Source organism: Bacillus sp. PK3_68 (genome assembly GCF_003600835.1).
Taxonomy (GTDB): domain Bacteria; phylum Bacillota; class Bacilli; order Bacillales; family Domibacillaceae; genus Pseudobacillus.
This window is the reverse complement of record NZ_NQYC01000001.1, coordinates 1,034,106-1,089,923: the sequence shown is the minus strand read 5'-3', so window position 1 is coordinate 1,089,923 and position 55,818 is coordinate 1,034,106. Positions and strand designations below refer to the sequence as shown.

Below are 55,818 nucleotides of genomic sequence, written 5' to 3'. Positions count from 1 at the left end.
AATCAATCACCTCTCTTTGAAAGGAGTAATCAAAATGGAGATCCATATCACAGAACAGGCAGCTGGAAAGCTTTCAGACAAACTGGGAGGCGGTAAGTATTTAAAGCTTTACTATGACACGGAAGGATGCGGCTGCGGAGTGAACGGTATTCCGACATTGTGGATTACAACTGAGGTGTCGGCGGGCGATGTGGAAATACAGACAAACGCGATGTCAGTATATGTGGAAAAGTCTCAAATGTTATTTTATGCAGATCGGTTAACGATCGGTTTGTCCGGTGCTAATCATTATCGGCTCAGCAGCCCGGGAGAAATTTTAAATGGACGGATGAATATAGTAAATCATTCATAAAAACAAATCATTCCCGCTATCTGCAGCGGGAACGACGGTCTATTTCTTTTGGTAATACATATTTAAAAAGCGGTCGATTGCTTTTGCGTAAGCCTCGGGGTTCTCATTATAGGATTGGGCATGAGCGCCTTTGGGAGCGAGATAAATGTCCTTCGGGGCCCTCTTTTGCTCATACAGCTCTTTCGTCATATCCGGGAGAATGTAAGTATCCTCTTCACTATGAATAAAGAGAACAGGCTTTCTAATATTCTTCACTGCGTTAAGTGGAGAAATATCCGACAGACGAAAGCGGCCACGCATTAAAACAGCCCAATTGGTGAGATGGACGAGTAGATGCGGTGCTGCTTTGATCTCGCGTTTCATTTGATGAGCGATCTGGGCTTGGAAATCAGAAAAAGGGCAGTCTGCGATATAAAAATCTGCACGGTCTTCAACGAGGCCAGCATACAAAAGCAAGGTGGCTGCTCCCATCGATTCGCCATGAATGCCAAAGGACACGTTGTTGCCCTCTCGCCGAATAAGCTCATTAACCACTGCCTGCAAATCTTCTTTTTCATAATAACCGTAGCTGGTTGTGCGGCCGCCTGATTCTCCATGGCGACGGTGATCATAAATAATGCCGTTAAAGCCCCGCTCCAGAAATAAATTCATATATTTAATAGAATTTGTTTTTGTTTCAGTGACACCGTGGCAGAAAATCATGTATGGGCCGCCTGGATGAGGAGTGACAAACACAGCGCGCAGCTGGTAGCCAAAAGGAGAATCAATCCATACCGCTTCCTTTGGCAGTTGCTCGTATTGTTTACTATCCAGCCGTTTGGCCTCCACCTCGCGTTGGTAGATGAAGTCTTCGTTTTTCTTTCTCATGTGCAAAATGCGGCTCGATAAATAAAAGCCGGCTGCAACAGTCAGCGCTGCACTGGAGCCAAGCGCTGTTATCCATTTCTTCATTTATGGTCACCTCGGAAATTTAATATTTTCAGTGTACCATTTCTAAAAAGAAAGATCATTTGAACTCGTTGCCTTGTCCTGTGTAAAATAAAAATAATAAGATGGGGAGGAAGAGCAGGAACAATGAAAAAGAGAAATCAAACCAAGAAAAATGACAAAAAAGAGGAACAGCTAACATTGAAAGACACGTTGAATGCGGGCATTCTTGAGCAGTTGAAGGAAAAACAAAAGAAATTAAAAGTGGAAGAAGAAGAAAAAAAAGCCGCTGCCGAACAGCAAAAAAAGAAGAGCGGCGCCGGCGCGAGAAGAATAAGAGCTTTGTGGAATTATTAAATGAAAGCCCCATGGATTGGAAAAAGTTTAAATAAAATTATTTTTTATAGTCCGGAGCGGCCCATCAGTGGCCGCTCCGTTTGTTTATCGGTGTTGTACGTATTGATTCGCTTTTGTCAGCTGCTGGATAAGCTGGAGTTCTTCTTCTGAAAGAGGAGCTTCTTTCACCGCACGGACATTTTCTTTCAGTTGACTGACAGAGCTGGCTCCTGCAACAACAGCAGCAACACCTTCATGTTGTAATAGATAACGCAGAGAAAGTGCGTTTAACGTACGTGCATCTGAAAGTTTATGCTCAAGTTCATTCAACAGATCAGTAAGTTCTGCTGAAGAATAATCAAGAAAGCCCCTTTCCTGAAACTTGCCTATTTTCTCTCTCCAGCTTGTGCTTAGCAAGCCTTTAGCAAGCGGTCCGCGGGCAACAATGCTAATATTATGCTCTTGAAGGAGCGGCAATACTTGTTCTTCAGGACGGCGGTCCAGCGGGCTGTATTGCATCATTACGCTATCGATAGAAGAACGGGTAGCAAATTCACGAATAACATTTGGACGAATGGAAGAGATACCGTATGCACGGACTAGCCCCTCTTTTTTTAGATCTTCAAACGCTTCAATTATTTCCTCTATTGGATCGTCCATTGTTCCTCCATGCAGCTGGTAAAGGTCAATATAATCCGTTTGAAGGCGAGTAAGGCTATGTTTCACGGCTTCTTTTATGTATGTCTTTGATGGGTTCCATGACCAGCCTTCTTTGCCTTCTTCCCATCGGTTTCCCACCTTTGTCGCAATGATCACTCGCTCTCGTACCGGCTTGAGCGCAGCACCAACAATTGTTTCATTTAGCCCAAAATCGTATAAGTCCGCTGTGTCAAAATAGTTGATGCCTTCTTCCAGAGCCGTTTCGATAATAGTTTGAGCTGCCTGTTTATCTTTTCCAAGTGACATGCAACCCAGAGCGAGTTCGCTCACAAGCAAATCAGACTTGCCGAGCAGGTTTTTTTTCATTTCATTCAGCTCCTTTCTTCTGTTATCATAGCGAAACGAGAAGCGTTCGCCAAATGATCTGTCCAGTTCATTTTAGCTTATTGAGTATGATAAACTGAATAGGAAATAAAAGGAGTGATGAAGGTGAAGAAATTTGAAGAAAAGACCATTGACACAGAAATAATATTTGAAGGAAAAGTTATTCAGCTGCAGGTGGATAATATTCAACTGCCGGATGGCAAGCAGGCAAAAAGAGAGATTGTGAAGCATCCCGGGGCTGTGGCTATACTCGCATTAACGAATGAGGGGAAAATTGTTCTTGTGGAACAATACAGGAAAGCACTGGAGCGTTCTATCGTAGAAATTCCGGCTGGGAAGCTAGAAAAAGGTGAAGGGCCTGAAGCGACTGCCCGCCGTGAATTAGAAGAAGAAACGGGCTACGTTTGTCAAAGTCTGAAACTTCTGCAGTCTTTCTATACATCGCCAGGATTCGCGGATGAGATTGTTTATTTATATTTAGCAGAAGGATTGACTCAGAAAGAAGAACGGCTGCAGCCGGATGAAGATGAATTTGTTGAATTAATGGAAGTCACGCTGGGGAAGCAGAGCAACTGATGGAAGAGCAGCGGATTTGGGATGCGAAAACAGCTTATGCTATTCAATATTTACAGTTGCAAAAGGCATTGACAGAGTAAGAGCAGCGTAAGGCAGTCTGCAAAAATCATTCAAACGATTCATGTCATCTAAGCATATCCCCCCTTTTTTGCACATAAATTGAACTAATGGCAAAAGGGGGAGCTTATATGCAGAAAAAGTTATCGTCGATTATGGTTGGCCGCCATATTCAGGCCCATGCTTCTATTTATTTATTCGTCAGCGTACTGTTTTTTATGGGAGTGGTATTTGGAGCAATTGTGGTAAATAGTTTATCGCTCGCTCAAAAAGAAGATTTAGCTTATTATCTGCAACAATTTTTTGGACAAGTATCTACCGGACAAATGGCTGATTCCGAGGATTTGTTCCAACAGAGCCTCATGCATAACTTGAAATACTTAGGCTGCATGTGGCTATTCGGTGTTTCTATTATCGGTTTGCCGCTAATTTTTATCTTCCTGTTTATGAAAGGGATTGTCATCGGCTTTTCAGTCGGGTTCCTCGTCCAGCAAATGGACTGGCAAGGCTTTTTTTAGCTGTGGCAACCATTCTTCCACAAAATTTGATTATTATCCCGGCGTTTATTTTTATTGCTGCTATATCAGTCGCTTTTTCCTTACAATTGATAAAGAAAATTTTTATGAGACAGGCTGGGCAATTCTATATTACTACCCTTTTCTCAAGGTACCTCCTCTTCTTTCTGCTGGCAGCTGGGATGGCTGCTTTAGCGGCAGGAATTGAGGCATACATTTCTCCTGCTTTAATGAAAATCGTGATAAAATAATGATTTCTATATGATAATCATTATTAAAAAATATATTGTAATGATTTTATTTTGCAACTTCCTGCCAGTTTGATATAATAAAAATACATCGGCGAGGGAGGGGCTAAATAATGGAAAGCCGGATCGAACGTATTAAAAAACAATTACATTCTGCGAGTTATAAATTGACACCCCAGCGAGAAGCCACTGTCCGGGTGCTGCTTGAACATGAAGAAGATCATCTGAGCGCAGAAGATGTCTACCTCCTCGTTAAAGAAAAGGCGCCTGAAATAGGGCTGGCAACTGTTTATCGAACGCTGGAATTGCTGAATGAACTGAAAGTTGTTGATAAAATAAATTTTGGAGACGGCGTGTCCCGCTATGATTTACGTCAAGAAGGGGCGGCTCATTTCCATCATCACCTTGTCTGTATCGAATGCGGAGCTGTAGATGAAATTCAGGAAGATCTGCTTGAAGATGTAGAGAAGGTTGTAGAACGTGATTGGAAATTTCAGGTAAAAGATCACCGATTAACTTTTCATGGCATTTGCTGGCGTTGTCAGGAAAAAAGCGAAACAGAAGAAACGAACAAAGAATCACTCGAAACACAGCATGCTGAATAAAAAGCCTTTCGCCTGCCGGAAGGCTTTTTGTTTTAAATGAAAGTCTGATGTTCTAATCTTCGCCCGCCTGCATAAGCTTGTGTATAAAAAGCAAGTAAGCGGGGGGCGCGCATGTGAAACGGGATTTAGCAAAAGCGATATGGCGGACAGGAAAAGTATTTATTTTCTTTACGGGCTGTACATTATTATTCTACAGTGCGATTGTTTGGGTCCAACATGAATATGAAGAAAAGCACCGATATAAAGAGCCGGAAGGAGAAGCGATGAAAGTAGGTCTTCGATTGGATGAAAGTGCTGATCAATGGCTCGAGCGGCTGCTGCTTTTTTATCTTGATGGGGAGTAGTGACAATGAAAGATCATTTACAAGATTTTATTCATTATATGATTGTTGAAAAGGGGCTGGCAAAAAATACGGTTGCCGCCTATGAACGTGATTTAAAACATTATCTATTATTTTTGGACAAGGTAGAGCAGCTCACTTCTTTAAACGAGGTGACGCGAGGTCACATCGTTCAATTTCTCGGCCACTTAAAATCAGAAGGGAAATCAGTGAAAACAATAGCCCGCCATGTTGCCTCTGTCCGCTCTTTTCATCAATTTCTTTTGCGTGATAAAGCTGTGGAGAATGATCCTTCCGTCCATATAGAACCGCCGAAAATGGAAAAGACGCTGCCGAAAGTGCTTAATTTAACCGAAGTTGAAGCGCTTCTTGAAGCTCCTGATCCTTCCACTCCTTTTGGAAAGCGCGACCAGGCCATGCTTGAGCTGTTGTATGCTACTGGTATGCGGGTTAGTGAATTAACTTCTTTGAATTTGGATGATGTCCATATTACTATGGGGTTTGTCCGCTGTACCGGTAAAGGGAACAAAGAACGGATTATCCCGGTTGGAAAAACAGCTATACATGTTCTGGAAGCCTATTTACAAACAGGACGGCCAGCACTGAAGTCAAAAAAATATACAGAGGAAGCACTGTTTTTAAATCACCATGGCAAACGTTTGTCAAGACAAGGCTTCTGGAAGATTTTAAAGGCGCTTGCCAAGAAGGCAAATATTGAGAAAGAGCTGACGCCTCATACGCTTAGACATTCCTTTGCGACCCATTTACTTGAAAATGGAGCGGATTTGCGGGCTGTGCAAGAAATGCTTGGACATGCCGACATCTCCACTACGCAAATTTATACGCATGTCAGCAAAACAAGAATGAAAGATGTGTATTCCCAGTTCCATCCAAGGGCGTGATGATTCATCAGCAAAATAGCTGCTCTACAAGTGGACGATATTCCTTCCGAATCCCATGGGATTCGGAAGGAATATCGTCTGCGGTAGAGCAGTTTCTTTTTGCTTGTAAAAGCACCCATGATTTCATAAACTTAAATAAGTGGATAGTCGTCAGACATCTGACAGATAAACGATGGATTATTCAAATGCGAATAGGGTATCATGGCAGTAAGAAAACTTAATAAGGGAGGAATTGAAGTGACAGCATCTACATACAAACGCATCCATTTGATTGTGATGGACTCGGTGGGAATTGGCGAAGCTCCTGACGCCGAAAAGTTTAATGATTTGGGAGCGGATACAATCGGTCATATTGCGGAAAGAATGAACGGATTAAATTTGCCTCATATGGAAAAGTTAGGGCTTGCTAATATCCGAGAGATTCAGGGGTTAAAAAGATGGAGCAGCCGCTTGCTTGCTATACAAAAATGCAAGAAGCTTCAAATGGAAAAGATACGATGACGGGGCACTGGGAAATGATGGGGCTGCATATCGAAACGCCATTTCAAGTATTCCCGGACGGGTTTCCGAAAGAATTAATTGACGAACTGGAAGCAAAAACAGGAAGAAAGGTTATTGGCAATAAGCCGGCAAGCGGAACCGCTATTTTAGATGAGCTAGGCCCTGAGCATATGGAAACAGGAGCAATCATTGTATATACTTCGGCTGATTCGGTTTTACAAATAGCAGCACACGAAGAAATTGTACCATTGGATGAACTTTACCGGATTTGCGAAATTGCTAGGGAATTAACTTTGGATGAGAAATACATGGTGGGTCGTATTATTGCCCGGCCATTTGTCGGCCAGCCTGGTGCATTTGTCCGGACATCCAACCGCCACGATTATGCTCTTAAACCTTTCGGACGCACAGTAATGAATGAACTGAAGGATGCTAACTACGATGTCATTGCCATCGGGAAAATTTCCGACATTTTCGACGGCGAGGGTGTGACAGAATCGATCCGCACTAAATCCAACATGGATGGCATGGATCAATTTATTCGTGTATTTGACAAGGACTTTACTGGTCTTAGCTTCGTTAACCTCGTTGATTTTGATGCGCTGTTTGGCCATCGTCGTGATCCCGAAGGTTACGGCCGTGCACTCGAGGAATTCGATGCGCGTCTTCCGGAAGTATTTGCCCAAATGAAAGAAGATGACTTGCTCATTATTACAGCTGACCATGGCAATGATCCAGTTCATCATGGAACGGATCATACAAGAGAATATGTGCCCCTGTTAGTGTATTCCAAGCGGATGAACGAAGGAAAAGAACTGTCAACCAGAAAAACCTTTGCAGATGTTGGCGCAACGATTGCCGAGAACTTTCAGGTAAATAAGCCGAGTCACGGGAAAAGCTTCTTGCAAGATTTGTCATAAGGAGAGAGATGGATGTTTAAAGAAAAAATAGAACAGGCTGCTGCGTTTTTAAAAAAAGAAAGCAACAAAAATCCCAAGATTGGCTTGATTTTGGGTTCCGGCCTTGGTGTGCTTGCTGATGAAATTGAAAGGCCAGTGAAGATTGATTATAGCCAAATTCCTAATTTTCCACTGTCAACAGTAGAAGGCCATGCTGGGCGGCTTGTATTCGGCACACTTTCCGGGAAGGAAGTAATCGCCATGCAGGGACGCTTCCATTATTATGAAGGATATTCTTTTGAACAGGTTACTTTCCCTGTGCGTGTCATGAAAGCGCTCGGTGTGGAAACCATCATTGTTACAAATGCAGCAGGCGGCATCAATGAATCATTTCAGCCAGGGGACTTAATGATTATTACTGACCATATTAACAATATGGGGGGGAATCCGCTGATTGGACCAAATGATAGTAGCCTTGGTGTCCGTTTCCCTGACATGTCAGAAGCCTACAGTAAAGAGCTGCAACAGCTTGCGAAAGAGACAGCGGAAAAAATTAACTTATCTGTACAAGAAGGCGTGTATGTAGGGAACACTGGCCCTGTGTATGAAACACCGGCGGAAGTCCGAATGGCGCGGATACTGGGCGGTGATGCTGTCGGAATGTCCACTGTACCAGAAGTGATTGTTGCCCGCCATAGCAGTATGCAAGTGCTCGGTATTTCCTGTATTTCTAATATGGCGGCAGGCATCCTTGATCAACCGCTTACACATGATGAAGTAATAGAGACGACAGAGAGAGTCCGAGCTGATTTTCTCCGTTATATTAAAGAAATTGTAGGATCAATGTGAGGAGTGATTCCATGAGAATAGTCGACCTTATTCAAAAAAAGCGCGATGGGGAGCAATTGACGACTGAAGAAATTAACTTTATTGTTGAAGGCTATACGAACGGGACAATCCCTGACTATCAAATAAGCGCATGGTTAATGGCCGTTTATTTTCAGAACATGACTGAAAAGGAACGGGCAGATTTAACAATGGCAATGGTAGCATCAGGAGATCAGATCAACCTTAAAGCTATTGAAGGAGTGAAAGTGGATAAGCATTCTACAGGCGGTGTCGGCGACACGACCACACTCATTCTCGGCCCGCTCGTAGCGGCGGCAGGTGTACCGGTTGCAAAAATGAGCGGCCGGGGGCTCGGCCATACGGGAGGAACGATTGATAAGCTTGAAGCGATTGATGGGTTTCATGTAGAGATTACGAATGAGCAGTTTATTGAGCTTGTGAATAAAAACAAAATAGCGATCATTGGACAGAGCGGCAATTTGACACCAGCTGATAAGAAGCTTTATGCCTTGCGCGATGTGACAGCTACTGTTAACAGCATTCCGCTCATTGCCAGCTCCATTATGAGCAAAAAAATTGCTGCTGGGGCCGATGCCATCGTGCTTGATGTAAAAACTGGAGCAGGAGCTTTCATGAAAACTTTGGAAGACTCCCGCGAACTGGCAAAGGCCATGGTGAATATTGGCAATAATGTCGGGCGAAAAACAATGGCGGTTATTTCTGATATGAGCCAGCCGTTAGGATATGCCATCGGCAATGCGCTGGAGGTAAAAGAAGCGATAGATACGCTAAAAGGTGAAGGACCGGAAGATTTGACAGAGCTTTGTCTAGTCCTTGGCAGCCATATGGTCTATGCTGCTGGAAAAGCTGATTCATTGGAGGATGCTCGACAAACACTGATCAAGCTAATCAACAATGGAGAGGCGCTGGATAAGTTTAAGCTCTTCATTAAAGCGCAAGGAGGCGACAGTTCAGTAGCTGATCATCCTGAGCGGTTGCCGCAGGCAAAATACAAAATTGAATTGCCTGCAAAAGAGGACGGATGGGTAGCTGAAATCATCGCCGATCACGTAGGAACAGCTGCTATGTGGCTCGGAGCAGGGCGAGCCACGAAAGATTCGGACATTGATCTTGCTGTAGGAATTATGTTAAATAAGAAGATTGGCGCCAGTGTAAAAGCAGGAGAATCACTTGCTACCATTTACAGCAACAATGAAGACGTTGAGCAGGTAAAAGAAGAGCTGTATAAAAGTATTCTTCTTTCTAAAGAAAAAGTAGCACCGCCTATCTTGATCCATGAAGAGATAACAGGCTGACAGGATTTTTTGTAGGCATGTACCTGTTAGTGCAGGCAAAATTTCATATGCTAGCTGAAAAGAAGCATCTTTTAAAGAGATGCTTCTTTTTTTTGTATAAAAATAAAGAATATGGAAAAAATGGGTGTATATCAAATGGGAATTTTACCACTACACTGGAGGTTATTACATGATGAAGCGAATATTTCTATCAATTGTCGCTATTTTATTTATTTCTTCTGCTGTTTTGCCGTCCTTCGTGGCTCATGCTGCAGAGGAAAAAATCAATATGGCTGAACAGTCAAAGTCTGCCGTCTTATTAGAGCGGGACACAGGAGCCATCTTATTTGAGAAAAATAGCCGCAAACCACTCCCGCCAGCTTCAATGACGAAAATAATGACGATGCTGCTCATTATGGAAGCGATTGAGGATAAAAAAATAAAGTGGGATGACAAAGTCCGTGCTAGTGAATATGCAGCCTCAATGGGAGGCTCACAAATTTTTCTAGAGCCGGGTGAAGAGATGACGGCACGCGAAATGATGCAAGGCATTGCTATTGGATCTGCGAATGATGCCTCCGTTGCCATGGCTGAACGGATAGCAGGAAGCGAAGAAATGTTCGTGAAAAAAATGAATCAAAAAGCGAAAGAGCTGGGGCTAAAACAAACAAAATTTAAAAATGCTACAGGTTTGCCGGAGAAGGGTCACTATAGTTCGGCGTATGATATGGCCATCATGGCAAAGGAATTGCTAAAGCATGAGGGAATTACTAAATATACGGGTACATACGAAGCCTATCTGCGCGAAGACAGTGAAAAGAAATTCTGGCTTGTAAATACGAACAGGCTCATCAAGTTTTATCCAGGTGTAGATGGATTAAAAACAGGATTTACAAACGAAGCCAAATATTGCCTGACGGCTACAGCTTCCAAGGGAAATATGAGAGTGATTGCTGTTATTTTTGGTGCGCCGACTCCGAAGGATAGAAATGCTCAAATTACTAAAATGCTCGACTATGGATTTCATCAATATGAGGTCACTCCTTTATATGGAAAAGGAAAGGTAGTCAGTTCCATCCCATTATCAAAAGGGAGCAAAGCAGGTGTACAATTAGAAACAGCTGATAAAATTTCTGTGTTGATGAAAAAAGGAGAGAAGAAAGGAAAGTTTTCAAAAGAAATCAGCCTGAAGAAAGATATACAGGCGCCGGTTAAAAAAGGAGAACAGCTTGGAGAGTTAATCATTAAACAGGAAGGAAAAGTTGTTTCAAAAACGCCGCTCGTCGCAAAAGAGAACGTTGAGCGAGCGAGCTGGTGGCAGTTCTATAAAAAGGTATTCCATTATTTCTCAAAAACAAACGATGCTTAATGCCGAAAGAACAGCTCTTTTAGCGAATTCATTCTAGTTTTGTCAGAGGGAAGGATTGCATAGCGGAATCGTCGAATTGCTCTCTATCAAGGTTAAAGGGGGACTGTCAATGAGTTTAACAGTAGAGCTTGAAGTAATCGATCAGGTGCTCTGCCTGCGGCTGGCGGGTGAATTAGATCATCATACAGCTGAATCGCTACGCGAACAGGCAAGCGCAGCGATTGAAAAAGAAGGTGTACGGCATATTATATTGAATATTGGCGATTTAACATTTATGGATAGCTCAGGTCTCGGTGTGATTTTAGGGCGATACAAGCATATTAAACAAAAAAATGGAGAGATGGTTGTTTGTTCCATTTCCCCGGCCGTTCGGAGGCTGTTTGAGATGTCAGGGCTGTTTAAGATTGTCCGGATGGAAGCATCGGAACAAGAGGCGCTAGAACGATTGGGGGCTGCCTGCTATGAGAAATGAGATGAATGTTCAATTCAGTGCACTTAGTGAAAATGAGTCATTTGCAAGAGTAACAGTCGCAGCGTTTGTTGCTCAGCTTGATCCGACGATGGATGAGCTTACAGAAATTAAGACGGTTGTTTCAGAAGCAGTTACAAATGCTATCATTCACGGATATGAAGGCAATCCGGCAGGAACGGTTTATATCTCGGCAGTTCTAGAAGATGGAGTCGTTGATCTGATTATTCGTGATGAAGGTGTTGGCATGGAAAATATCGAAGAAGCAAGAGAGCCTTTGTTTACAACAAAGCCTGAGCTAGAGCGGTCGGGTATGGGATTTACTATTATGGAAAACTTTATGGATGAAATTGAAGTGATTTCACATAAAGGAACAGGCACCATCATTCGATTAAAAAAGCAGCTTGCAAATAAAAAAGCCATGTGTAATTAAGGGGTCCGGCTATGGATGTCGAAATAAAAAAACAAAAGACGGAAATTTTATCAGACGCTCAGCTGAAACAATTGATTAAGGAAAGTCAGGAAGGAAACCAGGAAGCGAGAGATACCATCGTCGAGCGCAACATGAGACTCGTTTGGTCTGTTGTCCAGCGCTTTATTAACCGGGGATACGATCCGGACGATCTGTTTCAAATTGGCTGCATTGGTTTGCTCAAGTCAGTGGACAAGTTTAATTTAAGTTATGACGTGAAATTTTCCACATATGCTGTGCCGATGATCATCGGTGAAATCCAGCGATTTATCCGCGATGACGGTACTGTAAAAGTAAGCCGCTCTTTAAAAGAAATGAGTAATAAAATCCGTCGGGCACGTGAGGAACTGCTGAAACTGCACAGCAGAACACCAACTATTCAAGAAATAGCGAGTTATCTGGATATCTCTCCCGAGGAAGCCATTATGGCTCAAGAAGCGGCCCGATCACCATCTTCTATACATGAAACGGTTTATGAAAACGATGGCGATCCTATTACTTTACTTGATCAAATGGCTGATAAAAGCAGCGAACATCCTTTTGATCAAGTCATATTGAAAGAAGCGATCAGGGAATTGGAAGAGAGGGAGCGACTGATCGTATATTTACGCTATTATAAGGATCAGACACAATCAGAAGTAGCCGTCCGGCTCGGAATATCACAAGTCCAAGTGTCCAGGCTGGAAAAGAAGATTCTTTCTCAAATGAAAGAGAGGATGAATGCTACGTAGAGAGAATAAAACCGATTAGGTTAATACCTAATCGGTTTTATTTCGTCCTGAAAGCTGTGCATGATTCTCTCTCTTCCGCTCATACTAACTACTAACAATTTATTTAACAGGGTGGGAGAATTATGGAAGCTCCGATTTACATCCGGCTTCGCCACCGTATCCGGCACCAAGTGGACTTGCCAGTGCAGCTAAAGGAAATTGCGGAAGTGAGTGCGCCGGAAAACTTATTGTCTGATCTGTCATCTACGGTGATTTACGAAATTAAACAGGAAGATGGACAAATTATTATTATTGATGCCATGACAGTTGTAGAAACGTTAAGTCAGCATTGGCCGAGTATTGATATTCAATTTATTGGGCCCGCTCAGACTATTATCGACACAACGCCGTTATCAAAGAGGTTTTCCTTGCCGCTTTTTTTATTGGTTTGGTGTTTGCTCTTTGTTGGGGCTGCTCTTACCATCATGAATTTTCATGAAGATGTTAGCATGCGCGATGTGCAGATAAAGATATATGAGATCGTTACAGGAAAAAAGACAGACTATCCACTTATTTTTCAAATTCCTTATTCAATCGGTCTCGGAGCTGGCATGGTATTATTCTTTAATCATTTATTTAAAAAGAGATTTAATGAAGAGCCAAGCCCGCTTGAGGTGGAAATGTTTAATTATCAGCAGGATTTAGATCAGTACGTAATTTTACATGAAAGAAAAGAAAGCAGGAACGATGAATGATGGCTCTTCTTCGTGATCTCTTCGTAGCATGGGTAGGCTTTGCTGGAGGGCTGGCAGTAGGAGCGGGTTATGTAGGTTTCATTACTGTTCTAGGCATTATTCCCCGCCTTATGCAAATCACAAAAACATGGAAGAAAATTCGAAGCTATGAATGGGCCATTATTTTAGGGGTGATGGCAGGCACACTCGTCAGTTTTGTGCCCGTTGCTTTGGGATTGCCAGCGCTTCTGCTCGTTCCCGTTGGATTATTGAGCGGTATTTTTATTGGTTTGCTAGCCGCGGCGTTAACGGAAGTGCTTAATGTTTTTCCAATATTAGCAAAGAGAATCGGTGTTCATGAATACATTATCGCACTGATGATGGCCCTTGCACTCGGGAAAGTGGCTGGTTCATTGTTTCATTGGCTTTACTTTGTTTATCAACAAAGGGTTTGATCAGACAGCAGGGAGGATTCTACATGATAGATCAGCAATTAAAAGTCCCAAAAGATCCAGAAAAAATGGATCGAATCATGAAAGAGAAGATTGGTCTCGGAGAAAGCTACGATGCCGGAGTTCGAAAGTTTACGATACTCGGGAAACAGGTGCATATTTACTATATAAACGGCTTAGCCGATTCAGATTCTATTATTAAGATTCTCACTGTGCTAACAAGGCTGGATGGAAAAGAAAAAAGAAGTCTGTATGCTGCAGAGACAATTGAAAATCACCTGGCTCATGAGTCGGTCGAGCAAGTTGAAAATGTAGATGAGGTCATTGTCCAGGTGTTATCAGGGCTAATGGCGATCGTAATTGAAGGCAGTGAAAAGGCGTTAGTTGTTGATGTTCGCAGTTATCCTGGCCGTCAGCCTGAGGAGCCGGATACGGAAAAGGTCGTGCGCGGTTCGAGAGATGGATATGTTGAGAATATTGTGGTTAATACCGCTCTGACGAGAAGAAGAATCAGAGACGGCCGCCTCCGTTTTGAAATGACAAAGGTGGGGAAGCGCTCTAAGACAGATATTGCTGTTGCTTACATTGAAGGCGTCGTAGATCCTGATCTTGTTAAAATCGTCAAGCAGGAATTAGATGCCATTGAGATTGATGGCATTCCGATGGCTGATAAAACCATTGAAGAGTTTATCGTCAAACAAGGATATAATCCGTACCCGATTGTCCGTTACACGGAAAGGGCAGATATCGGAGCGGTTCATTTACTGGAAGGGCATGTACTTTTGTTTATAGATACGTCGCCAAGCGTCATTATTTTGCCAGCAACATTCTTTCATCATATGCAGCATGCGGAAGAATACCGGCAATCTCCAGCGGTAGGTACTTTCGTTCGCTGGATTCGCTTTATCGGTGTTCTGCTTTCCCTATTCTTATTACCCTTCTGGCTGCTTGTTTCTCTTGAACCGGATCTGCTGCCAAAGACTATGGAGTTTATCGGACCGAATAAAAAGACTAATATCCCGCTCTTTCTTCAGTTGTTCATTGCTGATATTGGGGTTGAATTTCTAAGAATCGCGGCTATTCATACACCAACTCCTTTATCAACAGCCATGGGATTAATCGCTGCCGTACTTATTGGCCAAATTGCTATCGATGTCGGCTTATTTGTGCCTGAGGTGATTTTGTATGTAGCCATTGCAGGGATTGGTACCTTTGCTACACCGAGCTACGAAGTCAGTATCGCTAATAAGCTACTCCGCATGCTTTTGCTTGTTATCGTAGCCATATTTAAGTTGCCGGGATTCGTCATTGGCTGCACAGTGATTATTATTTACCTAGCACGTATGCGCGCTCTGAATACGCCTTATTTGTGGCCGCTGCTGCCATTTGATCCGAAAGCATTTTCTCAAGTGTTTATCCGACGAGCTATCCCTGGATCGAAGCTCCGCCCCAGCATTGTTCATCCGGAGGATCCTTACCGGCAGCCTCCACAAAAATAACGATGTTGAGGAGAGGAGAAATGTATGGTATATTACTTTTAACCTAAAATTTGTTTGCTAATAGACAGTCTGCGGAAGAGCAGCTGTCTATTTCTTCTAACTTACACGAGTGATAAAACAACAAGCGAGGCAAACAAAACTCCAAGAATCGAGGTGAGGGTATGCATACATATGGAACAGCCTGTATAAATAAAGAAGGGCATTTAGAAGTTGGAGGAATTGATGTTGTCAGCTTAGCTGAACACTATGGCACCCCTCTGTATATTTATGACGTGGCATTAATTCGGGAAAGGGCCCGAGGGTTTAAACACACATTCGAACAGCTTGGCGTGACGGCCCAGGTTGCTTATGCAAGTAAGGCTTTTGCCGCTGTCGGTATGATGCAGCTTGCAAATCAAGAAGGCTTATCTTTGGATGTAGTGTCCGGCGGAGAGCTTTACACTGCGATGAAAGCTGGCTTCCCGGCTGAACGTATTCATTTTCACGGCAACAATAAAAGCCGGGAAGAATTGATGATGGCGCTTGAATACCGCATCGGCTGCATTGTGGTTGATAATTTTTATGAGCTGGAATTACTGGAGTCCATTTGCAATGAAAAAGGGGAGAAAGTCAATATTTTGTTGCGTGTTACTCCTGGAATTGAAGCACATACTCACGACTACATTTTAACTGGGCAGGAAGATTCTAAGTTTGGGTTTGATTTGAATAATGGACAAGCAGAAGAAGCCTTAAAAAGGGCAGTGGAGATGAGGGGAATCGAATTGCTGGGCCTTCATTGCCACATTGGTTCACAAATTTTTGAAACAACGGGCTTCAAATTGGCTGCTGATAAGATTATTAACAAGCTGTCCGAGTGGAAAGATCGCTTCCAATTTGAATCCAAAGTTTTAAATCTTGGCGGAGGGTTTGGCATTCGATATACAGAAGAAGATGAACCTCTTGCCCCTTCCAAGTATGTAGAAGAGATTATTAAAGAAGTACAGAAAAAGACGGCTGAGCTTGGTCTTGCCATGCCTGAAATTTGGATTGAGCCGGGGCGGTCACTCGTCGGTGACGCAGGGATTACTCTATATCGCATTGGGTCTGAAAAATCTGTCCCAGAAGTCAGAAAATATCTGGCTGTAGACGGGGGAATGAGCGATAACATTCGCCCGGCCTTATACGATGCCAAGTACGAGGCTGTACTTGCCAATCGGGCGAACGATCCGATAGAAGAAACGGTATCCATTGCAGGAAAGTGCTGTGAATCTGGTGATATGCTAATCTGGGATTTACCGCTTCCTAAAGCATCGAATAATGATCTTCTTGCAGTCTTTTGTACAGGCGCTTACGGCTATTCCATGGCGAATAATTATAATCGTATTCCGAGACCGCCAGTCGTGTTTGTAGAGAATAGCCAGGCTGAATTAGTGATTAGAAGGGAAAGCTATGAGGATCTGGTCAAGTTAGATTTACCGTTAAATGTAACAGTGAAGCAGTAGCTGCCCGCCGTCGACTAGAGGTGAAATACGTTGAACAAGAAGAATGTATGGCTCTTTATCATATTGCTATTGTTCTCCATTGGATGGGGATGCTATTACGCATTTTTTATTATGAAATAAATGGAAGGGAAGTTGCTTAATTCCCAAAGCTTTAGTAACATAGTAAATGGCGAAAAGATAGAGAAATTAGCAAATGTATATTGAGAATTAAACTGAAGAGGGACTTGGGATGCTGATTCGTTATAAAAAAGCTTTTGAAAAAATAGCTATGGGTTTGCTGTCGTTCATGCCTGAAGAAAAAGACATTAAAAAACTTCAAGAGACGATGAAATCGTATGAAACAGCAGATGACTGGCAATTATATTTATGGAAAGAAGAAGATATTGTAGGCGCAATAGGAGCTAGGATCACAGCTGATAAAGTGGAAATCCAGCATATTAGCGTAAACCCATCCTACAGACAGGAAGGAATTGGGAAGAAAATGCTAAAAGCGTTGAAAGACCTTTATTCCGATAAGCATCTTGTACCTAATTCGTCTACATCTGCTTTCTTTTATAAGTGCGAACAAGAAGAAGACCCGGTATAATGACGCCGGGTCTTCTTAGCTGTGTTAAAAATAATAAAGGGAAAAGTACGATTTACTGTATTGTTGGAACGGTGTCGCTTAGTTATAGGAGGCGACACCTAAGTCGGCCACGTCCAATGATTTTTACGGATTAGCAGGCGGATCGGTTGTCGGAAGAAGTTTATGCCGTTCTTTTAACGACTGTTCACGGGCAGCAAGAACATGGGAACGGTCCCTCAATAGATGTTTGTTATACAGGTAAGATGGATCTTCTTTTAAAAAGGACGGGGCACAGCTTGCATGGAAGCGGCGATATTGCTCAACCACTTCTTTGTCTGCAAAGGGAATGGCCATTTCAGTAAATGCTTTTTCCTCCTTTATTTCTTGCAGGCGGTGTTCAAACTGGCTGATAAATGCCTCGCTGTCGATCCCCAGTTCGGTCAGTTCGCTTTTTCGTTTTTCAAGAATTTTTAATGCCTTAGCAGCTAATTTTTTTGCCCCAGCCAGGTTGCCGCGGCGATGATGATATAAAGAAACGGCTGTTTGAATCAGCCCGACCCAAACAGAGTCCCGTGATTGATCGGTTTTTTCTTTCCAATATTCCTCAAGCACCTCGTGGCATTCAAAATAATCATGACTTTCATGGAAATGAACCAAAAAACTCAAATACGGTAGCGGAAAAGAATACATGAACGTCCTCCCAAATGGATGTGCTTACTGCTTCTACTTTACCACGCTGCCAGCATTTCAATCAAATTGAAAAAATGGCTGGACACAAAACAGTATTCCTCTATACTAAAAACAGGAGATGGATTGACGGATTTGAAAAAGAACTGGTGATGAAGAATGCAATATAACGTAAAAACAGAAGTATTTGAAGGGCCGCTTGATTTGTTGCTTCATTTAATTCAGCGGCTGGAAATAGATATATATGATATTCCAATGGCAGAAATTACGGAACAATACCTTCTATTTATTCATGCGATGAAAGAGCTGGAACTCGATCTTGCGAGTGAGTATTTGGTGATGGCCGCTACTCTTCTTGCCATTAAAAGCAAGACGCTTCTCCCTGTTCACGAAGAAGAAGAGACAGAGGAAGCGTGGGAAGAGGATCCCCGTGAAGAACTGGTTGAGCAGCTGGTGGAATACAGGAAGTTTAAAGAGGCAGCTAAGAAGCTCCAAGACAAAGAGTTGGAGCGAGGGCAGTTCTTTACAAAGGCGCCAAGTGACCTGACGGCTTTTAGCAACGAAGAACCAACAGCAGCCAATTTAAATGTAACAGTGTATGATATGCTCGGGGCGTTCCATAAGCTCCTTCGACGAAAAAAATTAAAGCGGCCCTATGTCGCCACCATAGCGAGACAGGAAATTCCGATTGAAAAGAGGATGGATGAGATTTTATCCAGGCTGAAACGAAGCGGAAAGTTATTTAAGTTTGATGAGTTATTTACTGCAGGAGACAAGGAAGTGCTAGTGGTTAGTTTTCTAGCTGTCTTGGAGCTGATGAAGCAAAATGAGGTTATAGTAGAACAGCAAGAAAATTTTTCAGAGTTGTTCATCCGGGCGAAAGGAGGAGCAATCGATGACGGTTGTTAATTGGCTAGGCATAACAGAGAGTTTGCTTTTTGCGGCAGGTGATGGTGGACTGACTTTAAAGCAGCTCGCTCAAGTACTTCAAGTAGAAGAGTTTGAAGCTGCAGGCATTATAGAAGAGCTGAAAGAAAGATATGAGAAGGATGAAGAGCGAGGCATTGGATTGATCGAATTGGCAGGCACTTATCAGCTGGCAACGAAAAGAGAACATGCTCCTTATTTAAAGAAACTGGTTGAGAGCAGCCAGCCGCAGACGCTGTCCCAGGCTGCACTTGAAACGCTGGCGATCATTGCTTATAAGCAGCCGATCACCCGAGCAGAAATCGAAGAAATCCGCGGAGTAAAAACAGAAAGTGCCCTTCACACCCTTACGGTCAAAGGGCTGATTAAGGAAACGGGGCGAAGCGAGGGGCCAGGACGGCCGATATTATATGGCACAACGAAAGAGTTTCTTGATTGTTTTGGAATGAAGGATTTGGCGGAGCTTCCGCCGCTTTCTGAAGAGCTGGCCTCTTCTGAACCGGAGGAAGCTGATTTGTTTTTTGAACAATTTGAGCAAGTGTTTGCAAACGAATCTTAAAAAAGCGGCGGCTGCCGCTTTTTTTGTTTTCTATCCATTCTAAATATGCTCGTTTGGCATATATTTGTACAAATGAGCAAGGGAGAGAAGAGTGGATGAAAAAAAAGCTGCCAATTGCTATCCTGGCTTTCCTGCTGTTTCTGACATCCGGGGCCTCTGCAGCAGCAGCCGGACCGAGTGCAGCGAGTGCTGTATTAATGGAACAGCAAAGTGGACGGATCCTTTATGAAAAAAACCCTCATGCTGTCATGCGCATTGCCAGCATAACAAAGATTATGACAGCTATCATTGCGATCGAATCGGACAAGCTAGATGAAAAAGTGAAAGTAAGTGAACGGGCTGTGCACACGGAGGGTTCCTCTGTTTATTTAAAAAAAGGAGAAAAAATTCCGCTTGAGGATTTAGTGTACGGCCTCATGCTTCGGTCAGGAAATGATGCGGCAGTGGCTATTGCAGAGCATGTTGGCGGAAGCGTGGAAGGTTTTGTGTACTTAATGAATGAAAAGGCCAAGGAAATCGGTATGAAAAATACAAACTTCGCCAACCCCCACGGGCTGGATGACAGTGAGAAGCACCGTTCTACCGCTTATGACATGGCATTATTGACGCGATATGCTATGAAAAATGCCAAGTACCGTAAAATCTCCGGTACAGAAGTATATAGATCACCCGATCCGGAAGGCGAGTGGGACAGAATTTGGTATAACAAAAATCGCTTGTTAACAGAAAAGTATAAATACTGTACAGGTGGAAAAACAGGTTATACGAAGAAAGCAAAAAGAACGCTTGTCACGACAGCAACAAAGGGCGATATGGATTTGATTGCCGTCACATTGAATGCACCAGATGACTGGAATGACCACATTTACCTCTATGAACAAGGATTTGCAAATTATGATCCTAGAATTATTCTTCAAAAAGGAAAGGTGAAAGCGGGAAATCACCCGTTTTATAAAGATCGTCTTTATTTAAAGCGAGAGGTGTTCTATCCTTTGACAAAGAAAGAAGAAAAGAAGGTTGCCGTTCGCTATCAGATGCTCAAACCAAAAAAGCAATGGGAAAATGGGCAAGCGCCGGCTGTAGTAGGACGAGCAGAGGTATATTTGAAAAAGAAAAAGCTGGATTCAGTTCCGATTTATTATAAGGCAGAAAAGCAAGAGAAGGACACATCAATATGGAAAAAGTGGAAGGACTGGTTGCCTTGGTCATGAACGGCGGGATAAAGAATGGTTAACTTTATATGGGTAGGGCTGACAATCATTGGACTGATCTTTGCCGCGGTAAATGGAAAAATGGCAGAAGTAAATGAAGCGGTGTTTAAATCGGCTGGTGAAGCAGTAACGATTTGTATCGGGCTGGTTAGCGTGCTCGTCTTCTGGCTCGGCTTGATGAAAATAGCCGAAGAAGCTGGCTTATTAAAGAAGCTGGCCCGGTTATTTGAGCCGTTTGCCAAAAGGCTTTTTCCCGATATTCCGTCCGGCCATCCGGCAATGGGATACATTCTTTCTAATATGACCGCCAATTTTTTTGGGCTTGGAAATGCCGCTACGCCCCTCGGCATCAAGGCGATGGAGGAACTGAAGCGGCTGAATGGCGGGAAAGCGGAAGCAAGCCGGTCTATGATTACCTTTCTCGCTATTAATACATCAAGTATTACTCTTATTCCAACGACCGTACTCGCTATTCGCTTTTCCTATCATTCCGCTTCGCCTGCTGAAATTATTGCACCCACAATTTTAGCTACAGCCTGTTCAGCGGTAGCAGCTATAGCAATTGATCGTTTTTTTTATATAAGAAGAAAAAAAAGGGAGGGGAAGTAAGTGGCCTGGCTTTCTCTCATGTCTATGTGGATCATACCAATCATGATTGCTTTTATTCTATTGTACGGCACATTTAAAAAAGTACCCACGTATGAGAGTTTCGTAGAAGGGGGAAAGGAAGGCATCCATATAGCCGTTTCTATTATTCCCTATCTTATTGGAATGATGGTGGCGATCGGAATTTTTCGGGCTTCAGGAGCATTGGATAGTTTAGTAGAATGGGTGAGACCTGTCTTGCTATGGATCGGTTTGCCGCCGGAAGTATTTCCGCTTGCTATTATTCGCCCGATTTCTGGAAATGCAGCACTGGGCATGGTTAGTGATTTAATCGCTGTTCATGGACCAGATTCTTTCATCGGCCGGCTTGCTTCAGTCATGCAGGGAAGCACTGATACAACCTTTTACGTGTTAACTGTTTACTTTGGTGCGGTCGGCATCAAAAAAATGGGGGACGCTTTAAAAGTTGGGCTATGGGCTGACGTAGCAGGATTCATTGCAGCACTCGTCATTGTTTCCTGGATGTTTTAAGACGATGTATTCAAACGGCTTAAAGGGACTATATAGACAAATGTTTCTATCTTTCATAAATAATCAAACAGCGATTGTTGCAGAGGGCTCATGGCTATCTGCAACAATCGCTTTTTTGTGGCTGAATTCCAAGAGAAGCCTCGCTCTTTTCTTATTTGGATGGATGTGTAATAATGCATAAGGACACATACTGAAACGTTGAGGTGAAAAGAATGGAACGGCTACAAAAGGTGATTGCTCAAGCCGGTATCGCTTCCAGGCGGAAAGCGGAAGAGCTGATTATTGAAGGAAAAGTAAAAGTGAATGGAAAAGTTGTAAGAGAACTAGGGACAAAAGTAGGGGTTTCTGACCGGGTAGAAGTCGGCGGGGTTCCGGTGGAGAGAGAAAGAAAAGTATATTATTTATTTTACAAACCGCGCGGAGTGATTTCCGCTGTGTCAGATGACAAACAACGGAAAGTAGTAACCGATTTCTTTCCATTTGTAGAGCAGCGAATTTTTCCGGTAGGCCGCTTAGACTATGATACATCAGGTTTGTTAATTGTAACGAACGATGGAGAGTTTTCTAACTTGCTTACTCACCCCCGCTACCAAATAGATAAAACGTATGTAGCCCGCCTGAATGGGATTCCGCAGCGTCATTTGCTTAAGAGATTAGCAACAGGCATTCAGCTTGAAGATGGCAAAACAGCACCTGCAAAAGTGAAGGAACTGTCCGTCGATAGAAAAAAACAGCGGTCACTGATTGAGATCACGATACATGAGGGGAGAAACCGTCAGGTACGGCGCATGTTTGAAGCAATTGGCTTTGAGGTGCAGAAGCTGAAAAGGGAACGCTATGCTTTTTTGAATCTAAATGGGTTGAATGCAGGAGAATTTCGCGAACTGACAACTCATGAAGTGAAACAGCTGCGTACACTAGCTGAGACAGGCTCTCTGCGATAGATGACTAAACTGTCACATATCCTTCAAATCCCTTTTTAGCAACAAAAAGACAAAATGGTATAATGGGGGTAGTTTTGAAACTTTTTTGTCGAATAACTACAATTAAACTTCCCATTCATTGAAGGATAAGTAGAAAAACACATGTCTATACTTCATAAGGAGGGCCCAAGGACTTGAACAAAAAGAAAAAAAGGTTAATCGTACGCTCTATTATTTTAGCGGTACTTGCGGTAGCGGTTGGCTATACGTTTTACTCGAATTTAACGAAAGAAGCGCGCGGCAACTTGCAAAAAGGAGACAAAGCGCCTGATTTTGTTTTGACAGATTTATCGGGGAAAGAACGGCAGTTATCCGACTATAAAGGAAAGGGCGTTTTCTTGAATTTCTGGGGAACCTGGTGCGAACCATGTAAAAAAGAAATGCCTCATATGGAAAAGCTGTCTAAAGAATTTAAAGCCCAGGGAGTGGAAGTCCTTGCCGTCAATGTTGGTGATTCTGAGTTACAGACGAAAAAGTTCGCCAAGCAGTATGGCCTGACTTTTCCGATTGCTATTGATTCTACAAAAGAGGTTCAGGATGCTTACGGAATTAATCCGCTTCCGGCTACTTTTATGATTAGCCCTGAAGGAAAGGTTGAAGAAATTGTTATTGGTGGATTAGTGAAAGAAGAACAGGTGCGAGCTTTGTTTGAAAAAGTGAAACCTTAACTTAAGGAGTTTGAGTATGGCGAAGGTAAAATGTGAATGTGGCCACGTAAATCCACATGGAACGATTTTATGTGAGTCCTGCGGCAGGGCACTAACTGAAGAAGCGCAGAAAGAAAAGCTGCATGATATGCGTTACGAAGGCAGTGCCCGTCGGTCACAAACGTATAACAAAACGATTGTTGACAAGATCTGGAATTTTTTCTCTTCCGTTAAGGTTGGTATTTGGTTAATTGTATTAACGTTAATTGCTTCCTCTATCGGAACAATTTTTCCACAAAAGCTATTTATTCCGAACAATGTGGCTCCGGAAACTTATTATGAGGAGACCTACGGAACGGCCGGCAAAATCTATTACACGCTTGGGTTTTATGATCTATATAATTCTATTTGGTTTATTGGCTTAATTGCAGCAATCGGCGTGTCACTCGTTATTTGTAGCTTGGACCGTGTTATTCCGTTATATCGGGCGCTAAAGAACCAGCGCGTCGCCCGGCATGGTTCGTTTATGAAAAAACAGCGCTTATTTGCTTTAAAAGAAGGAGCGCTTCAGCCTGAAGAGCTTGATAAAGTAAAAGAAAAATTGAAAAGCAAACGTTATCATATCCGAGAAGAAGATGGCAGCCTTCTTGCTGAAAAAGGGCGCTTTTCTCGTTGGGGTCCTTACGTCAATCATATCGGATTAATTATTTTTTTAATTGGAGCGATGCTTCGATCCGCAGATGGCATGTATACGGACGCAATGCTATGGATTCGGGAAGGAGAAACACTTGAAATCCCGGGTACAAAGGGAGAGTATTACTTAAAAAACGAAAAATTCACCATTGAAAATTACGATGAGAAGAAAGATCCGGAAGTTTTCAAGGAAGCGCTCAAACGAACAGGGAATGTCGTTAAAAATTATCAGACCGATGCGGTTCTTTACAGAGATGAAAATCGGGATCTTCCAGGGGCAAAGCCAAAGCTTGTAAAGGTGAAAGATGCGGAGATTAGGGTGAATGAGCCGCTGAAATTCGATAAATTCGCTCTTTATCAGGACAGTTACAGCAAAGATGAAATGAAAGCAATGGAACTGGCCCTGACAAACAAAGCGACACAAAAAGAAGCGGGCAGAGTGAAAGTTGATCTCTTTAATCCAAAAGATACATATGATCTCGGCAACGGATATAAAGTCGAAATTGTTGGTTACTATCCTGATTATGATGGCATAGGGTCAGATGGAGAACCAAAAACAAAATCTCCCCTTCCGAACAATCCGGCTTTCTTATTCAAAATGGTTTCTCCCGAGCATCCGAAAGGGGAAATCAGCTTTACAGCGATCCGTCAAACGCTTGAACCTGTAGGGAAAACCGATTACAAAATGGAATTCAGAGGAATTGAAACACGGAACATCTCAGCTTTAACCGTGCGTAAAGACTTGACTCTATGGATACTTGGTGTAGGAGGAGCCATTTTTATGATCGGAGTGATTCAGGGGGCTTACTGGAACCATCGCCGTCTGTGGATTCGTCAAATAGACGGTGAAATATATGTTGCTGCTCATACGAATAAAAACTGGCATGGACTAAAAAGAGAAATCAATTCCGTGCTTGAGGACACGGCCATTCCAATGCCGGAAGATCAACAAGGATAAGAAAGATTTGTTTAGAAGAGTAGATTCGGAGGTTGGCTTATTCGGCTAAGGCTCATCCTTTATAACAATAAAATAGCAGGAGAGAGGAGTCTAAGACACGGAGCCAACAATCGACTAGAGTGTGACATAGCTTAATTTAAAAGGAGGAATCGTTCTATGTCCGATTTAGTCCAATGGAGCGGGAATTTGCTATATGCTTCATTTATTATGTATTTGATCGCGACATTTTTCTTTGGCGGAGCCATTCGTCCAAAGAAAAATGGAGAAAAACAAGCAGAAAACCGCTGGGGCAAATTAGGTATTACAGTAGCTGTGCTTGGCTTCGCTTCCCAGCTAGGTTACTTTTTTACTCGATGGGCTGCTTCAGGTCATGCGCCTGTAAGTAATCTATTTGAATTTATTACATTCTTTTCAATGATGCTAGTTGGCGCTTTTATCATTATTTATTTCATGTATCGTCTTCCTGTGCTCGGCGTGTTTGCCTTGCCGGTTGCACTGGTTATTATTGCTTATGCAAGCATGTTTCCGCGTGATATTAGCCCGCTCATTCCGGCTCTCCAAAGCCAATGGCTGCATATTCACGTAACAACTGTGGCAGCCGGGGAAGGCATTCTTGCCATTAGTTTTATTGCTGGACTAGTTTATTTAGTGAAAACGATTGATCAGTCCAAGCGCAGCAAACAGACGATTTGGCTCGAACTCATTATGTATAGCCTTATTGCGGTTGTAGGGTTTGTCGCAGTAACAACTACCTTCACGCTATCCGGTTATGAAGCGCAATTTGAGTATGTTAACAAAGAGGGCAACGTAGCTAAAGAGACGTTTACTGTACCGGCGATTGTGGGTCCAAATGAGGGGAAACTATTAACGAAAGATAAGTTTGAACCGATTGTAGACATGCCGGCCTTTATTAATTCGAAAAAATTGAATACGACGATCTGGTCACTTGCTGCTGGTGCATTATTGTATGGCCTGATTCGCCTGCTGACAAGAAAACGCATTGGAGCCCTTGTTAAGCCGCTCGTTAAAAATGTGAACACGGATTTAATGGACGAGGTCAGTTATCGCGCTATCTTAATCGGTTTTCCTGTCTTCACACTTGGCGGTTTAATCTTCGCCATGATTTGGGCGCAGATTGCTTGGACAAGGTTTTGGGGATGGGACCCGAAAGAAGTATGGGCGCTCATTACTTGGCTGTTCTATGCTGCCTTTTTGCATTTGCGCTTGTCAAAAGGATGGCATGGACAAAAGTCAGCTTGGCTGGCTGTAATCGGGTTCGTTATTATTATGTTTAACCTTGTCGCTGTCAACCTGGTTATTGCTGGTCTTCATTCATATGCTTAACTGTCTCCGCCTTGTGCGGAGGCTTTTTTATAAAGGCGCGAATGAATTGAAAAACAGCTTTGATTAGTTGATAATAAAGACAAGATTGCAGTTTAGAAGGAATTTTATTGTACATATAGGGAGGAATTTAGGTGGATAATGAACTGAAAATTTTAGTCGTTGACGATGAAGAAAGGATACGTCGTCTGCTTCGGATGTATTTAGAGCGTGAAAATTATGAAGTCGATGAAGCAGAAGACGGAGAAGCAGCTCTTGAGCTTGCGTTGAATAAAGAATATGACTGCATTCTGTTGGATATTATGATGCCTGGCAAAGACGGCATTGAAGTGTGCAAGGAATTGCGAGAAAAGAAATCTACGCCTGTAATCATGTTAACGGCAAAAGGAGAAGAGGCAAACCGGGTCCAAGGCTTTGAAGTGGGGACGGATGACTATATTGTGAAGCCGTTCAGTCCGAGAGAAGTCGTTTTGCGGGTCAAAGCACTGCTTAGAAGATCTTCGCCAACCTCTTATTTACAAACGGATACAAAGTCTAAAGATTTAATTGTCTATCCGCATTTAACCATTGATAATGACGCACACCGCGTTACTGCTGATGGCGAAGAAGTGAATTTAACACCTAAAGAGTATGAACTGCTTTATTTTCTTGCTAAATCACCGGACAAAGTATTTGACCGGGAGCATTTACTAAAAGAAGTATGGCATTATGAGTTTTTTGGCGACTTGCGCACAGTGGACACACATGTAAAGCGCCTGCGTGAAAAATTAAATAAAGTGTCGGAGAAAGCATCAAAAATGATTGTGACAGTATGGGGAGTAGGCTATAAATTTGAGGTCGTAAATGAATGAAGCTTTGGAGAAGTGTAGTAGGGAAACTGTGGATGACGATTTTGCTGCTCGTTTCTTTTGTTCTTTTCTTTCTTACCATTTTGTTGCTGGAATTCTTTGAGAATTATCATACGAACGAAGTGGAGAGCGGATTATCAGAAACAGCGGTAAAAATCGCTAAGGTAATTTCCGAACATGAAGACAAAAAAACAGGAATGGAAGTAGCCTGGGAGCTGGTGGATGAGCCTGTTCATGTCATTATTGCTGAAAACAGAGAGACTTTTCATTATTCACCGAATGATCCGGCCCTCAATCGACTCAAACGAAGTGAGATAGTGAATCACCCTATATTATCTCGTGTATTTACAGAGAAAAAGAAAGTAAAAGCAGAATTGGAGGTAAATGAAGACGGCCGGACCAATCGCCATGAGAACTCAATTGCTATTGCTGTTCCACTCGTAATGAAGAAGGGCCAGGACGGCGCTGTTATCATTTATCAATCTCTTGAAGTCATTAAAGAAACCTCTCACCAAACGACGAAGCTTATTCTGCTGGCTGCTGGCATTGCGATTTTTTTAACGACGATTTTTGCCTTTTTCCTGTCAACGAGAATCACAGCGCCTTTGCGCAAAATGAGAGAGGCAGCCAATGAACTGACGAAAGGAAACTTCGATACGACGGTTCCTATTTTAACGAGTGATGAAATTGGGGCGCTGGCCACTTCGTTCAATCAAATGGCAAAGCAGCTCAATCACAATATTCACGCGTTAAACCAGGAAAAAGAGCAACTGGCCAGCATCTTGAGCAGTATGGCTGATGGCGTTATAACCTTTAACCGGGACGGCACGATCTTAATTACTAACCCGCCGGCAGAACGATTTTTGCAAAATTGGTATTATGAAGTGGAGAAAGAAAACCCAAAGCAAATGATGCCTTCGCTCGTCGAAGAACTCTTGAAAGAGGCCGTTCAAACAGAGACCGAAAAAATTGGCGAGTTTTCTATTCAAGGCCGTTCTTATGTCATTATTGTTAGTCCGCTTTATAATGGGAAAAACGTTCGTGGAGCGGTTGCTGTTGTTCGTGATATGACGGAAGAGCGCCGGCTTGACAAGTTAAGAAAGGATTTTGTAGCGAACGTTTCTCATGAGCTTCGTACGCCGATTTCTATGCTTCAAGGCTATAGCGAGGCAATCATTGATGATATTGCTGCTACAGAAGACGAAAAAAGAGAAATGGCTCGAATCATTTATGATGAGTCACTGCGGATTGGCCGGCTTGTCAATGAGCTTTTAGATTTGGCACGGATGGAGGCGGGACATATTTCTTTGAATCTAGAAGAAGTGGATTTTCCAGCGTTTATTCAGCGGGTGACTGATAAATTCCAAGGGATTGCCAAAGAAAAGCATATTGATTTAGCGTGGCAGATTCCTAATGAAAAAATATTAACTAAATTGGATCCTGATCGCATTGAGCAAGTTTTAACCAACTTGATTGATAATGCTTTGCGCCATACACCGGAACATGGCTTCGTAAAAGTGAGCTATGAGTTAAAAGCAGATGGCCATCATATATCCGTCCAGGATTCTGGAGCGGGAATTAGCGAAGAGGATTTGCCTTTTGTGTTTGAACGCTTTTACAAAGGGGATAAGGCCCGGACAAGAGGCCGTTCTGGAACGGGGCTCGGCCTTTCCATTGCAAAGAATATTATCTCCGCTCATAATGGCAGCATTAAAGTACAGAGCAAATTGGGACAAGGAACCATTTTCTCATTTCGCCTGCCCGGAGAGTAAGTAATTTACCGCTTTGCTTGTTTATCCAGAAAAATAGTCATACTGGAAACGCTTTCCGTCATACAACTAAAAGGGCAGCAAAAAAGCAAGTTGGAGGCGGTGCACCATGAAAGACTACATGAAACGTTTTATGATCGCTTTGCTCATGGCTTTGTGTGTTAGTTTGTTGATGATCGGGGGAGGGCTTGCACAATCAAGAAATGAGAAAAAGCAGTCTCTTATCCATAATAGTCACTTGGAGGAGATAGCAGGAAGGGTACATACAGATAGTGTGGCTCGGCAGCAAAGTATGTAAATCTAGGTTATTAGCAAAAGCAAGGGGCTGCCCCCCTTGCTTTTTTTTGGGGGATTGTTATTATTTAATTAAATCTACTGGTCGTCACTTGTTGTTGTGGCAGGTGAAGGCCGCTAGGAAAAATCTTATATTCATCTTCGGGGCAGGGTGAAATTCCCGACCGGCGGTATGGAAATAATCGTTTCTAAGCCCGCGAGCCGCAAGGTTGATTTGGTGAGAAGCCAAAGCCGACAGTATAGTCTGGATGGGAGAAGGTGAAGGTCTGCCGGCGTTCAAAATGTGCAGATTTGAACGTTTATTTGAGTATGACTTTTCTCCCTCAAGCTACTAGCTTGGGGGTTTGTTGTTCCTCAAGGATTTGGCAGCCTTTCTTCTTATGAATGATGAATGAGAAGAAGGAGAGAATTGTTGTGAAAAAAATGAATATCCGTATGTTGACGTCTGTGGGGTTATTGAGCACGCTTTCTTATTTACTCATGCTGCTGAATTTTCCAATTCCCCCGTTTCCAAGCTTTTTAATGATTGACTTCAGCGACATTCCTGCACTAATCGCTGCTATTATCTTTGGGCCGCTTGCTGGTATTATGGTAGAACTAGTGAAAAATATTTTAGACTTTTTTATGACTGGAAGTCCGACCGGTGTGCCAGTTGGCCACTTAGCCAACTTCGTTGCTGGCATTGCTTTTATTCTTCCGGTTTATTATGTATATAAGAAGTTTGAGACGAAAAAAGGCTTAACTTTTGCTTTAGTAGGTGGAACGGTGTTTATGGCAGTTATGATGAGCGTGTTAAATTACTATATTGTTCTTCCTGCTTATACACTTTTCTTAAACGCACCAGCTATGAGTGCGCCGGAGACGAAGCAAATGGTCGTTTCGGCTATCCTGCCTTTTAATATTGTTAAAGGAATTTTAATGGCTGCTGTCTTTATGCTCATTTATTCCCGAATTTACGTTTGGATGCGTAAACAAACAGCTGTCTCTTAAAATGTTACTAATAATAAGCTCTAAAAGTGGATGAAAAGACTTTTAGAGCTTTTTATATGCTCCCATGGACCTGTGTGCTAGTCAAAAAGTTCTTGAATGTTATAGTGCAAAGGGTATAATTATCCGTAGAAAATAGACATTTATACGGAAGAAAGATGAAGTGGAGGAGCAAATAGTGAATTTTTCAATAGGAAAAAAGTTATACTCTGGCTTTATTGCAGTTTTGGTGATTTTAGTTATCGTAGGGGTTATTGGGTACCTGGCAGCTATCAAAATTGATAAGGAATACACGTTCTTGCTTGATGACCGTGTAAAAAAGATAGAAATGGTGAATGAAGTAATTACCATAGAAAAAGATATGTCTATCAACTCGCTCGCTTACTTTGCCTTTTCTGAACAGCGGGATTTGGACGCAATTAAGTCAAAACAAGAAGAATTTGCCAACATACTTAGTGAACTTAAACAGGCAACTAAACAGTCAAAGACTAAGGAAATATTAAATGAACTAGAAGAGGCGGGTGCCCGATATAACGAACTTACTTCTAAAGTCTTTGAAAGCCAGGAGAAGGGCCTGGAAGCTGAAACAAATAAATATGTCACCGAGACTAACGAAGCGGAAGAAGCATTAAAAGATAAAGCATTGGAATTAAAACAAGTGCAGATGGAAGAGGTGAACGAAACAAGAACGGAACTAAAACGTTACGTGGTGGCAACAAAAATATTTTTAATTTTGCTTGTGGCAGCCGGAACGATTTTAGGAGGCGTTATTGCTTATTTCATAGCACGATCGATTACAAGACCAGTCAGAAAGGTAACAGCTGCCTTGAAGGAAGTGACAGCAGGTAATTTGCAGGTAGACAAGCTGCGCATAAGAAATAAAGACGAGGTTGGAGAAATGGGAATGGCCTTCAACCAGCTGGTAGAGGATTTGCAAAACATCCTTGGCAAGGTTAATCAATCTGCTCTCCAACTATCTGCCCAATCTCAGGAATTGTCAGCTAGTACAGAACAAAGCGCTGCTTCTTCGCAAATGATGGCAAGCACAGCGGAGGAAAATATGAAAGGAAGCAGCATGCAGCGAGAGCTTATTAGCGAGGCAGTGGTGTCTATGGAGGAAATGTCAGAGGGGATTAAACAGATTGCCGAAAGCAACGAAAACATGCTTCATTCTGCTGAGGTAGTAGAATCGTTAGTTGGCCAGGGAGAAGAGGCTACTGAGCATGTATCTGATCAAATTGAAGATATTCATGTGTCCATAAAAGAAACAGAAGAGTACATGAAAATTTTAGAAAACCATGCGTCTGAGATACAGAAGGTGACCGGGTTAATTACCGCTATTTCTGAGCAGACCAATTTGCTCGCCTTAAATGCGGCCATTGAAGCGGCGCGTGCAGGGGAAGCTGGAAAAGGCTTTGCTGTCGTGGCAGAAGAGGTGCGCAAACTTGCTGAGCAGTCAAAAACTTCTGCGGCTGAAATTGCTGCGATGGTCAAAGAAATCCAAAAGGACACAAGTTTAGCCGCTGCATCTATTCAGGCTGGAAGCAATAAGGTGGAACAAGGCTTATCTGCTTCACAAACATCCCTTAAAGTGTTCAAGGAGATCAAGTCATCTGTAACAGATGTAGGGGAAAAAGTAGAGACCGTTTCAGCAGCGATTGAAGAATTAGAAGCCATGACAGAAGCTGTTTCACAGAGTGCTCATCAAGTAAGAGCAATTGCTGAAAAAACGGCTACTATAGCCCATGATTCGAGCGCAGCGACTGAAGAACAGCTAGCAGCCATTGAACAAATAGCAACAAGTTCACAAGCTCTGGCCTCATTGGCTACAGAGCTTCAAACTGAAGCGAGTAAATTCAGAATGTAAAGATAAAAATAATAAAGAATAAAAAACCGGCGAGATCCTTGTCTCACCGGTTTTTTACTGGCACGTTTTATTCGTGTTTTAAAGGGTCGCCTTCAAATGGCTCATCTGCCACTTTGATCGAGTCTGTTGGGCAGCCTTCAAAAGCATCCTGCATGTCTTCTTCCAATACTTCCGGAACTGGCGTGTTTCCTTCATTGTCATCTAAAATTACGAATGCAAGGCCTTCATCATCGTAGTCATAGATATCAGGGGCAGCAGCACCGCAGGCGCCACAGGCAATGCATGTATCCTGATCAACAATTGTATATTTTGGCATGTCAAAACCTCCTAAGATCTATCCAAGCTATGTGGCATTTGCTTACCCACGCTCGTTTGAAAACTTCTTCCCTCATTGTATATCCGATTAGTTTTCTTTTCAATCATAATTTCTTAATAAAAAAATGATAAGGCTTTCATTAGCAATTCCTCCACATACGAGGAATTTTGACAAATTTCATGGTAAAATAAATGAAAGTACGAAAAGGGAGGCAAGCCATGCCTTTTCTACAAGCAATCTTATTGATGATGATTAATCAAATAAACGGACAAAGAACAGCTTCATCTATTTTTCATCTGTTAAAGGGAAAGAAGTCTTCGCAAACGATACAAGATGCCCGATTATATCATTTAGACAAATGGTTTCAGACAGCTTCCTTTTTGGAGAGAACGGCCTTTGAGCAAATTATCCATGATTTAACTGACCGGCAGCTCATCGAAGTGGATGAACTAAAACGCGTACGTGTGACAAACACGGGAAGGACAAGACTGGAGGTTCTCTCTGAAACTCTGCCTCCACTTGAGTTTTTACATGGGTGGAGCTTGCAGGATTGCGCTGTGATTTTTTGGAAAAGACTCTCTTTAACTGTTCAGGTCGCTTCGCATTTAATTTACCGGGATGATGCTTATCTTCCAATAACGAAAGATGAACAAATTCAAGCATGGCTGAAGTCATTTTTAGCAGCCAGACAGCTGTCGAAGAAAACCTTGGCAGCCTATCTTCATCACGAGCTGCTGACTCTTCTGCAAGAACAGCGGGTTGAAGATCCACTTATTTTAGTGCTGCGTCTTTCAGGAAAACAGCGAACCGGTAAAACAACAGTCCAGGCGGGAGAACTGCTTAGCATGGAAGGTGCTGAATATTGGTATCGCTTTTTGAACTTGCTTCACTTTGCGATCCAACACATTATTCAGCATGCTGCACAGTTTCCGCTATTATTCGCAATGATACAAGATATATACGAGCCGGTTGTTTTAACACAATCGACAAAAAAAACAGCAGATATGCTAAAAAAGGTTTGTCCATTGAAGAAATTTCAACCCATCGGCGCTTAAAGCAAAGCACAGTAGAAGATCATGTGGTCGAGCTGGCTTTTAATTATCCGGGTTTTTCTATTCGGCCTTTTGTTGATAAAGCAACAGAAGAGCAGGTGCTCAAAGCGGCTGCGGTCCTTTCCAACAAGAGAATCAAGCCGATTAAAGAGCGGCTGCCGGATGTTTCTTATTTTCAAATTAGGCTTGTGCTGGCTAAATATAGCGGATAAAGGAAGATGAACATGGACCAGGTTTTATTTCAACGGTTTGGTTATTCTACTTTTAGAACCGGCCAAAAGGAAACAATTGAATCCTTGCTATCAGGCCACCATACACTGGCTATGCTTCCAACTGGAACAGGAAAGTCGCTCTGCTATCAGCTGCCAGCGTATTTTCTTCCGGGAAGTGTGCTTATAGTTTCCCCATTGTTATCACTTATGCAAGATCAGGTTGAGCAATTGAAAATGCGCGGGGAGAAAAGCGTGGCTGCTTTGAACTCATTTTTGTCGTTCGAAGAAAAGCAGCAAGTGATCCGCCAGCTGCCGAACTACCGCTTTATCTTTTTATCCCCGGAAATGCTGATGAGCGAGCAAGTGATTAAGGCGCTGAGCAGGATACAGCTCTCTCTTTTTGTTGTGGATGAAGCGCATTGTATTTCCCAATGGGGCCATGATTTTCGGCCAGATTACCGTCTGTTAGGTGAAGTGAGAGAGCGGCTTGGCTCTCCTCTAACTCTCGCTTTGACAGCCACAGCCACAGCTGAAGTCAGGCGCGATATTATTCAGTATTTAAAGGTCGAACAGATGGAAGAGTGGATCTTTTCCGTGGACCGGCCAAATATTGCAATGGCGGTAGAACAGCTCCCGTCACATGCTGATAAGCAAGCCAGACTGCTGAGGCTAATTAGCGAGCTTGAGAAGCCGGGAATTGTATATTTTTCAAGTAAGCGGGCAACAGAGGAGGGGGCTGGCTGGTTACGGCAGCATGGCATTGGAAAAGTAGCATTTTATCACGGGGGCATGGAACAGGAAGACCGTATTTTGATTCAGCAGCAATTTTTGCGTGACGAACTAGATGTTATTTGTGCGACCAGTGCCTTCGGAATGGGAGTGAATAAAGATAACATTCGGTTTGTTATTCATTATCATCTTCCAGCTCAGCTTGAATCTTATTTGCAGGAGATTGGCAGAGGCGGCAGAGACGGAGGAAGGGCGCTTTCCGTTCTGTTATATACCCCGGGAGATGAAGAGTTTCATTCGATGATAGCCGAAGGGGAATTTCCCTCCGACAGCCAAATTACCGGCTATTTATCTCCCTCTGACGGTCAGACAGAAGAGGAGCGGATAACGGCTTTGCAGCTGACTGACGTGCAGGCCCGTTTCCTTCGTCATTATGCTCAAGAAGCAGCGCGAAAAGGCCAGACCAATATTGCTGAGTATGTTATGGCCAAACGACAGGAACGGCTCAGGCAGAAGGAAGAAAAACGGCTGACGATGCTTCGGTGGGTACGGGCAAAGACATGCCGACGGCAAGAAATTCTTAACTATTTTGAAGAACAGCTGGAGAGTAAACCCGCTAATTGCTGTGATTTGTGCGGCATAGACTGGCAGAAATATAACAAGCGTGGTTCCCCAGAAAAACGTGAGGAGCTGGATTGGCAAGCTATTCTCAGTTCTTTGCTTCAAGTTGAGAGGTGACGGGAATAGACATATGAAAAGAAATAAGCAAGCTGATCTCATCCGGCAAATGACGGATAAAGAGGTGCTCCATGCTCTTTATTTAACGCAATTTCTTTTGCTGCTGCTATCACTCATTATCGGCAGTTTTGTATTTGAGGATTTAAAGGAGTTTTACCGCTTGTTTAAATGGTCCTTCGCGGATATCGTTATTTGGGGCGGAGGAGCGGGACTGTTAGTGGTTGCAATGGATTTATATTTAATGAAAAAGCTGCCTGAAAAGTATTATGATGACGGGGGCATCAATAACCGGCTATTCACGAGCCGTTCTGTTGCAGAAATCTTTTTAATTGCTTTTTTGGTTGCAGTGTCTGAAGAAATTTTTTTCAGGGGAATGGTCCAGACGATAGTTGGATTCATTCCGGCAAGTATTCTTTTCGCTATCATTCATGTGAGGTATTTATCACAGTGGTATTTAACAATCAATGTCATTCTTCTAAGCTTTGGCATTGGCTGGCTATTTGATTGGACTGGCAATCTAGCAGTTGTCATAATGATGCATTTCACGATTGATTTTCTGCTGGGATTAGCCATTCGCCACAAACAAAATAAGAATGAATTATAAAGAAGGGATGAACTATGACGAAAGACCCTTATCGTGAGTTGGCGCAAAAGACTCGCGTAGAAATTCAAAGAGTTAAACGTGAGCAGGAAGAGCCGCCTGTTCAGGAAACAACCTCCTCACGAATGGAAAGAAAAGAGGAGAAAAAACAAAAGAAATACCCGTTGCTAAAAGTACTGCTCGTCTTTTTTATTACCTTGCCCTTTATTACGTTATTCTGGTATACACATGCAAGAGATCGTGACTACTCCTCAACGACTGTAGTGACCGAGAGTTCAAGTCCTTCCACACCGCTATACGACGTATCCGATGAAGAGGAGGAGCCGGATGAGCAGGAGAGGGAGGAGAAGACGGCCAAAAATGATAAACAGATAGAGGAGAAATCAGCAGAGCCTGCTCAGGAGGTAATAGCTTCTACTGTGGAGGCACCTCCAGAAAAGACAAGCGAGCCGCCGGTTAAAGAAAAAGAGAAACAAGAAGCCGAGCCGGTTGACGAGAAACCAAAAGTAGAACAGGAAAAGGTACAAAAGGAAACTCATCCGGAGAGACAAGTAGAAGAAAAAAAGAAACGGCTCCGATACATAAGGAGCAGCCTGAAGGAAAAGTGGTCTATCATACTGTAAAGCCTCAAGAGACCGTTTTTAGGATCTCTATGATGTATTATAAGTCGCAAGAAGGAATCGAAAAAATAAGGCAAGCCAATCAATTGAATGGCAATGACATTCGAGTAGGCCAAGTGCTAAAAATTCCTCTACCCTAATTTTAGGTAGGGGAATTTTTAGTAGGTGTAAAATCATTATCACGAGGATAGTAATTAGAAAAATCAAAAAAATGAGGAATCTTGTCGAACTGTGATATACTTCATTTGTGAAAACGCTTTATTTTAGTTAAGAGGGGATAGGTGTACATGGAGGGTCAAGAACTTAAAAGGGGTTTAGAAGAGAGGCATATTACGTTAATGTCGCTCGGCGCTTGTATCGGAGTAGGTTTGTTCTTGGGATCGGCTACTACGATCAAAATGGCTGGCCCGGCGATCTTGCTAGCTTACATCGCGGCTGGTGCTGTCATGTTTGTGATTATGAGAGCGCTTGGGGAGATGGCTATTGAAAATCCAGTTGCTGGTTCTTTTAGTCGATATGCACAGGACCACCTAGGTCCTATTTATGGTTATATTACTGGTTGGAACTATTGGTTTTTATGGATTGTTACATGTATGGCAGAAATTACAGCGGTAGGAGTATACATGCATTTATGGTATCCAGATGTGCCTAATTGGATCTGGGCGCTTGCTGCACTGGTTATTATGTCCGCTGTAAACTTAATTACAGTGAAAGCCTATGGAGAGTTTGAATTCTGGTTTGCTTTAATTAAAATTGTCGCAATTATTTTAATGATTGTAGTAGGTCTCGGTATTATTTTGTTCGGAATTGGCAATGGGGGAGTAGCTACTGGTATTAGTAATTTATGGGCACACGGTGGCTTTGCCCCGAATGGCTTAAAAGGAATTTTAATGTCTATGACAATGGTTATGTTCGCTTATCTCGGCATTGAAATGCTCGGTGTAACGGCAGGCGAAGTAAGAAATCCAGAAAAAGCTATTTCGCGGGCGGTAAATACTGTGTTCTGGCGCATACTCGTTTTTTATGTGGGTGCATTATTTGTCATCATGTCCATTTACCCATGGAATGAAATCGGAACAGCAGGCAGTCCATTTGTTTTAACATTTGAAAAAATTGGTATCCCAAGTGCAGCGGGAATTATCAATTTTGTTGTTTTGACAGCCGCTCTTTCCAGCTGTAATAGTGGGATTTTTAGCACAGGGCGGATGTTGTTCAACCTGGCAGATCAAGGTCAAGCATCGCCTGCTTTTAAAAGAGTAGCTAAAACCGGTGTTCCATCTCGGGCCATTCTTGTATCAGCTGGTGTCCTGTTAATTGGTGTAATCTTAAATTATTTCGTTCCTGAGAAAGTGTTTGTGTGGGTAACGAGCATTTCTACATTCGGCGCTATTTGGACATGGTCCATGATTTTACTTTCGCAGCTTCAGTTTAGAAGGGGGCTATCTGCTGAACAGAGAAAATCATTAAAGTTTGCTGCTCCATTCTGGCCAATAGGCTCCTATCTTTCTCTAGCTTTTTTGGCGATGGTTATCGTTTTAATGGCTTTTTCGCCAGATACGCGGATTGCTTTGTATGTGGGTCCATTATGGCTGCTGTTTTTAGTAGGCATGTATTATGGAAAAGGACTGCAGAAGCAGACATCTTAATACGGAAAGCTCCGGAGTTTGAGACTTCGGAGCTTTTTTAAATAATTAAAAGACTTTTTTGCGGTCTCTTTCCTCTTTTAGTATTTCGACGGCTTCTCGGAAACGCTGGGAGTGGATAATCTCCCGCTCGCGTAAAAAGCGGAGCCCATCGTTAAGATCAGGATCGTCGCTTAAATCAATCAGCCATTGATAAGTAGCGCGAGCTTTTTCTTCTGCTGCAATGTCCTCATACAGATCGGCAATCGGATCGCCTTTTGCCTGAATGTAAGTGGCTGTCCATGGAACGCCAGCTGCATTATGATAAAAGAGTGCTTTATCATGATCTGCATAGTGATCAGCCAGGCCAGCTGCCTTCATTTGGTCAGGTGTGGCATCTTTTGTCAGCTTATACACCATTGTGGCGATCATTTCCAGATGAGCAAATTCTTCTGTTCCAATATCGGTCAGCAAGCCGACTACCTTATCGGGGATGGTGTAGCGTTGATTGAGATAGCGCAGGGCAGCGGCTAATTCTCCGTCTGCTCCTCCGTACTGTTCAATTAAGTATTTGGCGAGCCTCGGGTTGCATGTGCTCACTCTCACTGGATATTGCAGCTTCTTTTCATATACCCACATAGTAATCTCCTTTCAGCGATCATCTTTATTACACTTGCCAAGGCCATGGAGTTCCTTTGTAATCAAATGGGTAACGGGAGTAGCTGTATCCGAAGCTCGTCAGCGCTCCGTATTTTTTTTCGAAAGCTTTTTTTAGAGTTTTGCTTAATTTTACGTGCTCATTATATTGCTTTATTGCTTCAAGATCATCAGGATGGGTATGAAGATAGAGAACTAATTCAACAATGACAAAATCGACGGCCTGGATCTCTTCCAGCTCGCTGTAGTATTCAGGGGGCAGTTGTTTTTGTTTCATTCTCTAACCCCCTTCTTCATTTCTCTTAATGAATAGTATGGATCATAAAAGCATTTCCATAGTGTCCCGGCTTTTAGGGCCGCGTGGGCCGGGAATTGTTCAAGGCCCGGCGGTTGAAATCCGACGTACAATTGGGGCGGAGTGGAATATCTCTTTACTCTTATGGGCGGACAGGGGTCCAGTGGACTTATATACGGACGGTATGTTTTGTACCAGGTGCAGTTGTTCATTCCCTTCCTCCTTTTTTATACTTCAATCTATATGTATGGAGGAGGAGGGGACATTATTTCTTTTTTTCGTTTAATCTGTTATTCTGATTATTATTTTGCATTATTATTATTTAGGGAACGAAGGGAAAAGTGATGTTGTATTTACTAATCGTCTTTCTCCTCATATTAAGTGTCATCGTTTTTATGTGGAGAGAAGCACTGAGAAACGAAGTAATCGCCGATGTACTTTTATTTAAATGCTATCCATGCCAGCAGCCGTTAACGATCTTTTTTATCTCGGATATTCATCGGCGGACTATTCATCCGTCCATTCTTAAAAGAGTAAGTGGAAAAGCGGATATTGTTATTATTGGCGGGGATCTAGCAGAGAAAGGGGTGCCGCTGGAGCGAATATCCCATAATTTGCAATGCCTGAAACAGGTAGCTCCTGTTTTTTTTGTGTGGGGAAACAATGACTATGAAGTCCCTGCTGAAGAGCTGTCTAAATTGTTTCAAAAGCACAGTGTCCACGTTTTGCGCAATGAGTCTTTTTGTTTGCCGGTTAGTATGGATTGTGATGTACCGGTATATTTGCTAGGGACAGACGATGTTAGCAAAGGCAGGAGCAGTAAATCCTCCACTTTTAGTGAAGTGCCCCAGAGAGCCTTCAAAATTTTGATTAGCCATAATCCGGTTTTTGAGAAAAAGCTGGCTGCTGCTGACGGAGTTTCACTGTTCTTGAGCGGTCATACACATGGAGGGCAAATTCGGTTTTTCGGCGTTGGCCCTTATAAAAAAGGTGGCTGGGGAAACTCCGGAAAGATGAAAACCCTCGTCTCAAATGGGTATGGAACGAGTGCTGTACCGCTTCGCCTCGGTGCTAAAGCAGAAACGCATTTAATTACAATCAAACAAGGATAAGCGGGCGTCTTTACCAAAATAGCATAACAACTCACCATCTGCGTTTTCCTTCATAGTATGTGATAAACAGGTCCTTAAGCAGGGGGCAGCAGACTATGAGGATAGAACGTTTATCAGATAATAAGGTGATGCTTTCCATTACTTACGAAGAGTTAAGAAAAAAAGGCTGTTTGAAAAAGCACATTCTTGAGGATTCATACATCTGGCACGAAATCTTTGATGAAATGCTGGATGTGATCGAGGAGCAGCTGGATATTGACACGGAAGGAATGATTGCCATTGAGGTTCATTCTATGTCAGGCGATGAGCTTGTTTTAATTTTAACGATTGATCATTTCGATTTTTTAAACAAAGTAGAAGACACACCGGCAGAGACAGAGGATGAATATGGCTGTGAGCTGACATTTAAGTTTGCGGATATTGAAGATGTCATTGGATTGGTCCATGATGAGAAAAAAGTGAGAGATGTGCAGAGTTCGCTTTTCTATTTTAAAGATGCTTATTACCTCTGTTTCTCATTTGATTTTGACAGCCAGTATGATGCGCTTGAGTCCGCTTTGTTGGAATATGGCTGGATGTCGAGTCTCTCTGAGGAGTTATTAAAAGAATATGCGATCCTTGTGATTCCATTGGAGGCAACAAGGAAGGTCTATGAATACTTTGTAAAGAAAGCATGATTCCTTTAAGGTCTATCCATTGAAAGTTAGACGTTTTTCTCCTATCATCAAAGTATAGCAGGAAATTTTGTTGTACGGATAACGAGGAGTGGAATTATGCGTAAGGAAGAATGTATTATTATAGGCGGCGGACCATGCGGACTGTCTGCTGCTATCGCTTTAAAGCAAATTGGCAAAGATCCGCTTGTTATTGAAAAAGGCAATATCGTAAATTCTATTTACAAATACCCGACACATCAAACGTTTTTCAGCTCAAGTGAAAAGCTCGCTATTGGGGATGTACCTTTTATCATTGAAGAACGGAAGCCAAAGCGCAACCAGGCACTGACGTATTACCGAGAAGTCGTAAAAATGAAAGAACTTCGCATTCACCGTTTTGAAACGGTTCAAAGAGTGGAGAAGCTGTCCGATGAGCAATTTCGGGTGTATACGTCGGCCGGAACATATGAAACAAAATATGTGGTTATTGCCACAGGTTATTATGACCATCCAAATTATATGCATATTCCAGGGGAGGGGCTCGATAAAGTATTTCATTATTTTAAAGAGGCCCACCCTTATTTTGATATGGATGTGGCTGTCATCGGCGGCAAGAACTCGGCTGTTGATGCCGCTTTAGAGCTTCACAAAGCAGGGGCACGGGTGACCGTTCTTTACCGTGGCAGCGAGTATTCCAAAAGTATTAAGCCGTGGATTCTTCCTGAATTTGAAGGACTTGTCCGGAACGAGGAAGTTAAAATGGAGTTTCATGCAGAGGTCATTGAAATTACGGAAGACGCCATTATATATCGCCAGCATGGTGTGGAAAAACAATTAAAAAATGACTTTGTTTTTGCCATGACCGGCTATCACCCGGATCACAATTTTTTAAGAGAAATGGGTGTAGAGATTGACGGAGAGACTGGCCGGCCAGTCTACAATGAGGAAACGAAAGAAACGAATGTGAAAGGAATTTTTATTGCCGGAGTTATTGCGGCTGGCAATAATGCTAACGAAATCTTTATCGAAAATGGTCGCTTTCACGGTGGTGAAATTGCAACAGCCATTGCCGAGAGGGAGAACATATAGAGTGTGTAAGGGTTTTTTTCCTTCTCTAAGCACGTACAGCCGAATTTGTAGATTCAGTTGTTTTTATAGTTTTTTATTAATCCAAACGGGCCTTATCGGCCCGTTTTAGTTTGTCGACAAAAGGGGTTCGGAATAGTCTTATTCCGAACCCCTTTTGATTTTTCGGTAGTTTTAAAGCCATTCGAGAGAAAGATAGACCTCTCCGAGGTCATCATTTAAGCCATTTCTGGTTCTCGCCAAGTCCAGCTGGCCATTTTCTTGAGATTCATGGCAGCGAAAGTAAGCATCGCTTGCATCGACAATTTTTTAAGTCCCCTTAACGTTGTCCAACGCATGCCATGCTTTTCTTTTGCATCTGCGAATACACGCTCAATCGTTTCTTTTCGCTCCGCATAAATCGCTTTAACTTCTTCGTGGTGGCGAAGATGGTCGGCCTCTTCCATATATTTCTGCCAAATATGGCGTGTCACCACTTTTTGATGATCTCTGCTTTCCGTGCATTTAGCTAAAAAAGGGCAGGAGGTACAAACCTGTTTGGGTGATCTGTATTCACGATAGCCTTCCTTATTCGTCGTTGAGTAATTCAATACTTCCCCTGCCGGACAAAGGTAACAGTCAAAATGTTCATCGTACACATAGTCATGCTTTCTGAAGAAGCCCTCTTTTGTGCGCGGCCGTGTATAAGGCAAGGCAGGTGTCATGCCGTTTTCCATTAAATAACTGGCAATGGCAGGTGTTTTGTAAGCTCCATCTGCACCAACAGCTTTAGGTTTTCCTACCTTTTCTATCACTTTCTTCATTAACGGCTCTAAGATCTGGCTGTCATGTGTGTTGCTTGGTGTGACCATTGTGCCAATTACGAATCCCTTACGGTCTGCGGCCGCGTGAAAGGAATAAGCAAATTGTTTGGTTCGTTCGTCTTTAACGTAGTAGCCACTGTCCGGATCGGTTGTACTTTCCTTGATTTCTTTCGTTTCTTCTTTATCGAACTTATCTGGCGGGAACGGCTTTTTTCCATGATCCTCTCGGTCCTGATTAATCTCTTCTTGGAGGCGTTCCTGATACGCGCGTGTTTCTTTGCGAACCATTTTCTTTTCAAATTTACGCTTATTCGCGCTAGCTTTTACATGAGTGGAATCCACAAAAACGTGCTCCGCACTAATGAGCTTTTTCTCGGCAGCTATTTTTAAGATACGATAGAAGATCTGTTCAAACAGGTCGGTATCTTTAAAGCGACGCTCGTAGTTCTTACCGAAGGTAGAGAAATGCGGCACTTTATCATGGAATCCATAACCGAGAAACCAGCGGTAGGCCATATTCGTTTCCACTTCCTCGATCGTCTTGCGCATGGATCGAATGCCAAAGGCATATTGGATAAATGTTAGTTTAATTAAAATAATTGGATCAATGCTTGGGCGGCCCACTTCCGCATACAATCCTTCCACCAAGTCATAAATAAAAGAGAAATCCATCGCTGCCTCCATTTTACGGACCAGGTGATTCTCTGGTACAAGCTGGTCTAGAGCGATCATTTCTATTTGATTCCGTTGGATTGGATTGTTTTTCGAAAGCATCTTTCTCACCTCAAGCGTTTGATCTATTTATTTTAAAACAGGTATGGTTGTACGGCTACTCTAACTTTGTAACCCCTGTTGATTGAAATGGATGGCGCAAAGACTCCTGCGGGATCAGCGGGACAGGTGAGACCCCGCAGGCGCTTTCACGGCGAGGAGGCTCACCGCCCCCCCCCCCCGCGGAAAGCGAAGCGCCTGGAATGGAAATCAACAGCCCCCATTCACAAGCAAAATAAAAAGGACTGTAGACAAACTCTAGAATTTCATTGAGTTTGTCTACAGTCTGAAACGGGCCTTATCGGCCCATTTTTTATTATTCAAATAGTTTTTCAAGATTGTCGGAGGGGTGTTTAGAACCTAATGCAATAAGCAGTTTTAATCGTGCTTTCTGGCCATTCAGCCCATTTGAGAAGATGAGCCCCAGTTCCTTCAATTGTTTGCCACCGCCTTCATATCCATATATATCCTGGACAATGCCATTAAAGCATCTGGAGACGAGCACAACCGGGATTTTTTCCTCAATGAGTTCCTTGACTGCTGAAACGGCATCAGGAGGCAGGTTACCTTGTCCAAGCGCTTCAATCACCACTCCGTCATAACGTAGTTCTTTTAAAGCAGACAGCAAATACGAGTCCATACCGGCGTAGGCTTTAATCAGGGCGACGCGTTTGTCAACGGCTGCCACGGGAAACTTCTGACGGCGAGCCGGCTCATGATGAAAAAGAATTTTTCTTTTTGTAATAATTCCAATAGGTCCGTATTGCGGACTTTGAAAAGTTGAAATATTGCTCGTATGGGTCTTTGTTACATTGTCGGCCGAATGAATTTCGTCGTTCAACACCACAAGTACACCTTTCCTTTTTGCTTCGCTGCAAGCAGCGACACGGATAGATGAAATTAAATTATATAGACCATCTGCTCCGATTTCATTGCTAGAACGCATGGCGCCTGTAACAACTACTGGAACATCGGTTGTAAGTGTTAAATCTAGAAAATAAGCGGTCTCTTCCAGCGTATCGGTTCCATGAGTAATGACCACTCCATCAAAGGATTCTTGCTCTAGCGTCTCATCAATTAAATGTTTCAGCTTAAGCATCTCTTTTGGAGTAATGTGAGGAGAAGGAAGATGAAATGGTTCAGCAGAAACGATTGTCGCCGACTCATCTAACAAATGATCAAATGAAAAGAGCGGGTTTGTGCTGGTTGGCTTAACAGCACCGGATTGCTTATCTTCCTCCATTGAAATAGTTCCTCCTGTATGGATGACGAATATTCGTTTTTTTGACAAAAGAAAAACCTCCATTGTACAAATTTGGATTATCTATGTTCAATCCTTTTTAATAATGATACGATGAAGAAAACCGAAAGAAAAGAGGACGAAAGGATGCTGGCGGTTTTTTCGGCGGGGATAGCTCCTGGACTGGCGCTTTTATGCTATTTTTATTTGCGTGATCAATATGAAACAGAACCGGTGACAACAGTTGCAAAAGCTTTTATTTCGGGTGTGCTGCTTACTTTCCCAGTGATGTTTATCCAATATGTATTGGCGGAAGAGAAGATTGCTCTTTCCGGTGCGGCTACAGCTTTTTTATCGAGTGGATTGCTTGAGGAATTTGTAAAGTGGTTTATATTATTTTATCTAATTTACCAGCATACAGATTTTGATGAGCCCTATGATGGCATTGTATACGGGACAAGCGTCTCACTCGGATTCGCGACAGCAGAAAATATTCTTTACCTGCTGGCTTATGGAGTGGAGCATGCTTTTTTTCGGGCGCTGTTGCCGGTTTCAAGTCATGCGCTTTTTGGCGTATTGATGGGGTTCTATCTGGGGAAGGCCAAATTTAGCCAGGACGGCAAGGAAAACAGGCGACTGTGGCTTTCACTCTTAATCCCGTCTTTATTACACGGGTTGTACGATTACATTTTATTGATTGAGTCTGTCTGGCTCTATTATATAATTCCATTTATGTTGTTTCTTTGGTGGCTGGCGTTAAAGAAAGTGAAACAAGCCCACCGCTTGTCTGATCAGCACCATCTTCGTCTTGTGCGGAATAAAAGCTCTTAATTGAAAAAATCTATATGTATACCGAAACGCCCCTACAGGCTGCTTAGAAGCGTTTGATTTTTTAAGAGATGAAGCTAAAAGGGGAAGAGGAGGAGACGGCATAAAAGCCTTTGAAGTGCCGCCGACCGCCAACTATCGACTATTTGAGAAGCTCTTAATTGAAAAGAGCTTCTTTTTTTGTATAAAAATATGCACCTTGCAAAAAATAGCTGTACACATCATCTATCAGATGGAGGGTAAAAAAATGAGGATGGATCTCAATGTGAAACAAACAGCTGTTATCATTTCATTGGCTATTAGTCTCTTCACCTGCAGCCTGCTGGCTATGCCGGAAACGTCTCGGGCATTTTCAGGACAGGTCATTCAAAAGGGGGCTTCCGGCGATGATGTTATTGAGCTTCAAGCAAGGCTTCAATACATTGGTTACTACAAAGGGAAAATTGATGGCGTATATGGCTGGGGAACTTATTGGGCTGTCCGTAACTTCCAGGAAGCTTTTGGACTGCCGATCGACGGGCTTGTTGGGGGAACCACAAAGAATAAGCTTGTAAAGGCATCTAAGTATGATGAAAGCTATGTAAAATCACAGATTGCAAAAGGCCGTTCCTTTACTCATTATGGGAAGGGCTCTTCAGGAGAAAACACATCAGCTCCAGCTCAAAGCGTCCCACCCGGTTTTTCCCAAAATGATATTCAGTTAATGGCCAATGCCGTGCATGGGGAAGCGCGCGGAGAACCCTATGAAGGGCAAGTGGCAGTAGCAGCGGTCATCCTAAACCGTTTGGAAAGCCAAAGCTTTCCGAACACAGTGTCAGGGGTTATCTTTGAGCCGCGGGCCTTTACGGCGGTGGCAGACGGACAAATTTGGCTAACACCAAATGAAACATCAAAGAAGGCCGTATTAGATGCGATCAATGGATGGGACCCGACAAGTAATGCTTTATACTATTTTAATCCTGATACAGCGACAAGTTCTTGGATTTGGTCTAGGCCGCAAATTAAAAAAATAGGGAAACATATTTTCTGTCAATAAAAAGGGGGGACTACGATGCTGCGTACATTAGCTATTGTTGTATTATCGCTGGCTGCTGTCGGGACGGGTTTCTGGGGGTATCAGGAACATAAAGAAAAGAACGCTATTTTAATTAATGCAGAAAACAGCTATCAGCGAGCATTTCACGATTTGACTTTTGGAGTCGATCGGATTCATGATCAAATTGGCACGACTCTGGCGATGAACTCTAGAAAGTCGCTTTCTCCAGCGCTTGCAGATGTCTGGCGGCTAACATCTGAAGCACAAAATGATGTAGGACAACTGCCACTAACGCTATTGCCGTTTAATAAAACAGAAGAGTTTCTTGGCAGTATCGGAGATTTCAGCTATAAAACAGCTGTAAGAGATTTAGATAAAGAACCGCTTACTGATAAAGAATATAATCATTTGAAAAACTTATATGAGCAATCAGCTGATATTCAAAACGAACTGAGAAAAGTGCAGCATATGACACTGAAAAACAACTTGAGATGGATGGATGTTGAACTTGCTTTAGCTGCAGAAAAAGAAGGAACCGATAACACGATTATTGATGGATTTAAAACAGTTGAAAAGAAAGCCGAGGGCTATAGTGAAACAAATACCGGTACGCTTCCAGGCAATACAAACCAACTGGATATAAATCATTTAAAGGACAATAAAGCAGCACCTATTACTAAAAAAGAAGCACAAATGCGAGCGGCAAAGTATGTTCAAATGAAGCAGATAAACGATGTAAAGGTCACAAAAAGCGGAAAAGGCTCGGACTTTTCTTTTTACAGTGTATACATGAAAAATAAAAAAGGCGAAGAGGCGAACATCGATATAACGAGAAGAGGCGGCTACCCACTTTGGTACATGATCAACAGAGAAGTAGGGAAACCTACGATCAGTTTAAATGAAGCAAACAATAAAGCCACCGCTTTTTTAAATCGTCATCAAATGAAGGATTTAGCACTTTATGACAGTACTCAGTATGACAATGTCGGCGTGTTTACTTTCGTTGGTGAACAAGAAGGTGTTCGGATTTACCCTGATACCGTTAAAGTGAAAGTAGCTTTGGATAACGGACAAGTGATCGGAGTCACGGCGAATGAATATTTGGCGAATCACCATAAGAGGAAGTTGGAAAAGCCGGTATTGACCGAGAAAGAAGCAGAAACATACATTAACCCGAGGGTCCGCATTCAGGAAAAGCGGCTTGCGGTCATTAAAAATGAGCTGAATCAGGAAGTGCTCTGTTACGAATTCCTAGGCACACTCGGTGAAGAAACGTATCGGGTTTTAATTAATGCAAAAGATGGAACAGAAGAGCAGGTGGAAAAGATGCGTCAATCGGAACCAGTTTATGACAACTTGCTATAAAAGTTCCAATTCAAGCGATCTTCCGTTGCTTTTTTACTAATCACCTACTATAATTCGAAGAAAGAATCAGTGTAAGGACCCAATAGGAAGAAGGAATTAGGTGAGTGATAAAGATGATTGAAACAGGGATGTATTTACTGCTTGTTTCTAGAGAAAAAGATCAGGAAGAGCATTATCGCTGCCGGGTAGCAGATATTGATGAGGGAGTCATACTTATTGATTATCCCGTAAACATAGGTACAAATCGCTCTACCTTTTTTGTAGATGGCATGCAGCTTTCAGCTGAGTTTATTGACCCAAAATATTCTTCAGCAGTCTACACATTTGACACGGAAGTAAAAGGGCGGACGAAAAGAGATATTCCACTTTTAATCCTTCATGATCCCGGGTTGGAAAAATATGTGCGTATTCAAAGACGAAAGTTTGTACGGGTGCCTATACCGGTGGATGCAGCTATCTATTTAGAAAATGTTGCGCCCTTTACGGCAGCTACAGAAGATATTAGTGCGGGGGGATCGCTGTTCCTCTGCCAGAAGGGATAGACGTGAGCAATGAACAACAGGGAAGAGTCTATCTTTCTGTGCCAATGCAATCGGGTGACCACCATTACTTCGAAATAACTGCGCGTGTTGTAAGGCTTCGCATAGATGATAAAGGCCGGCCAATTGCCTCTATTGAATTTGTTGATATTCCACGGACAGATCAGCAGATTTTGCTTCGTTTCTGTTTCGAACGCCAGCTGATTATGAAAAGAAAAGGATTGATTCAGTAACTCCCTGCCAACCGGCAGGCTTTTTTTTGGAGAAATAATCTCTCTTCATGTGATAGAATAAGGAGAAAAAATGTTTAGAAGGTGAACGTCATGAAAAGACAAATGCAAATAGCAATCGACGGTCCAGCCGCGGCAGGGAAAAGTACGGTAGCAAAGATCATTGCTGAAAAACTATCCTATATTTATATTGATACAGGTGCTATGTATCGAGCCCTGACTTATAAAGCTCTCCAGGCTGATGCTGACTTGGAGGACGCCGAAAAACTTCTGGAACTGCTCCAGGAGTCAGTGATTGATTTGAAGCCGGGGAAAGCTGGGCAGCTCGTATTTATTAACGACCAAGATGTGACAAATGAAATTAGAACGAGCACAGTAACAAACGCCGTTTCTTTTGTGGCCAAGCATGCCCCTGTACGTGAAGAGATGGTTAAGCGGCAGCAACTGTTTGCTAAAAAAGGGGGCGTAGTCATGGATGGACGTGACATTGGCACCCATGTGCTTCCCGAAGCAGAAGTGAAAATTTTTCTTAAAGCAAGTGTGGAAGAGCGGGCGAAAAGAAGACATTTAGAAAATATTTCTAAAGGATTTCCGTCAGATATAGAGAAATTAAAAGAGGAGATTACTCTTCGTGACAAAATGGACTCAGAACGGGAAGCCGCTCCGCTTAAAAAAGCAGAAGATGCAATAGAACTAGATACAACTTCCTTGTCTATTACAGACGTGGTGGATCGGATTATTTCAATTGTAAAGGAAAGAGAACAGGCATGGTAACATTTTATACAATCGCAAGGTCAGTCGTAAAATCGGTATTAATGCCGCTGTACCGTGTGGAAGTACATGGGCGGGAGCATTTTCCGAAAGAAGGCGGTGTGCTCCTATGCAGCAACCACATTGATAATCTTGATCCTCCAATAGTAGGCATTACGGCCCCAAGGCCTATTTTATTTATGGCAAAAGAAGAATTGTTTAAAGTTCCTATTTTCGGGAAAATGTTAGCTAACTTAAATGCGTTTCCAGTCAAAAGAGGAGCGAGCGACAGAGATGCTATTCGAAAGGGACTTAAATTTTTAAAAGAAGGAAAAGTTCTTGGGCTTTTTCCGGAAGGAACCCGTTCAAAAACAGGGAAAATCGGTGAGGGAATGGCAGGAGCCGGATTCTTTGCTTTGCGCACAAACGCTTATGTTATTCCTTGTGCCATCATCGGTCCCTATAGAATGTTCCGCAAGCTGAAAGTAGTCTACGGTCCTCCGATTGATATGGAGGATCTGCGCAGTCGTAAAGCAAGTGCTGAAGAAACAACTGCTGTTATCATGGCCCATATTCGCCGTTTAAAAGAGGAAGCACATTAAAAGCATACTGCTTGACAAATGTGGGCAATTGTTAGAAGTTAGTAGAAAGAATATTTTATCAAATAAATGTAAGCAGTTCTGTATTAAGGAGGAGTACATATGACAGAGGACATGAATCAGGTAGAAGTGAACAATTATACAGTGGGCGATAAAGTACAGGCAACTGTAGTAAAGGTGGAAGAAAAACAGGTTCAAGTTGAAATTGAAGGCAGTAAAAAAGACGGCATTATTCCAATTAGCGAACTTTCAAGCCTTCATGTCGAAAAAGCAACAGATGTGGTAAAGGAAGGCGACAAACTCGAACTTCAAGTAACGAAAGAAGAAGACGACCTTTATGTTCTTTCCAAGCGAAAAGCAGATGCAGAAAAGGCTTGGGCGGAAATGCAAAAGCGCTTCGAAAACGGTGAAGTGTTTGAAGCGGAAGTAAAGGAAGTAGTAAAAGGCGGCCTTGTTGTTGATCTTGGCATTCGCGGATTTATCCCTGCTTCGTTAGTGGAAGATCATTATGTGGAAGATTTTGAAGATTATAAAGGGAAAACAATGAACTTTAAAATTGTTGAGCTTGACCAAGAGAAAAACCGCTTAATCTTATCCCATCGAGCTGTGATTGATATGGAAAAATCAGAAAACAAAAAGAAAGTGCTTTCTGAAATCCAAGCGGGCGACGTTCTTGAAGGGAAAGTTCAGCGTCTGACTGATTTTGGCGCTTTCGTTGATATCGGCGGTGTAGACGGTCTTGTTCATATTTCCCAGCTATCACATGAGCATGTTGAAAAGCCATCTGATGTCATTCAGGAAGGCCAGGAAGTAAAGGTGAAAGTTTTATCTGTAGACCGCGACAGTGAAAGGATTTCTTTATCTATTAAAGAAACGCTACCGGGACCATGGTCAGACATTTCTGAAAAGGCCCCTGTTGGTGCAGAGTTAACTGGTACGGTTAAGCGTCTCGTTTCTTACGGGGCATTCGTTGAAGTTTTCCCAGGAGTAGAAGGATTAGTTCACATTTCACAAATCTCCAACAAACACATCGGCACTCCACATGAAATATTAAAAGAGGGCCAGGAAGTAAAGGTAAAGGTACTTGATGTGAATGAAGAGGAAAATCGTCTTTCCTTAACGATGAAGCCATTTGATGAAGAACCATCTGCTCAGGAGAATGAATCGTACACTATGCCTGAAGAAAATACCGGCTTCCAGCTTGGTGAGATGATCGGTGATAAGCTGAAAGGTTTAAAAAGAGGAGAATAAGGAATAAGCTAAGTTCGGATCTGTTTTTATGGGTCCGTTCTTCTGCTTTTTTAGGAAAACGGTGATAAATAGTGACGAGAGCTCAGAGAAAACGAGAGCATATTCAGTATGCGCTTTCAACAGGCCAAAATAGGCAGACGGGGCTGGATGATGTAGAGTTTGTTCATCAAAGCCTTCCTGACACAGCGCTTAGCGAAATATCTATTCAAACCAAAATTGGCGGACTTTTATTAAGTTCGCCGATTTTTATCAATGCGATGACAGGCGGTGGAGGGAAAGATACTGAAAAGATTAACAGTCAGCTTGCTCTTGCGGCAAAAGAAACAGGCATAGCGATGGCGGTTGGCTCCCAAATGTCCGCTCTCAAGAATCCGGAGGAGAGGCAATCATTTTCGGCTGTTCGCAAGCTTTATGGCAATGGGGTGATTCTTGCTAATCTTGGCAGCGAAGCAACAGTCGAGCAAGCCGAAGCAGCGGTTGATATGATAGAAGCCAATGCGCTGCAAATTCACTTGAATGTGATTCAAGAGCTGACCATGCCGGAAGGAGATCGAAGCTTCAAGGGAGCGCTTGAGCGGATTGAGAGAATTGCTGATAAGTTGACTGTACCGGTCTTTGTGAAGGAAACGGGCTTTGGTTTAGGAAGAGAGGCAGCGGAGAAACTCGCAAAATTACCTGTTGCAGCAGTGGATGTGAGTGGTTTTGGAGGCACAAACTTTGCCGCAGTAGAGAACGAACGGCGGGGAAAGATGCTGGATTATTTCAATAACTGGGGTATTCCGACGGCTCCCGCTATTGTCGAATGCAAAGCAGCGGCCAGCCAACTAGATGTGATGGCTTCCGGGGGTCTTCAAAATAGCCTTGATGCGGCAAAGTCGCTTGCGCTTGGCGCTGTGGCAGTCGGGATGGCCGGATCATTGCTTCGTGTACTAATGGATAGCGGTCTAGAGGCTTTGGTAGCCGAGCTACATACCTTACATGACGATTTGAAAATAATTATGTGCGCAGTAGGAGCGAAAAAAATAACAGACCTTCACAAAACACCTCTTATTATCAAGGGAGAGACCTTTCATTGGCTTCATGTCCGTGGATATGAGCCGTCTGCTTTCAGTCAAAGAGGTTGAAGTTGACTGTCCATAAATAATCGTTATGTTTGAAAATAAGGATTATAGTTGCTTGGCATCTGGAATATTGATAAAATGAACGAGTTCAGAAAAGCCCTTCTCCTGTCAGAAGGGTTTTATTTGTACGGATGGATAAGCTAAAAATGAGATAGAATGTATGTATGGAAAGGGTGAACCAAATGGTGAAACCAGTTGTTGCGATTGTCGGCCGTCCGAACGTCGGGAAGTCAACTATTTTTAACCGAATTGTCGGTGAAAGGATTTCAATTGTTGAGGATGTTCCGGGAGTAACGAGAGATCGCATATATAGCACAGGTGAATGGCTAAATAATGAATTTAATATTATTGATACAGGCGGGATTGACATTGGTGATGAGCCGTTCTTAGAGCAGATTCGCCAGCAGGCGGAAATTGCCATCGAAGAGGCGGACGTAATTATCTTTTTAACGAGCGGGCGTGAAGGAGTAACAACCGCAGATGAAGAAGTAGCAAAAATATTGTATCGGTCAAAAAAGCCGATCGTATTAGCTGTTAATAAAGTAGATAATCCAGAAATGAAAAGCCAAATCTATGATTTTTATGCTTTAGGTTTTGGCGAACCGTTTCCAATTTCGGGAGCCCATGGGATTGGCCTTGGGGACATGCTTGATGCTGTAGTGAGCCATTTTCCAAATGCAGAAGATGAGGAGTACGATGAGGATGTCATTAAGTTTTCCTTAATTGGCCGTCCGAATGTCGGCAAATCTTCATTGGTGAATGCCTTGCTCGGGGAAGAACGAGTCATCGTCAGCGACATTGCCGGCACGACGAGAGACGCTATCGATTCACCTTACATGTATGAAGGTCAGGAGTATGTCATTATTGATACAGCAGGCATGCGTAAAAAAGGAAAAGTTTATGAGACAACCGAAAAATATAGTGTACTCCGCGCGCTTCGTGCGATCGAACGCTCTGACGTTGTCCTTGTTGTGTTAAACGCGGAAGAAGGCATCCGAGAGCAGGATAAGCACATTGCAGGGTATGCTCACGAAGCTGGACGAGCTGTTATCATTGTTGTTAATAAGTGGGACGCTATTGAAAAAGATGAGAAAACGATGAAAGAATTCGAGGGGAAAATCCGAAGCCACTTTTTATTTCTTGATTATGCACCAATCGTTTTCCTTTCAGCTAAAACAAAAAAACGTGTGCATACGTTATTACCTGTCATTAATCAAGTAAGTGAAAGCCATACTATGCGCGTTCAGTCCAGTGTGCTAAATGATGTGGTGATGGATGCGGTAGCGATGAACCCAACGCCGACCGATAAAGGCAAGCGCTTGAGAATTTATTATGCAACACAGGTAGCTGTTAAGCCGCCGACGTTTGTTGTTTTTGTTAATGAACCAGAGCTAATGCATTTCTCTTATGAGCGCTTTTTGCAAAACCGCATTCGTGAAGCGTTCGGCTTTGAAGGGACGCCGATACGTATTATTTCACGTGCTCGAAAATAAGAAAAAAGCTGGTGAGTATCTATGAAAAACAAAGAGAGCATTGCAATGGTTGGGGCGGGCAGCTGGGGAACAGCACTCGCCATTGTTCTTGCTGATAACGGTCATGAAGTTCGCCTGTGGACTCAAAACAAAGAACGCATAAAAGAAATCAATGAAACACACACCAACCAACAATATTTACCGGGCATTGAATTGCCTGAAAATATTGTTGCTTCCAGTTCAATGGAAAGCGTATTAAGCGGGTTGGATGTCGTTGTACTGGCTGTTCCCACAAAAGCAATTCGTGAAGTGCTCCAGCTCATCGAAGAGATTCGAACAGAACCTTTTACCATCGTTCATGTCAGCAAAGGAATTGAACCGGATACGTTAATGCGCATATCGGAAATGATTAGAGAAGAATTGCCTGAGAAATTATGTAAGGATATCGTTATTCTTTCCGGTCCGAGTCACGCAGAAGAAGTGAGTCTGCGTCATCCAACAACCGTTACAGTTTCTTCTGAGAATATGGAAGCTGCAGAAAGAATTCAAGATATTTTCATGAATCAGCATTTTCGTGTTTATACAAACCCGGATATAGTTGGTGTGGAAATTGGAGGAGCTTTAAAAAATATTATTGCTCTGGCAGCAGGCATTTCTGATGGTCTCGGTTATGGAGATAACGCCAAGGCGGCCTTGATTACGAGAGGACTTGCTGAAATCGCCCGCCTGGGCACAAAAATGGGGGCCGATCCGCTTACCTTTTCTGGACTAACAGGAATTGGCGATTTAATTGTTACATGTACAAGCGTTCATTCGAGAAATTGGCGTGCAGGCAATATGCTTGGAAAAGGACAAAAGCTGCAAGACGTTCTTGATAATATGGGAATGGTTGTGGAAGGGGTCCGCACCACGAGGGCAGCCCGTCAACTTTCTCTTAAATATGAAGTAGAAATGCCGATTACTGAAGCATTATACCGTATTTTATTTGAAGGAAAAGAGCCAAAAGCAGCTGTAGACGAATTGATGGCTCGTATGAAAACAAATGAAATGGAAAGTTTAGTTGACATTATTGATCGTCAGCAAGGAAGCTAGCAGAAAGGGCATTTAAAATAATCAAAGCCCGTGACTTAGTCATATAATAAAAAATGAATAAGCCAGCGCTTAGTAATTTGGTGGTCGTTATAGCTAAAGCGGCAAAAGCTGCTTTAGCTTTTTTATGTGGCAAGGTTGTCCAATTTTTTATTGGTTATGTTATAATCATGACGAAAAGGACAAGGGGTACCGAGCTACCCTGATTTGTTATTCAAGATGTAGCGATTGATCAAGGAAAGGGGCAATAGAAGATGTCAGCATCCATGATGAATATGTGGATCTCTTTTATAGGGATGGGACTAATGATTGTATCAGTTTTCGCCATCTATGTAAGCCGCTATAAATTTAAAAATGGGTTTTTAAAAGCGATTTCCGCTCTTTTTGCGTATGCTTGTATGATTATCGGCGGATTGATTATGGTGTATATTGTGTTTAGCGGTCCAGCTTGAAGATTGAAGGAGAGAATCAGCGAATGAAAAAACTAGCCATTGTTTTCGTAGTTACCCTGACAGCAGTCTTTATGAGCGGGTGTATGTTTCCTCAAGAGCGGCGGGCTGAAAATCAAATGCCGTACGGAGAGCAAGTTCAGACTGTTCAGTCTGCTGTTGATCAATTTAAAGAGGCGAATGGCGGAATTTTACCGATCAAAACAAAAGAGGAAAACACACCGCTATATGAAAAATATCCAATTGATTTTAAAAAGCTCATCCCGCAATTTATCGCTGAGCCTCCGGGTAATGCATACGAGTCGGGCGGGATTTTTCAATATGCTCTCGTAGATGTTGAAGAAAATCCAACGGTTAAGTTAATTGATTTGCGCATGGCAGAACAAATCAGGGATATACAAATACGTATTCGCTCTCAAGGATACCCGCCGTTTAAAAAAGAGATAGCGCATAATGTTTATTCGTTAGACTTT

General features: G+C 42.7%; 60 protein-coding genes, 6 pseudogenes and 1 riboswitch (1 of these 67 cut by a window edge). Of the genes and pseudogenes, 57 read left to right on the top strand and 9 right to left on the bottom strand.

Going from position 1 to position 55,818, the window contains the following annotated elements:
* Nucleotides 1–34: 34 nt before the first annotated feature.
* Complete coding sequence (locus tag CJ483_RS05715) at nucleotides 35–352, top strand: iron-sulfur cluster biosynthesis family protein (RefSeq protein ID WP_120032758.1); 318 nt, start codon at nucleotides 35–37, stop codon at nucleotides 350–352.
* A 39-nt stretch (nucleotides 353–391) separates the two neighbouring features.
* On the opposite strand, the gene CJ483_RS05710 is transcribed toward CJ483_RS05715, so the two are convergent.
* Nucleotides 392–1,303, bottom strand: a complete 912-nt coding sequence (locus CJ483_RS05710) for an alpha/beta hydrolase (RefSeq protein WP_120032755.1) — start codon at nucleotides 1,301–1,303, stop codon at nucleotides 392–394.
* A gap of 123 nt (nucleotides 1,304–1,426) precedes the next feature.
* Between CJ483_RS05710 and CJ483_RS05705 the strand changes: the two are divergent.
* Nucleotides 1,427–1,671: pseudogene (locus CJ483_RS05705) on the top strand (DUF3886 domain-containing protein).
* A gap of 49 nt (nucleotides 1,672–1,720) precedes the next feature.
* On the opposite strand, the gene CJ483_RS05700 reads toward CJ483_RS05705, so the two are convergent.
* On the bottom strand, nucleotides 1,721–2,641 hold the full coding sequence (locus CJ483_RS05700) for an aldo/keto reductase (protein WP_120032751.1): 921 nt from the start codon (nucleotides 2,639–2,641) through the stop codon (nucleotides 1,721–1,723).
* A gap of 117 nt (nucleotides 2,642–2,758) precedes the next feature.
* Here CJ483_RS05700 and CJ483_RS05695 point away from each other — a divergent pair.
* The 17 genes and pseudogenes from CJ483_RS05695 to CJ483_RS05615 all read left to right on the top strand — a co-directional run bounded on the left by CJ483_RS05695 (nucleotide 2,759) and on the right by CJ483_RS05615 (nucleotide 17,219).
* Nucleotides 2,759–3,315 (top strand): annotated as a pseudogene (locus CJ483_RS05695) (NUDIX hydrolase).
* Between the two features lie 108 nt (nucleotides 3,316–3,423).
* Nucleotides 3,424–4,058: pseudogene (gene spoIIM / locus CJ483_RS05690) on the top strand (stage II sporulation protein M).
* A gap of 110 nt (nucleotides 4,059–4,168) precedes the next feature.
* On the top strand, nucleotides 4,169–4,660 hold the full coding sequence (gene fur / locus CJ483_RS05685) for a ferric iron uptake transcriptional regulator (RefSeq protein ID WP_120032748.1): 492 nt from the start codon (nucleotides 4,169–4,171) through the stop codon (nucleotides 4,658–4,660).
* 113 nt (nucleotides 4,661–4,773) lie between these two features.
* Nucleotides 4,774–5,004, top strand: coding sequence for a YqzK family protein (locus tag CJ483_RS05680; protein ID WP_120032745.1), 231 nt, complete (start codon nucleotides 4,774–4,776; stop codon nucleotides 5,002–5,004).
* A gap of 5 nt (nucleotides 5,005–5,009) precedes the next feature.
* On the top strand, nucleotides 5,010–5,903 hold the full coding sequence (gene xerD / locus CJ483_RS05675) for a site-specific tyrosine recombinase XerD (protein WP_120032742.1): 894 nt from the start codon (nucleotides 5,010–5,012) through the stop codon (nucleotides 5,901–5,903).
* Nucleotides 5,904–6,104: 201 nt separating this feature from the next.
* A pseudogene (gene deoB, locus CJ483_RS05670) lies at nucleotides 6,105–7,324 on the top strand (phosphopentomutase).
* Between the two features lie 12 nt (nucleotides 7,325–7,336).
* Nucleotides 7,337–8,152 (top strand): purine-nucleoside phosphorylase, encoded by an 816-nt coding sequence (locus tag CJ483_RS05665; protein ID WP_120032739.1) that lies wholly within the window; start codon nucleotides 7,337–7,339, stop codon nucleotides 8,150–8,152.
* 11 nt (nucleotides 8,153–8,163) lie between these two features.
* Nucleotides 8,164–9,468, top strand: a complete 1,305-nt coding sequence (locus tag CJ483_RS05660) for a pyrimidine-nucleoside phosphorylase (RefSeq protein ID WP_120032735.1) — start codon at nucleotides 8,164–8,166, stop codon at nucleotides 9,466–9,468.
* A gap of 172 nt (nucleotides 9,469–9,640) precedes the next feature.
* Nucleotides 9,641–10,816, top strand: coding sequence for a D-alanyl-D-alanine carboxypeptidase family protein (locus CJ483_RS05655; RefSeq protein WP_120037817.1), 1,176 nt, complete (start codon nucleotides 9,641–9,643; stop codon nucleotides 10,814–10,816).
* Between the two features lie 109 nt (nucleotides 10,817–10,925).
* Nucleotides 10,926–11,288 (top strand): anti-sigma F factor antagonist, encoded by a 363-nt coding sequence (spoIIAA, locus tag CJ483_RS05650; RefSeq protein WP_120032732.1) that lies wholly within the window; start codon nucleotides 10,926–10,928, stop codon nucleotides 11,286–11,288.
* A complete protein-coding gene (spoIIAB, locus tag CJ483_RS05645; protein ID WP_120032729.1) occupies nucleotides 11,278–11,718 on the top strand; it encodes an anti-sigma F factor in 441 nt (146 codons plus the stop codon). Before spoIIAA ends, spoIIAB begins: the two co-directional genes overlap by 11 nt.
* Before the next feature lie 11 nt (nucleotides 11,719–11,729).
* Nucleotides 11,730–12,488: an RNA polymerase sporulation sigma factor SigF gene (sigF, locus tag CJ483_RS05640; protein ID WP_065409185.1), complete on the top strand. Its 759-nt coding sequence runs from the start codon at nucleotides 11,730–11,732 to the stop codon at nucleotides 12,486–12,488.
* Between the two features lie 122 nt (nucleotides 12,489–12,610).
* Nucleotides 12,611–13,222 (top strand): stage V sporulation protein AA, encoded by a 612-nt coding sequence (locus CJ483_RS05635; protein ID WP_120032726.1) that lies wholly within the window; start codon nucleotides 12,611–12,613, stop codon nucleotides 13,220–13,222.
* Nucleotides 13,222–13,656: a stage V sporulation protein AB gene (locus CJ483_RS05630; protein ID WP_120037814.1), complete on the top strand. Its 435-nt coding sequence runs from the start codon at nucleotides 13,222–13,224 to the stop codon at nucleotides 13,654–13,656. Before CJ483_RS05635 ends, CJ483_RS05630 begins: the two co-directional genes overlap by 1 nt.
* 23 nt (nucleotides 13,657–13,679) lie before the next feature.
* On the top strand, nucleotides 13,680–15,152 hold the full coding sequence (locus CJ483_RS05625) for a spore germination protein (RefSeq protein WP_120032722.1): 1,473 nt from the start codon (nucleotides 13,680–13,682) through the stop codon (nucleotides 15,150–15,152).
* Nucleotides 15,153–15,313: 161 nt separating this feature from the next.
* Nucleotides 15,314–16,633: a diaminopimelate decarboxylase gene (gene lysA, locus CJ483_RS05620; protein ID WP_120032719.1), complete on the top strand. Its 1,320-nt coding sequence runs from the start codon at nucleotides 15,314–15,316 to the stop codon at nucleotides 16,631–16,633.
* Between the two features lie 229 nt (nucleotides 16,634–16,862).
* Nucleotides 16,863–17,219 (top strand): GNAT family N-acetyltransferase, encoded by a 357-nt coding sequence (locus CJ483_RS05615; RefSeq protein WP_120032716.1) that lies wholly within the window; start codon nucleotides 16,863–16,865, stop codon nucleotides 17,217–17,219.
* Nucleotides 17,220–17,342: 123 nt separating this feature from the next.
* Here CJ483_RS05615 and CJ483_RS05610 read toward each other — a convergent pair whose 3' ends face one another.
* Nucleotides 17,343–17,888, bottom strand: a complete 546-nt coding sequence (locus CJ483_RS05610; protein WP_120032713.1) for a DUF309 domain-containing protein — start codon at nucleotides 17,886–17,888, stop codon at nucleotides 17,343–17,345.
* A 156-nt stretch (nucleotides 17,889–18,044) separates the two neighbouring features.
* Between CJ483_RS05610 and CJ483_RS05605 the strand changes: the two genes are divergently transcribed.
* From CJ483_RS05605 to CJ483_RS25695, 15 genes and pseudogenes are all read left to right on the top strand, one after another.
* Nucleotides 18,045–18,794, top strand: coding sequence for a segregation/condensation protein A (locus tag CJ483_RS05605; protein ID WP_120032710.1), 750 nt, complete (start codon nucleotides 18,045–18,047; stop codon nucleotides 18,792–18,794).
* Complete coding sequence (gene scpB, locus CJ483_RS05600; protein ID WP_120032707.1) at nucleotides 18,781–19,371, top strand: SMC-Scp complex subunit ScpB; 591 nt, start codon at nucleotides 18,781–18,783, stop codon at nucleotides 19,369–19,371. The genes CJ483_RS05605 and scpB overlap by 14 nt, the downstream gene beginning before the upstream one ends.
* A gap of 95 nt (nucleotides 19,372–19,466) precedes the next feature.
* Nucleotides 19,467–20,582 (top strand): D-alanyl-D-alanine carboxypeptidase family protein, encoded by a 1,116-nt coding sequence (locus tag CJ483_RS05595; protein ID WP_120032704.1) that lies wholly within the window; start codon nucleotides 19,467–19,469, stop codon nucleotides 20,580–20,582.
* 15 nt (nucleotides 20,583–20,597) lie between these two features.
* A complete protein-coding gene (locus CJ483_RS24410; protein ID WP_120032701.1) occupies nucleotides 20,598–21,191 on the top strand; it encodes a nucleoside recognition domain-containing protein in 594 nt (197 codons plus the stop codon).
* An 18-nt stretch (nucleotides 21,192–21,209) separates the two neighbouring features.
* Nucleotides 21,210–21,719: a spore maturation protein gene (locus CJ483_RS24405; RefSeq protein WP_182917147.1), complete on the top strand. Its 510-nt coding sequence runs from the start codon at nucleotides 21,210–21,212 to the stop codon at nucleotides 21,717–21,719.
* Between the two features lie 212 nt (nucleotides 21,720–21,931).
* A complete protein-coding gene (locus tag CJ483_RS05580; protein ID WP_120032695.1) occupies nucleotides 21,932–22,663 on the top strand; it encodes a pseudouridine synthase in 732 nt (243 codons plus the stop codon).
* Nucleotides 22,664–22,836: 173 nt separating this feature from the next.
* Nucleotides 22,837–23,370 carry a thiol-disulfide oxidoreductase ResA gene (resA, locus tag CJ483_RS05575; protein ID WP_120032692.1) on the top strand — a complete coding sequence of 178 codons (534 nt, stop codon included), beginning with the start codon at nucleotides 22,837–22,839 and terminating at the stop codon, nucleotides 23,368–23,370.
* A gap of 16 nt (nucleotides 23,371–23,386) precedes the next feature.
* Entirely contained in the window at nucleotides 23,387–25,000 is a 1,614-nt protein-coding gene (gene resB / locus CJ483_RS05570) for a cytochrome c biogenesis protein ResB (protein WP_120032689.1), read from the top strand.
* Between the two features lie 156 nt (nucleotides 25,001–25,156).
* Entirely contained in the window at nucleotides 25,157–26,344 is a 1,188-nt protein-coding gene (ccsB, locus tag CJ483_RS05565) for a c-type cytochrome biogenesis protein CcsB (protein ID WP_120032686.1), read from the top strand.
* Nucleotides 26,345–26,475: 131 nt separating this feature from the next.
* Nucleotides 26,476–27,192, top strand: coding sequence for a response regulator transcription factor (locus CJ483_RS05560; RefSeq protein WP_120032683.1), 717 nt, complete (start codon nucleotides 26,476–26,478; stop codon nucleotides 27,190–27,192).
* Entirely contained in the window at nucleotides 27,189–28,961 is a 1,773-nt protein-coding gene (locus tag CJ483_RS05555) for an ATP-binding protein (RefSeq protein WP_120032680.1), read from the top strand. Before CJ483_RS05560 ends, CJ483_RS05555 begins: the two co-directional genes overlap by 4 nt.
* A 106-nt stretch (nucleotides 28,962–29,067) precedes the next feature.
* Nucleotides 29,068–29,256 carry a hypothetical protein gene (locus CJ483_RS05550; RefSeq protein WP_120032677.1) on the top strand — a complete coding sequence of 63 codons (189 nt, stop codon included), beginning with the start codon at nucleotides 29,068–29,070 and terminating at the stop codon, nucleotides 29,254–29,256.
* A gap of 129 nt (nucleotides 29,257–29,385) precedes the next feature.
* Nucleotides 29,386–29,516: riboswitch (FMN riboswitch) on the top strand.
* 150 nt (nucleotides 29,517–29,666) lie between these two features.
* Nucleotides 29,667–30,242: an ECF transporter S component gene (locus CJ483_RS05545; RefSeq protein ID WP_120032674.1), complete on the top strand. Its 576-nt coding sequence runs from the start codon at nucleotides 29,667–29,669 to the stop codon at nucleotides 30,240–30,242.
* A gap of 160 nt (nucleotides 30,243–30,402) precedes the next feature.
* Nucleotides 30,403–31,164: pseudogene (locus tag CJ483_RS25700) on the top strand (MCP four helix bundle domain-containing protein); the annotation flags it as partial.
* A 354-nt stretch (nucleotides 31,165–31,518) separates the two neighbouring features.
* Nucleotides 31,519–32,106 (top strand): methyl-accepting chemotaxis protein, encoded by a 588-nt coding sequence (locus CJ483_RS25695; RefSeq protein WP_481747735.1) that lies wholly within the window; start codon nucleotides 31,519–31,521, stop codon nucleotides 32,104–32,106.
* Nucleotides 32,107–32,173: 67 nt separating this feature from the next.
* On the opposite strand, the gene CJ483_RS05535 is transcribed toward CJ483_RS25695, so the two are convergent.
* A complete protein-coding gene (locus CJ483_RS05535; RefSeq protein ID WP_049662954.1) occupies nucleotides 32,174–32,422 on the bottom strand; it encodes a ferredoxin in 249 nt (82 codons plus the stop codon).
* Between the two features lie 218 nt (nucleotides 32,423–32,640).
* On the opposite strand from CJ483_RS05535, the gene CJ483_RS24400 reads away from it, so the two are divergent.
* The 7 genes and pseudogenes from CJ483_RS24400 to CJ483_RS05500 all read left to right on the top strand — a co-directional run bounded on the left by CJ483_RS24400 (nucleotide 32,641) and on the right by CJ483_RS05500 (nucleotide 38,020).
* Nucleotides 32,641–33,477, top strand: coding sequence for a YpbB family protein (locus CJ483_RS24400; protein WP_182916974.1), 837 nt, complete (start codon nucleotides 32,641–32,643; stop codon nucleotides 33,475–33,477).
* Nucleotides 33,441–33,686: a helix-turn-helix domain-containing protein gene (locus CJ483_RS24395; RefSeq protein WP_182916973.1), complete on the top strand. Its 246-nt coding sequence runs from the start codon at nucleotides 33,441–33,443 to the stop codon at nucleotides 33,684–33,686. The genes CJ483_RS24400 and CJ483_RS24395 overlap by 37 nt, the downstream gene beginning before the upstream one ends.
* Nucleotides 33,687–33,698: 12 nt before the next feature.
* Nucleotides 33,699–35,153, top strand: coding sequence for a RecQ family ATP-dependent DNA helicase (locus CJ483_RS05520; RefSeq protein WP_342753747.1), 1,455 nt, complete (start codon nucleotides 33,699–33,701; stop codon nucleotides 35,151–35,153).
* 13 nt (nucleotides 35,154–35,166) lie between these two features.
* Complete coding sequence (locus tag CJ483_RS05515; protein WP_120032663.1) at nucleotides 35,167–35,757, top strand: CPBP family intramembrane glutamic endopeptidase; 591 nt, start codon at nucleotides 35,167–35,169, stop codon at nucleotides 35,755–35,757.
* 14 nt (nucleotides 35,758–35,771) lie between these two features.
* Nucleotides 35,772–36,377, top strand: coding sequence for a hypothetical protein (locus CJ483_RS05510; protein WP_120032661.1), 606 nt, complete (start codon nucleotides 35,772–35,774; stop codon nucleotides 36,375–36,377).
* Nucleotides 36,362–36,514 (top strand): annotated as a pseudogene (locus CJ483_RS24990) (LysM peptidoglycan-binding domain-containing protein); the annotation flags it as partial. The gene CJ483_RS05510 and the pseudogene CJ483_RS24990, both read left to right, overlap by 16 nt.
* 147 nt (nucleotides 36,515–36,661) lie before the next feature.
* Complete coding sequence (locus CJ483_RS05500) at nucleotides 36,662–38,020, top strand: amino acid permease (protein ID WP_120032657.1); 1,359 nt, start codon at nucleotides 36,662–36,664, stop codon at nucleotides 38,018–38,020.
* A gap of 45 nt (nucleotides 38,021–38,065) precedes the next feature.
* On the opposite strand, the gene CJ483_RS05495 is transcribed toward CJ483_RS05500, so the two are convergent.
* Genes CJ483_RS05495 through CJ483_RS05485 form a run of 3 tightly spaced genes read right to left on the bottom strand, consistent with a single transcriptional unit; the run spans nucleotide 38,066 to nucleotide 39,160 of the window.
* The gene (locus CJ483_RS05495) at nucleotides 38,066–38,635 is read right to left on the bottom strand and encodes a manganese catalase family protein (protein WP_120032655.1); all 570 of its coding nucleotides are present in this window, start codon (nucleotides 38,633–38,635) and stop codon (nucleotides 38,066–38,068) included.
* Nucleotides 38,636–38,663: 28 nt separating this feature from the next.
* Nucleotides 38,664–38,930, bottom strand: coding sequence for a spore coat protein CotJB (locus CJ483_RS05490; RefSeq protein ID WP_120032653.1), 267 nt, complete (start codon nucleotides 38,928–38,930; stop codon nucleotides 38,664–38,666).
* Nucleotides 38,927–39,160, bottom strand: a complete 234-nt coding sequence (locus tag CJ483_RS05485) for a spore coat associated protein CotJA (RefSeq protein WP_120032651.1) — start codon at nucleotides 39,158–39,160, stop codon at nucleotides 38,927–38,929. The genes CJ483_RS05490 and CJ483_RS05485 overlap by 4 nt, the downstream gene beginning before the upstream one ends.
* 132 nt (nucleotides 39,161–39,292) lie before the next feature.
* On the opposite strand from CJ483_RS05485, the gene CJ483_RS05480 reads away from it, so the two are divergent.
* The 3 genes from CJ483_RS05480 (at nucleotide 39,293) to CJ483_RS05470 (ending at nucleotide 41,805) form a co-directional block, all read left to right on the top strand.
* Nucleotides 39,293–40,060 carry a metallophosphoesterase gene (locus CJ483_RS05480; protein ID WP_120032649.1) on the top strand — a complete coding sequence of 256 codons (768 nt, stop codon included), beginning with the start codon at nucleotides 39,293–39,295 and terminating at the stop codon, nucleotides 40,058–40,060.
* Nucleotides 40,061–40,155: 95 nt separating this feature from the next.
* A complete protein-coding gene (locus CJ483_RS05475) occupies nucleotides 40,156–40,737 on the top strand; it encodes an adaptor protein MecA (protein WP_120032646.1) in 582 nt (193 codons plus the stop codon).
* A 96-nt stretch (nucleotides 40,738–40,833) separates the two neighbouring features.
* Nucleotides 40,834–41,805, top strand: coding sequence for a YpdA family putative bacillithiol disulfide reductase (locus CJ483_RS05470; protein WP_120032644.1), 972 nt, complete (start codon nucleotides 40,834–40,836; stop codon nucleotides 41,803–41,805).
* Nucleotides 41,806–42,020: 215 nt separating this feature from the next.
* Here the strand turns inward: CJ483_RS05470 and CJ483_RS05465 are convergent, their stop codons facing one another.
* Both CJ483_RS05465 and CJ483_RS05460 read right to left on the bottom strand, forming a co-directional pair.
* On the bottom strand, nucleotides 42,021–43,379 hold the full coding sequence (locus CJ483_RS05465) for an IS1182 family transposase (RefSeq protein WP_120032642.1): 1,359 nt from the start codon (nucleotides 43,377–43,379) through the stop codon (nucleotides 42,021–42,023).
* 313 nt (nucleotides 43,380–43,692) lie between these two features.
* Entirely contained in the window at nucleotides 43,693–44,667 is a 975-nt protein-coding gene (locus tag CJ483_RS05460) for an asparaginase (protein WP_120032639.1), read from the bottom strand.
* Between the two features lie 96 nt (nucleotides 44,668–44,763).
* Here CJ483_RS05460 and prsW point away from each other — a divergent pair, with 96 nt between their 5' ends.
* The 13 genes from prsW to CJ483_RS05395 all read left to right on the top strand — a co-directional run.
* Nucleotides 44,764–45,447: a glutamic-type intramembrane protease PrsW gene (prsW, locus tag CJ483_RS05455; RefSeq protein WP_120032637.1), complete on the top strand. Its 684-nt coding sequence runs from the start codon at nucleotides 44,764–44,766 to the stop codon at nucleotides 45,445–45,447.
* A 244-nt stretch (nucleotides 45,448–45,691) separates the two neighbouring features.
* The gene (gene sleB / locus CJ483_RS05450) at nucleotides 45,692–46,480 is read left to right on the top strand and encodes a spore cortex-lytic enzyme (protein WP_182916971.1); all 789 of its coding nucleotides are present in this window, start codon (nucleotides 45,692–45,694) and stop codon (nucleotides 46,478–46,480) included.
* A 15-nt stretch (nucleotides 46,481–46,495) separates the two neighbouring features.
* Nucleotides 46,496–47,845: a germination protein YpeB gene (ypeB, locus tag CJ483_RS05445; RefSeq protein WP_120032635.1), complete on the top strand. Its 1,350-nt coding sequence runs from the start codon at nucleotides 46,496–46,498 to the stop codon at nucleotides 47,843–47,845.
* A gap of 113 nt (nucleotides 47,846–47,958) precedes the next feature.
* The gene (locus CJ483_RS05440; protein ID WP_120032633.1) at nucleotides 47,959–48,387 is read left to right on the top strand and encodes a flagellar brake protein; all 429 of its coding nucleotides are present in this window, start codon (nucleotides 47,959–47,961) and stop codon (nucleotides 48,385–48,387) included.
* A gap of 2 nt (nucleotides 48,388–48,389) precedes the next feature.
* Entirely contained in the window at nucleotides 48,390–48,617 is a 228-nt protein-coding gene (locus tag CJ483_RS05435; RefSeq protein ID WP_182916970.1) for a PilZ domain-containing protein, read from the top strand.
* 90 nt (nucleotides 48,618–48,707) lie between these two features.
* Nucleotides 48,708–49,388: a (d)CMP kinase gene (gene cmk / locus CJ483_RS05430; RefSeq protein ID WP_120032629.1), complete on the top strand. Its 681-nt coding sequence runs from the start codon at nucleotides 48,708–48,710 to the stop codon at nucleotides 49,386–49,388.
* The gene (locus tag CJ483_RS05425) at nucleotides 49,382–49,966 is read left to right on the top strand and encodes a lysophospholipid acyltransferase family protein (RefSeq protein ID WP_120032627.1); all 585 of its coding nucleotides are present in this window, start codon (nucleotides 49,382–49,384) and stop codon (nucleotides 49,964–49,966) included. Before cmk ends, CJ483_RS05425 begins: the two co-directional genes overlap by 7 nt.
* Nucleotides 49,967–50,065: 99 nt before the next feature.
* Nucleotides 50,066–51,214 (top strand): 30S ribosomal protein S1, encoded by a 1,149-nt coding sequence (gene rpsA, locus CJ483_RS05420; RefSeq protein WP_120032625.1) that lies wholly within the window; start codon nucleotides 50,066–50,068, stop codon nucleotides 51,212–51,214.
* Between the two features lie 71 nt (nucleotides 51,215–51,285).
* Complete coding sequence (gene fni, locus CJ483_RS05415; protein ID WP_120032623.1) at nucleotides 51,286–52,338, top strand: type 2 isopentenyl-diphosphate Delta-isomerase; 1,053 nt, start codon at nucleotides 51,286–51,288, stop codon at nucleotides 52,336–52,338.
* Between the two features lie 179 nt (nucleotides 52,339–52,517).
* Nucleotides 52,518–53,828, top strand: coding sequence for a ribosome biogenesis GTPase Der (gene der / locus CJ483_RS05410; RefSeq protein ID WP_120032621.1), 1,311 nt, complete (start codon nucleotides 52,518–52,520; stop codon nucleotides 53,826–53,828).
* A gap of 21 nt (nucleotides 53,829–53,849) precedes the next feature.
* Complete coding sequence (locus tag CJ483_RS05405) at nucleotides 53,850–54,899, top strand: NAD(P)H-dependent glycerol-3-phosphate dehydrogenase (protein ID WP_120032619.1); 1,050 nt, start codon at nucleotides 53,850–53,852, stop codon at nucleotides 54,897–54,899.
* Nucleotides 54,900–55,150: 251 nt separating this feature from the next.
* Nucleotides 55,151–55,348 carry a DUF2768 domain-containing protein gene (locus tag CJ483_RS05400; RefSeq protein ID WP_120032617.1) on the top strand — a complete coding sequence of 66 codons (198 nt, stop codon included), beginning with the start codon at nucleotides 55,151–55,153 and terminating at the stop codon, nucleotides 55,346–55,348.
* A 23-nt stretch (nucleotides 55,349–55,371) separates the two neighbouring features.
* Nucleotides 55,372–55,818 carry the 5' portion of a hypothetical protein gene (locus tag CJ483_RS05395; RefSeq protein WP_120032615.1) on the top strand. It continues 261 nt past the right edge of the window, so 447 of the gene's 708 nt are visible here — the first part of the coding sequence; the start codon lies at nucleotides 55,372–55,374; its stop codon lies beyond the right edge, outside the window.

Coding starts and splice junctions, on each gene's coding strand:
- sleB (WP_182916971.1), top strand. CDS start 45,692: ATGAGGATGGATCTCAATGTGAAACAAACAGCTGTTATCATTTCATTG.
- spoIIAB (WP_120032729.1), top strand. CDS start 11,278: ATGAGAAATGAGATGAATGTTCAATTCAGTGCACTTAGTGAAAATGAG.
- CJ483_RS05515 (WP_120032663.1), top strand. CDS start 35,167: ATGAAAAGAAATAAGCAAGCTGATCTCATCCGGCAAATGACGGATAAA.
- CJ483_RS05510 (WP_120032661.1), top strand. CDS start 35,772: ATGACGAAAGACCCTTATCGTGAGTTGGCGCAAAAGACTCGCGTAGAA.
- CJ483_RS05465 (WP_120032642.1), bottom strand. CDS start 43,379: ATGCTTTCGAAAAACAATCCAATCCAACGGAATCAAATAGAAATGATC.
- CJ483_RS05400 (WP_120032617.1), top strand. CDS start 55,151: ATGTCAGCATCCATGATGAATATGTGGATCTCTTTTATAGGGATGGGA.
- CJ483_RS05535 (WP_049662954.1), bottom strand. CDS start 32,422: ATGCCAAAATATACAATTGTTGATCAGGATACATGCATTGCCTGTGGC.
- CJ483_RS05595 (WP_120032704.1), top strand. CDS start 19,467: ATGAAAAAAAAGCTGCCAATTGCTATCCTGGCTTTCCTGCTGTTTCTG.
- cmk (WP_120032629.1), top strand. CDS start 48,708: ATGAAAAGACAAATGCAAATAGCAATCGACGGTCCAGCCGCGGCAGGG.
- fur (WP_120032748.1), top strand. CDS start 4,169: ATGGAAAGCCGGATCGAACGTATTAAAAAACAATTACATTCTGCGAGT.
- CJ483_RS05700 (WP_120032751.1), bottom strand. CDS start 2,641: ATGAAAAAAAACCTGCTCGGCAAGTCTGATTTGCTTGTGAGCGAACTC.
- xerD (WP_120032742.1), top strand. CDS start 5,010: ATGAAAGATCATTTACAAGATTTTATTCATTATATGATTGTTGAAAAG.
- CJ483_RS05425 (WP_120032627.1), top strand. CDS start 49,382: ATGGTAACATTTTATACAATCGCAAGGTCAGTCGTAAAATCGGTATTA.
- sigF (WP_065409185.1), top strand. CDS start 11,730: ATGGATGTCGAAATAAAAAAACAAAAGACGGAAATTTTATCAGACGCT.
- spoIIAA (WP_120032732.1), top strand. CDS start 10,926: ATGAGTTTAACAGTAGAGCTTGAAGTAATCGATCAGGTGCTCTGCCTG.
- CJ483_RS05710 (WP_120032755.1), bottom strand. CDS start 1,303: ATGAAGAAATGGATAACAGCGCTTGGCTCCAGTGCAGCGCTGACTGTT.
- CJ483_RS05655 (WP_120037817.1), top strand. CDS start 9,641: ATGAAGCGAATATTTCTATCAATTGTCGCTATTTTATTTATTTCTTCT.
- CJ483_RS05470 (WP_120032644.1), top strand. CDS start 40,834: ATGCGTAAGGAAGAATGTATTATTATAGGCGGCGGACCATGCGGACTG.
- CJ483_RS05485 (WP_120032651.1), bottom strand. CDS start 39,160: ATGAACAACTGCACCTGGTACAAAACATACCGTCCGTATATAAGTCCA.
- CJ483_RS05715 (WP_120032758.1), top strand. CDS start 35: ATGGAGATCCATATCACAGAACAGGCAGCTGGAAAGCTTTCAGACAAA.
- prsW (WP_120032637.1), top strand. CDS start 44,764: ATGCTGGCGGTTTTTTCGGCGGGGATAGCTCCTGGACTGGCGCTTTTA.
- scpB (WP_120032707.1), top strand. CDS start 18,781: ATGACGGTTGTTAATTGGCTAGGCATAACAGAGAGTTTGCTTTTTGCG.
- CJ483_RS05440 (WP_120032633.1), top strand. CDS start 47,959: ATGATTGAAACAGGGATGTATTTACTGCTTGTTTCTAGAGAAAAAGAT.
- rpsA (WP_120032625.1), top strand. CDS start 50,066: ATGACAGAGGACATGAATCAGGTAGAAGTGAACAATTATACAGTGGGC.
- CJ483_RS24400 (WP_182916974.1), top strand. CDS start 32,641: ATGCCTTTTCTACAAGCAATCTTATTGATGATGATTAATCAAATAAAC.
- ccsB (WP_120032686.1), top strand. CDS start 25,157: ATGTCCGATTTAGTCCAATGGAGCGGGAATTTGCTATATGCTTCATTT.
- CJ483_RS25695 (WP_481747735.1), top strand. CDS start 31,519: ATGAAAATTTTAGAAAACCATGCGTCTGAGATACAGAAGGTGACCGGG.
- CJ483_RS05635 (WP_120032726.1), top strand. CDS start 12,611: ATGGAAGCTCCGATTTACATCCGGCTTCGCCACCGTATCCGGCACCAA.
- resB (WP_120032689.1), top strand. CDS start 23,387: ATGGCGAAGGTAAAATGTGAATGTGGCCACGTAAATCCACATGGAACG.
- CJ483_RS05630 (WP_120037814.1), top strand. CDS start 13,222: ATGGCTCTTCTTCGTGATCTCTTCGTAGCATGGGTAGGCTTTGCTGGA.
- CJ483_RS05495 (WP_120032655.1), bottom strand. CDS start 38,635: ATGTGGGTATATGAAAAGAAGCTGCAATATCCAGTGAGAGTGAGCACA.
- CJ483_RS05610 (WP_120032713.1), bottom strand. CDS start 17,888: ATGTATTCTTTTCCGCTACCGTATTTGAGTTTTTTGGTTCATTTCCAT.
- lysA (WP_120032719.1), top strand. CDS start 15,314: ATGCATACATATGGAACAGCCTGTATAAATAAAGAAGGGCATTTAGAA.
- ypeB (WP_120032635.1), top strand. CDS start 46,496: ATGCTGCGTACATTAGCTATTGTTGTATTATCGCTGGCTGCTGTCGGG.
- CJ483_RS05405 (WP_120032619.1), top strand. CDS start 53,850: ATGAAAAACAAAGAGAGCATTGCAATGGTTGGGGCGGGCAGCTGGGGA.
- CJ483_RS05665 (WP_120032739.1), top strand. CDS start 7,337: ATGTTTAAAGAAAAAATAGAACAGGCTGCTGCGTTTTTAAAAAAAGAA.
- CJ483_RS05625 (WP_120032722.1), top strand. CDS start 13,680: ATGATAGATCAGCAATTAAAAGTCCCAAAAGATCCAGAAAAAATGGAT.
- CJ483_RS24405 (WP_182917147.1), top strand. CDS start 21,210: ATGTCTATGTGGATCATACCAATCATGATTGCTTTTATTCTATTGTAC.
- CJ483_RS05580 (WP_120032695.1), top strand. CDS start 21,932: ATGGAACGGCTACAAAAGGTGATTGCTCAAGCCGGTATCGCTTCCAGG.
- CJ483_RS05605 (WP_120032710.1), top strand. CDS start 18,045: ATGCAATATAACGTAAAAACAGAAGTATTTGAAGGGCCGCTTGATTTG.
- CJ483_RS05500 (WP_120032657.1), top strand. CDS start 36,662: ATGGAGGGTCAAGAACTTAAAAGGGGTTTAGAAGAGAGGCATATTACG.
- CJ483_RS24410 (WP_120032701.1), top strand. CDS start 20,598: ATGGTTAACTTTATATGGGTAGGGCTGACAATCATTGGACTGATCTTT.
- CJ483_RS05550 (WP_120032677.1), top strand. CDS start 29,068: ATGAAAGACTACATGAAACGTTTTATGATCGCTTTGCTCATGGCTTTG.
- CJ483_RS05475 (WP_120032646.1), top strand. CDS start 40,156: ATGAGGATAGAACGTTTATCAGATAATAAGGTGATGCTTTCCATTACT.
- der (WP_120032621.1), top strand. CDS start 52,518: ATGGTGAAACCAGTTGTTGCGATTGTCGGCCGTCCGAACGTCGGGAAG.
- CJ483_RS05490 (WP_120032653.1), bottom strand. CDS start 38,930: ATGAAACAAAAACAACTGCCCCCTGAATACTACAGCGAGCTGGAAGAG.
- CJ483_RS05660 (WP_120032735.1), top strand. CDS start 8,164: ATGAGAATAGTCGACCTTATTCAAAAAAAGCGCGATGGGGAGCAATTG.
- CJ483_RS05520 (WP_342753747.1), top strand. CDS start 33,699: ATGGACCAGGTTTTATTTCAACGGTTTGGTTATTCTACTTTTAGAACC.
- CJ483_RS05555 (WP_120032680.1), top strand. CDS start 27,189: ATGAAGCTTTGGAGAAGTGTAGTAGGGAAACTGTGGATGACGATTTTG.
- CJ483_RS05480 (WP_120032649.1), top strand. CDS start 39,293: ATGTTGTATTTACTAATCGTCTTTCTCCTCATATTAAGTGTCATCGTT.
- CJ483_RS05615 (WP_120032716.1), top strand. CDS start 16,863: ATGCTGATTCGTTATAAAAAAGCTTTTGAAAAAATAGCTATGGGTTTG.